This window comes from Flavobacterium shii (assembly GCF_025847235.1).
GTDB lineage: Bacteria > Bacteroidota > Bacteroidia > Flavobacteriales > Flavobacteriaceae > Flavobacterium > Flavobacterium shii.
In genome coordinates this window covers 1-57,671 of the sequence record NZ_JAOZEW010000018.1, presented here as the reverse complement: position 1 = coordinate 57,671, position 57,671 = coordinate 1, and the positions used below count along the sequence as shown (strand labels likewise).

Here is a 57,671-nt window from a genome sequence, read left to right as displayed (position 1 = left end):
AATAGATGAGAACTATGTGTGTAGAAAAACTGATACAAATGGAGTTCTTTATTTTTCAAAAACAGAAAATAATGAGCTCCATTTTATTTTTCCTTTATATTGAGGCAATCCATCATATTCTTGAATTTTTGCAAGATCTTCGATTTTAAAATCATCCTGTAACGCATAAGGAACAAGGCCTTCTTCTTGTAGTTTTTTGGCTAGATATATTTGTTCATATTGCCCGGGAGTTGGTATAAAGAAAGCTTTCTTTTCTAGTTTTACCAAGTCCATAACGGTTGTATATCCTGAACGACATAAGATTTGTTCACTTTCATTAAAAGTTTGTTCAAGCTGTCGTGTATTCATAAAGTTATAATACGTAACATTTTCTACCTGTTCTTTTTTCTGATCTTTTTCGACAATACCTTTCACAAAAACAACTTTGCCATTGTAGCGGGCAACTTCTTTTTTTAACTTCTCTTCCAAGTAGCCTCGTTGAGGTTCAGGTCCGGATAAGATCACCATTAGGTCATATACTTTAGGCGTTTCTTTTTTGCGCATTCTACTCAAAGGACCTATGTATTTTAGTTTGAATTTTTTACTTTTTAAATGTCCTAATTCTCCAGTTAGATTAGGCTTCTTTTTCATGTCGGGAACCCAACATTCGGTATATTTTTTTATAATATATTGATGGCATTTACTTGTAAACCAAGTAGTACTCCCAGTCATTACATTTAATTGATGTGTGATGAAAACCGAAGGTACTTTCTTGCTGTAAACACCTAGGCGATTATCTGAAATAATACCATCAATACCATATTTTTTTATCCAGGATTTTACCATTTTTTTTTCGTCCAAAACAGCTTCAATCATTTTAGGACAATTTTTGATTAATTTCCACTTGAAGTTTTTACCGTTTTTTGCGTATTCTATTTGGTAAGAAGGCAATTCTAGCGTCTGGATATATGGAAACTCTTTTTTTAATAATTCCAAAGCAATTCCATCCGAAGCAATTATTGGGATATAGTTGTTTTCCTGTAGCGCCTTAATTATAGGGATGCATCTTGTTGCGTGACCTAAACCCCAATTTAATGGAGCAATTAGAATAGTTTTATTGGTTGAATCTAAAGTCATATAAGATTGGGTTATGTTAAGTTAACCCTGCGAAAGGTACAAATAGTAAGTGTTTTCCTTATTTGTAAATGTTTACTAAAATATTAAGTTATTATTTTAGTAAAAATAAAAAAGGTTAGACAAATAACAAGTCTAACCTTTTTAAGTTTGTTGAAAAAAAGCTTTTTATTGTTGGATATAAGTCTTATTTCCGTTAGAATTAATGTAGTATTTTCCGCCTTTTGGACCAGTGTATACTTTTTTACCATTATATTCTCCCGTAACTTTATCGGCAACTTTTGGAGCTTTTTCGTTGGTTTCTTTAAGTGTTTTTGATGTTGTCGCTTTAGTGTCAGATTTAGCTTTGTCTACAGTTTTTGTAGCTGCTTTAGTGTCATCTTTAGCTTTTGTTACTTTTTTTGTAGCAGCATCTCCTGTTTTGTCAGCTTTAGCTTTAGTATCAGCAGCTTTATCCTTTACAGTTTTTGTTGCTGCAGAAGTTTCTTTAGTTGCTTTTTTCTCTACAGCTGTTTTAGAGTCTGTTGCTGCTTTAGTAGTAGCAGCTTTCTTTTCTTTAGGATCAGCTTTAGTAGTAGCTGCCTTCTTTTGTTTTGCCGTTTCTGTTTTAGCTTTGGCTTTAGTAGTTTTTGTAGCTGTTTCTTGTGCGTAAAAATTACCTGAGAAAATGAAGATAAAACAAAGTAATAATAGTTTTTTCATGTTGTTTAAGTATTAAAATTCATAATAAAATTAATGAATTTATTTTAATATTTTCTAAAATGTGTTAAAAATAAGCTCTTAGTTGAATATTTCCTGTGTGAATAGTTGATCCAGTCTCGCCTTTTCGACCTTGATAGTTAACATTAACATCCAAAAATTGTGTTATATTTTTCTGTAACAGTAATCTCCATACCAGATTTTGTCCAGTTTGTAGTCCTTCTAGCATTTGAAATCCTACAGATGAGAATTCGTTTCCTGTAAATTTATTTTGGTAAAAAGAGAATTCCCCATTTAAGGTCACTTTTTTATCACCGGCATAGGAAAATGATGTTCCTAAGCGGGTTTGTTTCAAAGTTTCTTCTTCACCGATTTGATTATTTTTATTCTGAATCTCATAAAAGAAATCCAAACTTGTATTTTTAGAAAACAGGTAACTAATTTTTGGAGCCAACTGATATCCTGTTAACCTATAGTTTTTTTCAGGAAAGCTTTCCGAAATAAGATCTGTTTGTATGGTTTTAGTAAAAAATCCAAATAACCAGCTTTTTTGATATAAATGAGAATATTGCAATTGATGTGAACTATTTGTGGCTTGTTGAGATCCTATTGTAAGTAAGTTTTTGCTTTTGTTTTGCAAATAAGTATAGGTTGTTGAATGTTTTTGCTTGCCTCGATTATAGAATAAGCTGTTCCTAAAACTGGAATTTAAACCCAGAACATTTTCTTCTGATGAACTAAAAGGATTGAGCTCAAAACGATCTCCATTACTCTTTACTTTTCTATCTAATATAAATGAGGTTTGATTATAGAAATAGGAAATTATTTTTTTTATTCCAGTTTCATTTAACCATTGATTTGGGTTTAATGTTACAGATTGCGAAAACTTATTTTGATTTGTTTTAATGTAAATTCGATTAGGTAAAAATATCCTAATATATTTGGCTTGATCTATAAATGCTGCAACTTCAAATTCCTGTAATTCCTGAATTCCGTTATTATTATAATCATTCCAGGTATAGACACCCTTTCCTGCAGGAACTTCCAGATAAGTATAATCTTGTTGAGGAATAGTCCCAGAGCTGGTTTCATATGCTGTGGTAGTTAGGATAAATTGATTGAAAAAACGGTCGTTATATAGAATTCTTGAATTTAAGGAAGGTTCTCTTTTTTTGGATGCATCTTCAAATTCCAGTACTCTATAACTTGCAAATACGGATAAATCGCTTTTGGCAGTTTGTATTAGCTTAGACCTAAAATAATATGTTTGGGAGTTGTTTACATGTTGTAATAATCCATTTTGTAAACTATCATTGCTTCGTCTTAAGAAGCCTAATTCAACAAATACTTTAGTACTGTCACCACGACCTATAAATAAACCGTATTCATTGAATCTTTGGCTTAAAGCCGAAAATTGATTTGTTTCTTTACTCTTTTCCTGATTGTCCTCGAGTTGTATAGTTCCTCCAATCCAATTTTTATTAAAATGATAACGAGCTTGCGATTGATTTCTTAAAAATGTAGATGTAGATACAGTGCTGTTACTATTTAATAAGCTTCCTTGATTTTGAATAACCCAATTTTTTAGTTTAAAAAGACCATTAAGAGTATGTCGGCTTCCGGAGTAGTTTTCGGTAAAATCTAAATTTTCAAATTGATAAGTTGCCAATCCTATATCCGAAGTCTTTTTTTGAGGGAATAAATCAAAATTTAATCCGGAAATCAATAAACTCTGATTGCCAAATTGAGTTGCCGGTAAATTCCAATCACGATTAAACTCAATATTATAAAGTCGCTCAACAGATTTAAAATTCTCCTGAATAAATTGATAATTTACGAATGCATCAAGATTCCAGCTTTTTGTAAATAAACGTTGTTTTGTATTTATTTTGGCAGCAATCCCTTTATTATTTGCGTCTTGCAAATTGGAAAATAAATTCTCGTCATGGTTGCTAACGCCTATCTCAAAATCGAAAGCAGTCTTTTCGGTTGGATTATATTTTCCTAAAAAGGTAGCAACTTGCAATTTTATAGGAGCAACCAGTTTAATAATAGGAGCATAATTTCCCTGCGGAATACCATTTACAGGAGCAACATATTCGTAGATTCTATCTATAGTATTTACGTTTTTAAGGATGTAATTCCCAGCTAGCGCACCAACCAGATTAAATTTCACATTATATAATTCGTCTTTTGGATCATTGGAGAATTCATAGACTTCCGCTCCATTGAGAATTATTTTTCTATAGAGAATTTTATTTGCAGAATAGGTATCTGCGTAAGCAGAAGGCGCAATCATAGCATTTGTATCATCTCCGGCATTGCTTAGTATTTCGACTTGTTCCTTTGTTAGGTTTTGCTGTAATGGCTGATTTTTTAAGTCATTTTCGGAATATAAATAACCGCTAAGACTCCATTTTTTACTTTCATGTGTAACTCCGGCATAAGTAACAAATCGCGTATAGTTTTGATTGGAATATTGATATTCGATGCTTATTCGCATCTCTGAAGTTATCGTGAAAAGAGAGGTAAAGGTAATTTCTCCCGCATTATAATCGATAGTGTAATCTTTGTTTTCGCCTCGTTTTAATAAAACACCATTTACATATACTCTTTCAGAACCCGAAATTACCAGTATATATAACTCACCGTTTTGACCAGTTAGTTTATAAGGACCTTGATTTCCTTCTTTTCCGGTAATATTACTTTTGGCATATTGTCCTTTTACTATTGCTGCCGATGCAAATACATTTGTTTTATTGTCTTCGTCACCAAAATTTAAGTTTACAGCAAGGCCCTGAACCTTTTTATCAAAATTAAGGAATTGCGTTTTTTTGTTTTCAAGAAAGATATCTCCGGCTCGTAATGCCCAGTCATTACTAAATAATTCAATAAATATATTATCAAATTGATCTAGTTTTTGGGAATACCCACCATCTTGTAGCGGAATATTATTGTCTTGTAATGAAGCACGGATATTTACTTTTTCGGAAATTTTTCCGGTAATCTGAAGATCCAGATTTGAATTTAATACCGTATTCTGATTATTCCCAATAGTGATTCCGCGAGTAATACTTCCCGAAGTATTTAATCCATCAAAAGGAGTAGCTGTTTTAACATTTTTTGGTTGTATCTGATATAAAGATTCAGAAGTTACACCGTTGCTTACAATCCTGCTAGAATCATAAATTTTATACTCCTTGGTTAGGATGTCGGGAAGTTTTAAGTATTCAACCGTTAAGGAATCCGACACTATTCTATCACTTAAGAGTAATGTTCCTTTCTGGAAATTTACTTTATATAAAGTGCTGTCTATAGGTTGCTTGTTAATGTCTAAAAGTTGAAAAAAATTAGAGTTAATACTAAAGTTCTCCAAATGAATAGTATCTCGGGAAGTACCAATTTTTTTGGTTTTATAGTACGAGTTTATTTCCTGAGCATGAAGTCCAGAACAAAAAATAATTACAATCCAAAAGAGTAATTTTTTAAACATAAATACTTTAACTCCAAAACGTCAAAAGTAGTATTTAATAATTAAACTTATAAGCAGAGATTTCTTTATAAAACAAAAAAAAAGGCTTCATTTTTTAGATGAAACCTTTTGGGGATTGACAATTATGTGATTAACTTTTTAATGAAAAATTAATCCAATTCTTTCGTTACCACTTGCATGGTTTCGCGGCTTACTTGTTTTAGTAAAACAACTTTGTTTCCTTCAACAGCTTGGGCAGCTTTATCATCAAAATGACGAATTGTATATAAAGTAACATTTTCGCTGTAATCAACTTTGAATTTCTTAGAAAGAATAGCATTCAATTCATTGAAATTCTCAAATTTATCCTCTACACATACAGAAAAACTAATCGCCGAATTCTGAATTAAATTTACTTTAATTTTAAATTCATGGAATAAAGCAAAAATCTCACTGATGTTTTCTTCCATGATAAAAGAAAAATCTATCGATGAAAGAGAAATCAAAAGCTGGTTTCTTTTTACGATAAAACAAGGTAAATAAGGTTCTAAATCTACACCTTTGGAAACGCTTGTCCCTTTAAGTAATGGATTTATAAACGATTTTACATACAATGGAATTTCTTTTTTCTGTAAAGGTTGTAATGTCTTTGGATGAATAACAGTTGCTCCGTAAAATGCCAATTCGATAGCTTCACGATATGAAATTTGATTAAGCAAACTTGCATTTTCAAAATAACGTGGATCGGCATTCATTACACCTGGAACATCTTTCCAGATAGTAACACTTTCGGCATTTAGGCAATAAGCAAAAATTGCAGCAGTATAATCCGAACCTTCTCGACCCAAAGTAGTTGTAAAATTGTTTTCATCGGCACCTAAGAATCCTTGAGTAATGTTTAGCATTTTTCGCTTTACATTTTTACCAATATTTTTTTGAGTCAATTCCCAATCTACTTCAGCATCTCTGTAATTGGCATTGGTTTTTATGAAATTACGAACATCAATCCATTGTGTTTGGATACCCATAAAATTCATAAAATGACTTAAAATTGTAGTCGAAATTAATTCTCCAAAGCTTACGATTTGGTCATAAACAAAATTGTAATTAGGAGATTTATTATGTGCAAGGAAGTACTCTAACTCAGAAAAAAGTGCGTTTACAGCAGTAAAAACTTCCTGTTTTTCATTTTCGAATAAATCTAATAATATCTGATTATGGTATTTTTTTACTTCTTGAACCGATGAGTTTAATTCGGTCGATTTCTCAAAATAATTCTTTATTACAACCTCAAGAGCGTTTGTGGTTTTTCCCATAGCCGAAACTACAAGCAATACATCTTCATAACCTACTTTTTGCAAAACGTCATACACGTTTCTAATTCCTTCAGCATCTTTCACTGAGGCACCACCAAATTTGAATACTCTCATTATTATTTATTATATCTTAATTATATATTGTGTTTTAATTTTTATTTCTTTCCAGGAAAGTATCGACTCCGGCTTCATCCATTTGTACAACACGCCATTCTTCGAGAATTTTAGCGCCAGAATTTTCATAGAATTTAACCGCAGGAGTATTCCAGTCAAGTACATTCCATTCAACTCTTCTTACCTTATCCTTCTTGGCTTGTTTCATAATTTCAGAGTATAAAGCAAATCCCAAACCAGATCCGCGCATCTTATCTTTTACAATTAAATCCTCCAAGTGTATTGTTTTGCCTTTCCAGGTCGAGAATCGGTAATAGTATAAGGCAATACCCACTATTTCGGCATCGACTTCGGCCACAAATACATGAAAAAGAGGAGTTTCTCCAAAGCCGTCACGAATCAAGTCGCTTTCGGTTACCAAAACTGCATCTGGTTCTTTTTCGAATATGGCCAGCTCCTGAATCAAGCCTAAAACAGCTTTCATATCTTCAGGATTTCCTTTTCTAATATTCATAAATTCTTATTATTAATGTGTTTATAGCTAAAATAATGATTTTTTTGAACTCAATTTTTACTTTTGATTAACAAATATACAATACGGACAAACTAACTAAATAATTTTTAAATCAATTTCACAAAAAAGGCGATATTTGTGACTTCAAAAAAAAATCTACAACGATATAGTATAATGGAAGAACGCAATAAAACACTAGGAGAGTTTATTATTGAGAACCAAAAAGCATTTCAGTATTCGTCGGGAGAGCTTTCTCGAATTATCAACTCTATACGATTGGCGGCCAAAGTCGTTAATTATAAAGTAAACAAAGCCGGCTTGGTCGACATCGTTGGTGCAGCTGGTGAGCAAAACATACAAGGAGAAGATCAACAAAAATTAGATGTCTACGCTAATGAGGTTTTTATTCAAACATTAATCAATCGTGAGATTGTATGCGGAATTGCCTCTGAAGAAAATGATGAATTTATCACAGTTCAGGGAAGTGATAACAGTCATAATAATAAGTACGTTGTTTTGATGGATCCACTTGATGGTTCGTCGAATATTGATGTAAATGTTTCTGTGGGGACAATTTTTTCGGTTTATAGAAGGATTACACCAATAGGAACTCCAGTTATGCTCGAAGATTTTTTGCAACCAGGAATTAATCAGGTTGCAGCAGGATATGTAATTTATGGAACTTCGACAATGTTGGTTTATACAACAGGTTATGGTGTAAATGGATTTACTTTAAACCCGGCAATTGGGACATTTTATTTGTCACACCCCAATATGAAATATTCAAAAGATGGACATATTTATTCTGTGAATGAGGGAAATTATGTTCATTTTCCACAAGGAGTAAAAGATTATATTAAATATTGCCAGCATGAAGAAGAAGACAGACCTTATACTTCGAGATATATAGGAAGTTTAGTTTCCGATTTTCATCGAAATATGATTAAAGGTGGAATTTATTTATATCCTACAAGTAGCAAAGCACCAAAAGGAAAGCTACGTTTATTATACGAATGTAATCCGATGGCATTTATCGCAGAGCAAGCAGGAGGAAAAGCATCTGATGGATTTGATAGAATTATGGAGATCAATCCAACAGAATTACACCAGCGTGTTCCTTTCTTTTGCGGAAGCTATAATATGGTAGAAAAAGCCGAAGAGTTTATGCGTAAAGCGAAGTAGTATAAAAAACAAAACCCGACTTTTACTAAGTCGGGTTTTGTTTTTAGTACCAGTTCTAGTATTGTCTCAGCTTTTAGTACCCGTTTGTAAACTGAATACTGCGACTAAATACTGAATACTTTCTATTTATTCATATTTTGCATTTCGAAAGTAAAAGTATCTAAATCTACTTTTTTATCTACTAATGAAAGTGCTTTTGCAATAATGTAGTTTACGTTTCCTGGAGTGAATCCAAGAGCTAATCCAAGTTTTCTTAACATAAGTTCTTGAGTATCTCCTAAGTGGTGGTCTGTGTGTACCATACGAGCCAAATCGAACAAACGTTCTAGACGTTGTGAATACAAATAAGGAGCATTTATAGGGTAATTAAAAGGATCTGCAAGAATCTCTTTATACTCTTCGTCCGAAATTTCTAATCGAGAAGCCAACTTGTCTAAAAAAGCTTTTTCTTCTTGATTTGTTTTTCCATCTGCAAGAGCTACACGAACAATAGCTGAAAAATGACCTTTATTTCTTAGTTTAAATTCGCTATCAAATAAATCTGAAAATGACATAATTAATTGGTTTTTGTCCTACAAAGATAATTCTATTTTTAAATTATTAATTTTAATTTTCTCATAATTTTTATAATTTGAAGAACAGCAATTTTAACGTATTTTTATTTAATGATTTTAGAATAGCAATCTACCATTTTCAAAATTAATCGTAAGTTTACACACCCTTTATCAATTTAAATAAAAATTACCCATGTCAGATTTTTGGATTTATTTTCAAATAGGATTAAAACACGTTCTAGATATTCATGCTTACGATCACGTATTGTTTTTAATAGCACTAACTATTCCTTATGCATTTAAGGATTGGAAAAGAATTTTGCTTCTTGTAACCGTATTCACTGTTGGACACACATTGGCATTATTGCTTTCGGTTTATGGAATCGTTGCTATTAAAGTAAATATTGTCGAATTTTTAATTCCGATAACGATTTTAATAACAGCATTTTTTAATTTTTTTACAGCAGGAAAATCATCTAAAACAGAAAGTATTAATCTGGTATTTTTTATAGCGCTTTTCTTTGGGATTATTCACGGACTGGGATTTTCTAATTATTTTAAAACAATATTAGGAGGTACAGCAAGTTCAAAATTAATTCCCTTGGGAGAATTTGCATTAGGGATTGAAGCGGCTCAGATTATTGTGGTTTTTATAGTTTTAATTCTCTCTTATATTGTACAGACTATTTTTCGTTTTTCAAAACGCGATTGGACTTTGGCGATGTCGGCATTTATAATAGGAGTTGTTATTCCTATGGTTATTGAGAGCGAAATATGGAAGAGATAGAATATGGAAAATAAAAAATTAAATAGATACGATAAAGCCTATTTGCGTATTGCAAAAGAATGGAGCTTATTATCGTATTGTAAAAGAAAACAAGTTGGTGCAATTATCGTAAAAGATCGTATGATTATTTCTGATGGTTATAATGGTACACCATCCGGTTTTGAAAATTGCTGCGAAGATGAAGATGGATTAACGCGTTGGGATGTTTTGCATGCCGAAGCAAATGCAATTTTAAAGGTAGCAAGATCTACCCAGTCTTGCGAAGGAGCAACGTTGTATATAACGCTTTCTCCGTGCAAAGAATGTAGTAAGTTAATTCACCAATCGGGAATAAAAAGAGTGGTGTATCATAATGGATATCGCGATGATTCGGGGATTCAGTTTTTGATAAAAGCAGGTATAGAAGTCGAGCATATTCCAGTGCTGGAGGAGTAAAAAAACATTTTGATTCGAGACCAATATTTATGAAGAATAGCGATAGCACATTCCAGTAAAGAACAAATAGTATCTTCATATGAAATTCAATCCGAAATATTTGCCAATAGTTATTGGAGTAACTTTAGCTCTGGGGACGGTTCTTGGGAGTTTCTTAAGTACTCCGGCACAGGATCAATTCCTAGCCAAAAATAACTCTAAAAATAAACTCAATAAACTAATTGATTTTATTAATAATGAGTATGTAGATAGTGTAAATACCGATTCTATAGTTAATCTTACAGTGGATAATATTTTGTCTAAATTAGATCCACATTCAGTTTATATTCCGCCAAGCGAACAAGTAGAAGTTGCCGAAAGTATGAAAGGTGATTTTGTAGGTATCGGAGTGAATTTTTATATGTATAAAGATTCAGTTGCGATAATAAAACCTGTAGAAAATGGCCCTTCGGCAAAAGCAGGTATTCAGGCAGGAGATAGGATTTTGTATGTAGGAAAGACAAAATTGTTTGGAAGAAGACTTCCATCGGATAGTTTATTTGCCAAATTAAAAGGAGAAAAGGGAACAGAGATTGAACTGACCGTTTACCGAAAATCAGAACAAAAGAAATTAAAGGTTAAGATAAAGAGAGATGTTATTCCGATAAAAAGCGTCGATGTTTCGATGTTATTGGATAAAAACACCGGATATATAAAGATCAATCGTTTTGCCGAAACAACTTTTGGCGAATTCAAGGCTGGTTTAACTAAGCTAAAGCAAAAAGGAATCCAATCACTTATTATCGATCTTCGGGATAATGGAGGAGGTTATATGGAAGAAGCCGTTGCTATTGCCGATGAATTCTTAAAAGACAAACAACTTATCGTTTTTACTAAAAATAAAAATGGGCAAACCGAAAAAACATACGCAACAGGAGAGGGAAGTTTTGAGAACGGGAAAGTATCTATACTAATTAATGAAAACAGTGCTTCGGCAAGTGAGATCTTGGCTGGAGCAATACAAGATAATGATCGTGGAATTATAATTGGTCGCCGTTCGTTTGGGAAAGGATTGGTGCAGCGCGAAATGGATTTTAATGATGGATCTGCTGTTCGATTAACCGTTGCGAGATATTACACGCCCACAGGACGATCTATCCAGAAGCCATATAGTCATGGAAATGAAGATTATTTTAAAGAATCGGATTCCCGTTTTAAAAATGGAGAATTATATAATAAAGACAGTATTAAAGTAGTTGATACATTAAAATATAAAACACCCAAAGGTAAAATTGTTTATGGCGGCGGCGGAATCGTGCCAGATGTTTTTGTGCCTATAGAAATAGAGCACGGAAGTGAAGGTTCGGCTTATTTATTGCAAACAGGCATTGTAGGTCATTTTGTTTTTGAGCAATTGGATAAAAACCGAAAAGTATTTACAGGATTAAATTATCAAGAGTTTGTGTCAAAAATGCGAGCAACAGATGATTATTTTAATACCTTTCAGAAGTATCTTTTCCAGAATGGATTAGATTTAAAATTGGATAAAAATAAAGCAATTGTTAGCCGTTATATCACAGCCGAATTTGCCAGACAGTTATATGGTGAAATTTACTATTATGATGTGATTTTGAAAAACGATGCTATGATCAAAGCAGTTCTAAATCAGAAAAAATAACCCTAATTTTTTTCAAATGGAAGTAAAGACTATTGTAAATGCCGAAATTGAGTTTTTAACAGCAATTAAAAATGCTGATGTTTTAGCTCTGGAAAAATCCCTTCATGATGATTTGTTGTTTAATTTACCCGATGGACAAACTATTACAAAGGAAATCGATTTGGATTCGTATCGTTCCGGTAAAATAAAAATCGATGTATTAGAAGCTTCAGATCAAATTATTAATATAATTGGTGATACGGCAGTTGTAGGTGTTACGATTTTATTAAAAGGAGAGTATGGTAATGATTTCTTAGATGGAGTTTTTCGATATATTAGAGTTTGGAAACAATTTGAGGAGAATTTAAAAATCATTGCTGGAAGTTGTACACAATTGAAATAGAATTAACAAAATTAAATAAGACTTAGCGAATTTTGCGTATTCCAATCCCGAAACGTCGTTACGGGATTGTGAGCTTTGCAGTTAAATAATAAATATGAAAAATTTAAAAAGGATAAGTTTCCTATTAGTGTTAATGGCTTTTGTGGTTTCTTGTGTATGTATGAAAGATAAAAATACGATTTCAGGAAAAGTTGAGTCTATCGAACTTGGTAAAGACGGATATACAGCAAGGATAAAAACAGAGAAAAACGAAATTTATTTTGCGACAATTAGTATTGTAAACCTTGGCGGACCAGAAAACTATAAAAAATTGAAAGAAGGTGATGTAGTTTCCTTAAAAGGAGAAATCTGGAAAGCTGACACCGAAAAACATCTGAAAGTAAAAGAAATAGTTTCGGTTAAGTAGAGCGAAACTGATTTAAAAAGATGAACCATTAAGAGATTAAGAAAAATAAGCTTTGGCGCTTAATAAACTTAATCTCTTAATGGTTTAAATGTTTTATTGATATGATGTAACTATCGAATACTATCGTGAGCATGAGTTTGTACGCCATTATTCCAAACCGTTAAAATATCTGTTGCAACAGCTGCTCCACTTCCTGCGGCAATTGCCAGTTGGCTTCTCCATCCTGCAAGAGTACCAATAACATAAATGCCCTCGGTTACTTTGTGATCTATATTTTTTAGTTGAATGCGTTGTTTCTCGGGAAGTGCTTTTTTGTGAGGTTCAATATATTCCATTAACCCTTCGATCGCAAACGTATTTGCAGATCCAATCCCTACAACAATCATTTTGGACTTATAAGTACTTTTGTTAGTAGTAATTAAAAATTCAGGGTATTGTCCTTCTATTTTTATTACTTTCTCATTCGGTATTTGAGCGATATGAGGATATTCCTGACTTAAATGTTCGGTACTTTCCGATAATAATTCAGAACCTAATTTACCAGGTGCAATGCCATAAGCATTGTTGAAAAGAGCTTCTTGGAGAGAAGAATTTTTTTGATGGGTAAAAACCCCAATTTTTTTATCGATTGCAAAAGGTTTGCCTTGTGCAGATCCTAAAACAAGTGCACAGGATACGCTTGATACTCCTCCGCCAATAATTAAAACGTCAAACATATTATTATTGATCGTTCATTTTTTCTTCTATTTTTCTAGAAATTCTAAAAATTAAAAGAATTAGTACGGCGCAAAATGAAGCTGCGATTCCAATAAAAGCTACAACGCTATCTCCTTGTAAGGGATTTTGAAAATCAAGCAATGTAATATTGAAAACGATTAAAGCGATTGCTAAAAGCACTAATATGGAAGTGAAAATTTTCATAAGACAACTATTTATTTCTAACTATTAAAAGAAATATATAAAAAAGAAATACTGTTTTGGAGATTTCCAATAACGAGTATTTTGATTTTTAAGTATTTCTGAGGGGGTAAATTTATGAAAATTTATTTTAGACAAACAAACCTTTAACATTAGCTGCAAATAATTTAACAGCAATGGCCAAAAGTACCACTCCAAATGTCTTGCGAACCACGCCCAGTCCGTTCTCGCCAAGCATTTTTTCTATTTTTGAAGATGATTTTAAGACGATATAAACTAAGATAATATTAAGGATAATTGCAATTACTATATTAATAGTGTGAAATTGTGAGCGCAAAGATAGTAAAGTTGTCATGGTTCCTGCTCCGGCAATTAATGGGAAGGCTAATGGAACGATTGATGCTGAACTAGCCTCTTCGTTGCGATATATATGAATGCCCAAAATCATTTCTAATGCAAGAAAGAATAAAACGAAAGATCCTGCTACTGCAAATGAATGAACGTCGATTCCGATTATTTTAAGGAAGCCCTCGCCTATAAAAAGAAAAATGATCATTATTAAACCAGCAACCACAGATGCTTTTTCGGATTCTATATGTCCAACCTTAGATCTTAAATTGACAATGATCGGGATTGATCCCACGATATCAATTACTGCAAAAAGCACCATTCCAACGGTGATAATTTCCTTAAAATCAATTTCTAACATAATTTTTAATTTAGGGTTTAAAAATGTGCAAATGTAGATAATAAAGTTAGGGCTTTTTTATTAGATAATTAAATCAGTGTATTTTTGTTATAAAAACACGTCTTTGTGGTTAAGATAGAGATTTTTATAACAAATATTTGTTTTTGCCACAAAGATTCGCAAAGTTTTGCGCAAAGTGGCACAAATGTTTTTTAAGTATTCTTAATCAAATTTAGCTTTGAGAATCTTTGCGGGGAAACTTTGTGGCACTTTGCTGTAAAATTCAATATATTTTACCTCCTAAATCTGCGTGAAAAAAGAATAAAAATATATCTGTTTTCTTTGCCTATCTTTGCACTTTATAAATTTCAGTATTTTATTATCATGTTTCAATTAGGAAAAACGATCGTTTCAGAAGATATTCTTGAAAAAGAATTTGTTTGCAATTTATCAGCTTGTAAAGGTGCTTGCTGTGTTGATGGCGATGCCGGAGCTCCGTTGAGTGAAGAGGAAACAAAGATTCTGGAAGAAATTTATCCTAAAGTTAAGCCCTTTTTAAGAAAAGAAGGAATTGCTGTTATCGAAGCGCAAGGGACCTGGGTAAAAGGGACTGATGGGGATTTGGAAACACCATTAATTGATAATAAAGATTGTGCGTATGTAATTTTTGACGGTAAAACTGCACTTTGTGGTATCGAGCAAGCGTACAATCAAGGAATTGTGAGCTGGAAAAAGCCAGTTTCATGTCATTTATACCCAATTCGTGTAAAAGATTTTACAGAGTTTGCAGCAGTTAACTATGATAAATGGGATATCTGCGATGCAGCCTGTTCTTTAGGTCAGGAGCTTGAAGTTCCTGTGTATAAATTTGTGAAAGAAGCCTTAATTCGCAAGTTTGGAGAAGATTGGTATATGGAACTTGATAAAGTTGCACAAGACATGAAACGCTCCTAAAAACAACCGTGTTTTCTACAATTAAAAGAAGCCGATATTTTAATAAAAATTTTTAAAAATCAATCAAAAAAAGATTTTTAAAATTTATAAAAATTCCTTGCTTTTTATTTTTTAAATCCTATATTTTACTGCTGTTAGTAGTAATTTGAATGGTTTTAATTAATTCATTTTCAATAAGTTAATAATTGTATGAAAATTATCTCTTTTTTCTCTCGTTGTTAAAAACTAGAGCCGATTGTGAATAAGTTTGGCTTTTATTTTAGCCAACAAATGACAATCTTTGTAGTCTACAGAAATGGATGAAAATTCATTGAAAAATTTTAAAATAAAACACAACAATAATGTCACAAGTCGAACCAATTTTACAAGAAAATAAGAACCGTTTCGTAATTTTTCCTATCAAACATCATGATATTTGGGAATGGTACAAAAAGATGGAAGCTAGTTTTTGGACTGCCGAGGAAATTGATTTGCATCAAGACTTGAATGACTGGAATAATAAGTTGTCGGAGGATGAAAGATACTTCATTAAACACATATTAGCATTCTTTGCAGCATCAGACGGAATTGTAAACGAAAATCTTGCCGAAAACTTTGTAAATGAAGTACAATATGCAGAAGCAAAATTTTTCTACGGATTCCAAATCATGATGGAAAATATTCATAGTGAAACCTATTCACTATTAATTGATACTTATGTAAAAGATGAAGCAGAGAAAGATGAATTGTTTAATGCTTTGGAAGTTTTTCCAGCAATTGCCAAGAAAGCAAAATGGGCTTTAAAATGGATTGAATCAGATTCATTTGCAGAGCGTTTGATTGCTTTTGCAGCAGTAGAAGGAATTTTCTTCTCGGGAGCATTTTGTTCTATTTATTGGTTGAAAAAACGTGGGTTAATGCCAGGTTTAACTTTCTCAAACGAGTTAATTTCTCGTGACGAAGGAGTTCATTGCGATTTTGCAGTGCATTTACACAACCACCATTTAATAAACAAAGTTCCAAAAGATAGAATTAAAGAAATTATCGTTGATGCTTTAAACATCGAAAGAGAGTTTGTTACAGAATCTCTTCCGGTAAGTTTAATCGGTATGAACGCCGTTTTAATGACGCAATATTTAGAATTTGTTGCCGATAGATTACTTGTCGAATTAGGATGTGACCGCGTTTATGGTTCAGCAAATCCGTTTGACTTTATGGATATGATTTCACTTCAGGGAAAAACCAATTTCTTTGAAAAACGTGTTGCAGAGTATCAAAAATCAGGTGTAATGAATACCGATGGAGATGCTCAAAAAATTTCATTTGATGCAGATTTTTAGACAACAAAGTTAAATTTTAGTGATTACCACGAGCACTAAAAGACAATAAAATTAAGAAACGAAAGTTTCTATAACTAGACACTTAAAGATTGAATCTCTTTCCCCAAATCGCAGATTCAATAGTATTACTGACTAATTTCCAATCTGTATATCAGATTGGGGAGTAGGTAACTATTGGGAATCTACTAGTTCTCAAATTAATAAAAAAACACGCAATGTTTAAGTATGGAAATTTAATTTCCATGCTTTCATTTTTTCAATAACAATTATAAAGGTAAGCTTATGTATGTAGTAAAAAGAGATGGCCACAAAGAGCCAGTAATGTTTGATAAGATTACAGAAAGAATCAAAAAATTGTGTTACGGGTTAAATGAACTCGTAGATCCTGTTAAGGTAGCTATGCGTGTTATCGAAGGATTGTATGATGGTGTTTCGACTTCGGAACTAGATAATCTGGCTGCCGAGACTGCGGCTTCAATGACAATTGCACACCCAGATTATGCTCAACTGGCTGCTAGGATTGCAATTTCAAACTTACACTCTAATACTAAAAAATCGTTCTCAGAAACGATGAAGGATATGTATAACTACGTAAATCCAAGAAATGGGCAAGAAGCACCACTTCTTTCGGACGAAGTATACAACGTAATTCAGGAAAATGCAGAATTTTTGGATTCGCATATCATATACACAAGAGATTTTAATTACGATTACTTTGGTTTTAAAACCCTAGAGCGTTCGTATTTGCTTAAAATAAATGGTAAAATTGTCGAGAGACCACAACATATGTTAATGCGTGTGTCAGTAGGTATTCACCTTGATGATTTAAAATCGGTAATGGAAACATACGACTTAATGTCGAAGAAATTCTTTACCCATGCTACGCCTACATTGTTTAATGCAGGAACACCAAAACCGCAAATGTCATCTTGTTTCCTTCTTGCTATGCAAGACGATAGTATCGATGGAATTTACGATACGTTGAAACAAACGGCAAAAATTTCACAATCGGCTGGAGGAATCGGACTTTCTATTCATAACGTACGTGCAACAGGTTCTTACATTCGTGGAACTAACGGAACTTCAAACGGAATTGTTCCTATGTTGAGAGTATTTAACGATACGGCACGTTATGTAGATCAAGGAGGAGGAAAACGTAAAGGAAGTTTTGCAATTTACATCGAAACTTGGCATGCTGATATCTTCGAATTTTTAGATTTAAAGAAAAATACAGGAAAAGAAGAAATGCGTGCGAGAGATTTATTCTTCGCCATGTGGACTTCTGATTTATTCATGAGACGTGTTCAGGAAGATGCATCTTGGACATTAATGTGTCCTAACGAATGTCCTGGATTATACGATGTTTACGGAGAAGAATTCGAAACAATGTACCTTGACTATGAATTTAGAGGAAAAGGAAGAAAAACAATCCGTGCTCGTGAATTATGGGAGAAAATCCTTGAATCACAAATCGAGACAGGAACACCATATATGTTGTACAAAGATGCAGCAAACCGTAAATCGAACCACAAGAATTTAGGGACAATTCGTTCCTCTAACTTGTGTACAGAGATTATGGAGTTTACCTCTAAAGATGAAATCGCAGTTTGTAACTTAGCTTCTATTTCGTTACCAATGTTTATCGAGAACGGGAAATTTGATCACGAAGCGCTTTACAACGTTACAAAACGTGTAACTCGTAACCTGAACAAAGTAATCGACAGAAATTACTATCCAGTAAAAGAAGCTGAGAATTCTAACATGCGCCACCGTCCGGTAGGTCTTGGAGTACAAGGATTAGCAGATGCTTTTATCTTGTTGCGTATGCCTTTTACAAGTGATGAGGCTAAGAAATTAAACCAAGAAATTTTCGAAACATTATACTTTGCAGCTGTAACCGCATCTATGGAAATGGCTCAAGAAGAAGGACCATATTCTACATTTGCAGGATCTCCAATGTCACAAGGAGAATTCCAATACAATATGTGGGGAATGAAAGACGAAGAATTATCAGGACGTTGGGACTGGGCTTCGTTGCGTAAAGAAGTAATGGAACATGGAGTTCGTAACTCATTATTAGTTGCGCCAATGCCTACAGCTTCTACTTCACAAATCTTAGGAAACAACGAAGCTTTCGAGCCTTATACATCAAACATTTATACACGTCGTGTATTGTCTGGAGAATTCATTGTTGTAAACAAACATTTACTAGAAGATTTAGTAAAACTAGGATTGTGGAACGAAACATTGAAGCAAGAAATCATGCGTCATAACGGATCTGTTCAGAACATTGATATTATCCCGCAAGACTTAAAAGATTTGTATAAAACTGTTTGGGAAATGTCGATGAAAGATATTATCGATATGTCACGCCAAAGAGGTTACTTTATAGATCAATCGCAATCATTAAACTTGTTTATGCAAGATGCAAACTATTCTAAACTTACGTCAATGCATTTCTATGCTTGGCAATCGGGTTTAAAAACAGGAATGTATTACCTAAGAACAAAATCGGCAGTTGACGCGATTAAATTCACATTAAACAACGATAAAAAAGAAGAAGATGCGCCAGCAGCAGCTTTAGTTCCAGAAACCGAAGAAATCAGCATTGAGGATTATAAAGCGATGCTTTTAAAAGCACAAGCAGGAGATCCAGATGATTGTGAAATGTGTGGTTCTTAATTTTTTTTAGAAGAAAGAAAATAGAATAAAGAGAAAAGATTTTAGATTTAAAATTAATTCAAGAAATAGAAAGCAGTTATCGTTATGATAGCTGCTTTTATTTTTTAGGAGCTTCTTCCCGCTTTTCGTTACAATCTTTTTATTTTTAAAGGAAAAATAAAAAGGATTTCCACTGCAATTGGGGCTAGGAATTGAGATCCTAAGGTAGTTTTGGTATTGTCAATTTTACTTCACATGACTTTACCAATCTTGTCTTTCTGACGCAGGAAGAATCTCCACAAGAAACTAACACAAAGTATTTTTAGATTGTCGAGCTACTAACGGTGATTGCTTCGCCAGTTCGCTATCGCTCGTGTCTTCGTTCCTCAGAAGGACAAGATTGGGAGAAATTTTTGCGGCTCTTCTTCGCGAAATAGCTCGCATGCCAGAAGAAAGACAAACTTGTAAAACATATCAATAAATATAGAGTAAATACTCAATTTCTCTAAAAAGACAATATCAAGCCAATAAAAAGCGTTCTAATTATACTACCTAATTAAAAAAAATCTTAGCGTCTTAGTATCTAAGAAACTCAGAACCTCCCTTTTAAACCTTTTAAAAAAAACAAAGTCTTATTCTTAAATAATTCCTGCGTTATGAAAAAAAGCAATGTTTGGTCGTTACGATTGGGTTTCTCTGGTAAAGAATCCGATAAGATTGAAAAATTAGGATTAGAAAAATTTCTAAAACATTCCTATGATTCAAAGTTTGACAAACAACTTCCTGCTTTTTTAGATGATGATCCCAAAACACTTATTGAACTTAAAGAACTACGTGAATCTATAAAAACAGCTGATTCAGAAGCTAAAAAGAAAATTCTCAAGCAAGAAATTTATTCATCAGTCGAATTAAAAAAATGGTGGATAGCCAAAATGAGAAATGATGAATTTCCGCTACGCGAAAACATGGTTTGCTTCTGGCACAATCATTTCGTTTCGACTTCCCAGAAAGTAAAAGTCAATTATTGGATTTATCAGCACAATATGATTTTGCGAGAGCATGCTTTTGGAAACTTCAAAGAACTCACCAAGCAAATCCTAAAATCGAATGCAATGGTAAAATACCTGGACAATGTCGATAATAAAAAAGGAAAGTATAACGAAAATCTAAGCCGTGAATTACTCGAGTTGTTCACAATCGGAATCGGGAATTATACCGAAAATGATATTAAAAATGGAGCAAGAGCTTTAGCAGGATTAAATCTGGGAGATGATGGAGCAGTTTACAGGCGCTTTGCCGAAGACGATAGTGATAAAACCTATTTTGGGAAAACTGGAAATTGGAAAGTAGATGATCTCGTAGATATTATTTTTGAGCAGAAAAGCATTCCGTATTTAATTACCCGAAAAATTCTGAAATGGTTTATTTACGATAATCCTTCAGAAGATTTGGTAATTTATTATGGTGATTATTTCAGGAAAATAAAGTTTGAAATACAACCATTACTAACTAAAATATTTACCGAAGAATATGCCAAAGATGTTTCTGGAACAAAAATAAAAGATCCGTTGGTTTATATTTTACAGCTTTTGGATGAATTGCATATTGATGATCTCGATGATGGGATGGTTGTGTTTTTTTTGAAACAACAAGGAATGGATTTATACAATCAGGTAAATGTGAAAGGTTGGGATGGTGGAAATTCATGGCTGACTTCTCAGATTTATTTACAACGTAACAATACATCAGATTTGCTTTGCAGTGGAAGAAGTATTACAAGAAAGGTACTAAACACAATGAGTGATGAAAATGAGAAGCCAAAGACTGAATTCGAAAAAATTGATGTAAAAATAGATTTTGATTCTAATGGGAGTAATAAAACAATTATTGCCGAATTGTCAAACAGACTATTGTTTAATGTTAATGACGCGATGCAAAAAGACATGGAGAATTTGCTTAAATATGATTTTGACCCGAAAGAAGCTCACGCCAATTTTGCAGTAATCAGACTGTTTAATTACATTACCAAGTTACCCGAATACCAATTAATCTAGAAGTTTAAAGTTATGAACAGAAGGAATTTTATATCGATAACAGGAACATTTACTGGCGGAATGCTTTTGCTTCCTGATTTTTTGCATGCTTATGGTTCTCAAAATAGTTTGGTAATTGGCGAGCAATGTGTTGTATTTGTCCAGCTTAATGGAGGTAATGATGGGTTGAATACTTTTATCCCTTATGATAATCCTTTGTATTATGATTTGAGGACAAAAATCGCTTTGGGTAAAGATGTTGTGATAGGGAAAAATAAAGGAATGGCATTTCATCCTTCTTTAAAAGATTTTGCCCAAATGCAGCAAAATGGAGATTTAACCGTAATTCAAAATGTAGGTTATCCAGAGCCGATTCGGTCACATTTTCGCAGTCAGGAGATTTGGCAAACGGCAACAGATTCGAATAAATATATAAATGAAGGCTGGCTCGGACGATATTTGGACTTGCAATGTAAAGGACATCAGGCTACGGCTGGAATAAATATAGACACAATAGATAATTTGGCTTTAAAAGGAATTGAGCCAAATTCAATCACGGTAAAAGATCCAAACCGATTTAAAGTAAAATCGGATAAGGAAGAAAATGTAACATTGTCGAATAATCCTCAGTTGGATTTTGTTCGAAAAATAGCCAATTCAGTTACCGAAGGATCCGACGAAATTCAGAAAGCATTGGCAAAATCTAAAACGGAAATAAGTTATCCTAAAACCGAACTATCTAAAAATCTGGAATGGATTGGTCGATTAATAAAAGGGAATCTAAATTCGAAAGTATATTATACATCTCTTGGTGGATTTGATACACATGATAATCAACTCGCGATTCATGAGAAAAAATTAACCGATTTAAATGATGCCTTGTATAGTTTTTATCAGGATTTAAAACAATCTCAATTACTTCAAAATGTTACAGTTGTTGTGTTTTCGGAATTTGGCAGGAGAGTAAAAGACAACGGAAATGGAACAGATCACGGAACAGCCGCGCCAATGTTTATAATAGGAGGAAGTAACAAAGGAGCAATTTTAGGAAAAAATCCCGATTTGTCTAACTTGGATAATGGCGATTTAAAATATGAGATTGATTTTAGAGGTGTATATGCATCTTTATTAAAAGAAAAAATGAGTTTTGATTATTCTAAAATAGGAATAAATAACAGACCTGTTGCTGGATTGTTTTAAAAGTAGATATAGCAACTTTTGATTAAATTGATTAGAAATTTGAGAAATTGAATTTTAGCCCTAATAATTTGTGCTTATTCGTGAATTGATGGCGAAAGAAATCTGTATTTCTATTAAATACAAATCATACTAATTTTTGATTAAATTTGTAATGCTGAAAATATTAGTAATACTAAGAATATGGAAATTAAAAATTTATCTAAGTACAGCAATGCTGAAAATATTGTTTTAGCGGAGCAATTATGGGATAGTATTTCTAAAAAAGATTTAGAAATTTCTGAAGAAGTTAAAAGAGAATTAGATAGTAGGATACAAAATTTAGAGGAAGGTAAAGCAGAATTATATACATGGGTTTGGAACCGAAAAAATACCCGTTGGACAAATAAAGCCAGACTTGCCTAAATTTGTTTCACCAGATGTGACAGATTTAACGGTTTTTAGAGCAAATGGAGATAATAGACCTTTTCTTGGTTTGAGAAATCATAATGTTTTTCATATAATATTCTTGGAAGAGAAATTTGGAGACATCTATAATCACTAATTTACAATTGGTTAAATCGCATTTTAAAGCCGATTTATTTAAATATCTTACAAAATTGAGCTTATTTGTTAAGAAATCCTTTTTTGTTTCATAAAATGCATTATTTTTTTTGGTGCAGTAAAAATAATTTATACATTCGCAGAGAATTTATTGAAAAACACAAACAAAATGTCAAGCAACCGTTTTTATTTTAGCAACTCTTTTTATTTCTTCTTTAGTAGAAGTGAGGATTGTGCTATGGTTATTTGAGAAAATTAAAAGACAAATAAAACTAATATACAATCCTGATGCAAATCAGGATTTTTTTTTGAGTATATGACAACAAAAATTGCAATACAAGGTATTAAAGGCTCATTTCATCATCAGGTAGTGAATGAGTATTTCTCTGAAAATGTGGATATTGACGAGTGTTTATCATTTGAAGAATTAATTGATAGCGTTCTTTCTGGAAAATCGGATCAGGCTGTAATGGCTATAGAAAATTCAATTGCGGGACCAATTATTCCCAATTATGCGTTGATAGATAAGAATAATTTGCACATAATTGGAGAGCATTATTTAAATATCTGTCAGAACTTAATGGCGCTGAAAGGTCAGAAAATGGAAGATATTACAGAGGTTCATTCGCATCCAATGGCATTATTGCAGTGTATGGATTTCTTAAAAAAATATCCAAATATAAAATTGGTAGAGGATAAAGATACTGCCGAAACGGCAAGAAGAATCCAAGAGAAGCAATTAAAAGGAATTGCGGCAATTGCAAGTAAAACGGCTTCGATGATGTATGATCTGGAAATTATTGCACCAGAAATTCAAACGATCAAAAACAATATGACCCGTTTTGTGATTATTAAGAAAGAGAATTCTTTTTTGCCTGAAAAAGAGATTAACAGAGCGTCGATTAAATTCGAACTAAATCATAAAAGAGGAAGTTTGGCAGCAGTTTTGAATGTAATGAGCGATTGCAAACTGAATTTAACAAAAATTCAATCGTTGCCAAAAATAGAGACACCTTGGAAATATTCGTTTTTCGTAGATGTAACTTTTGAAGATTATGAAGATTATGCAAAAGCCAAAACGTTAATAGCAATTATGGCGGAATATTTTAAAGTTTTAGGGGAGTATAAAAACACGAAACCTTTAAATGAGGTTTAAAGTTTAAAAGTCATAAAGCCGAAAGCCGAGCGCCGAAAGCTGAAAATATAAAATAGAACCATGATTACAACAGCAAAAAGATTAGATGTCGTAGAGGAATACTACTTTTCTTCGAAACTTAGAGAAGTAAGACAATTACAATCTGAAGGAAAACCAATCATCAATATGGGGATTGGAAGTCCAGATTTAAAACCTTCGAAAGCGGTTGTCGAAGCAGTAGTTTCGGCAATGCAGGATGAAAATGCACATCAATATCAAAGTTATCAAGGGTTGCCAGAATTGAGAAAAGGAATGGCCGATTTTTATCAGCATAATTATGGTGTTGCTTTAAATCCAGCTAATGAGATTTTGCCATTAATGGGATCAAAAGAAGGAATTATGCATATTTCGTTGGCTTTTCTAAATGAAGGTGATCATGTTTTAATTCCGAATCCAGGATATCCAACGTATACTTCGGTTACAAATTTGGTTGGAGCAGTTCCAGTTTATTATGACTTGAAAGAGGATAATAATTGGGAGCCGGATTTTGAAGCTTTAGAAAAATTAGATCTTTCGAAAGTAAAGATTATGTGGTTGGGTTATCCGCATATGCCAACGGGAGCGAGAGGTAGTTTGGAGTTATTTGAAAAACTGGTTGCTTTTGCTAAAAAACATAACATTTTATTGATTAATGATAATCCGTATAGTTTTGTTTTGAATGATAAACCAATGAGTTTATTACAAGTTGAAGGGGCAAAGGATGTAGCATTGGAGCTTAATTCATTAAGTAAGACTTTTAACATGGCAGGATGGAGAGTTGGAATGGTTTTGGGAAATGCTGAAATTATAGATGCTGTCTTGAAAGTAAAAAGTAATATGGACAGCGGTATGTTCTACGGAATACAAAAAGGTGCTGTTGCCGCATTAAATTGTGATAAATCATGGTTTGAGGAGCAAAATGTAATTTACAGACGCCGTCGTGAACTTACTAATAAGCTAGCCGAAAAACTAGGTTGTAAAGTATATGCTGAGGGAGTTGGATTATTTGTTTGGGCAAAATTACCGGAAGGTATCGCATCGGCAGAAAAGTTCATCGACCAGATATTATATGAGAAACATATTTTTATTACACCAGGAACTATTTTTGGAAGTAATGGCGAAGGATACATCAGGTTTGCACTTTGTGTAAAAGAAGAAAAAATACAAGAGGCAATAGAGAGGTTTTAAATGTCATTGCGAGGAACTAAGCAATCTCAGCTGCTGAGTCAATTGTTAGTGTGATTTGCTTCGTTCCTCGCAATGACGAAGATCTTGAAAAAACGAAAAGTTTAGCCCTGATGGAAGCGGCATCCTTTTTCTTGCTTCTTTAGAAAGAAAAAGATACAGCGGACAGCAGGATTAGCTTCAAATAAAAATTAAAAATGAACATACACGTAATAGGAATAGGGTTAATAGGGGGTTCAATGGTTTTAGATATCAAAGAAATATATCCGGATGCTACTATTTATGGAATTGATAATAACGAAGCACATTTGGAAGAAGCAATTGCGTTGGGAGTTGTTGATAAAGCCTCGACTTTTGATGATTTGGTAACTGCCGATTTTGTGATTGTTTCGGTTCCTGTAGATGTTGCGCTTACTGTTTTGCCTAAAGTATTGGATGTGATTGGTGAAAGTACAATAGTTTTTGAAGTAGGTTCTACTAAAAAGCCAATTTGCGAAGCGGTTGCCAATCATCCGAGAAGAAGAAATTTTATTGCAACGCATCCCATTGCGGGAACGGAATTCTCGGGACCTTCGGCGGCGATAAAAGGACTTTTTAAAGGGAAAACGAATATTATTTGTGAGGTAGAAAAAACCACTTTTAAATTGCAGGAAAAGGCTTTGCAACTTTTTACAGCAATCGGAATGCGCATAAGATATATGGATCCGATTTCGCATGATAAACATATTGCTTATGTATCACATTTGTCACACATAAGTTCCTTTATGCTTGGGAAAACGGTTATAAATAAGGAGAAAGACGAACAGGATATTTTTGACATGGCGGGAAGTGGTTTTGAAAGCACCGTTCGTTTGGCAAAAAGTTCTCCCGCAATGTGGACTCCGATTTTTAAACAGAATAAAAAACAGGTAATTGAAACTCTGGAAGAATATATATCAAATCTTACCCAGTTTAAAGATTTGCTGGTTGCGGATGATTATAATGCCATTTATGAGGAAATGGAAAGTGTGAATAAAATAAAAGAAATCTTAAACGGAATAACAATAAAAAAATAATTTAAAAAATGGAAAACAAGAAAGAAATGAGAAATTGGTTAAATGACTTCAATTTAACTCATCCCCTTGTAATTGCAGGACCTTGTAGTGCTGAAACTGAAGAACAAGTATTGAAAATAGCTCATGAATTGAAAGATTCTGATGTAAGTATATTCAGAGCTGGAATCTGGAAACCAAGAACGCGTCCGGGAGGATTTGAAGGTGTAGGAGAAATTGGTTTGAAATGGTTACAAAAAGCTAAAAAAGAAACTGGTTTGTTAATGGGAACAGAAGTTGCGACTGCTGCTCATTGTAAACTGGCTTTGGAGCATGATATTGATGTTTTATGGATTGGTGCTCGTACTACTGCAAACCCATTTGCGGTTCAGGAAATTGCTGATACGCTAAAAGGAACAGATAAAATCGTTTTGATTAAAAATCCTGTTAACCCAGATTTATCTTTGTGGTTAGGTGGTGTTGAACGTTTACATATGGCGGGAATCGAAAAACTAGGTGTAATACACAGAGGATTTTCGACTTACGAAAAAACAAAATACAGAAACATTCCAGAATGGCAAATTGCTATCGAACTACAAAATAAATTCCCTGATTTACCTTTAATCATTGACCCATCTCATATTACTGGTGATCGTAAAATGATTCTTGAAGTAACGCAAGAGGCTTTGGACTTAAATTACGATGGTATGATTATCGAAACTCATACAGATCCTGATAATGCTTGGAGTGATGCTGCACAACAAGTTACTCCAGATGCTTTGAAACAAATTTTCAAAGACCTGAAAGTAAGAAAGACAGATGATAAAACGGATGAATTCAGCCAAAAAATGTCTAAATTAAGAGCTAATATCGACGTTCTTGATGCTAATTTATTAGACTTATTAGGAAAACGTATGAAGGTTGCTGACGAAATTGGTCAGGTGAAAAAAGACGCAAACGTTGCTATTCTTCAAAACAACCGTTGGAATGAAATTCTTGGAAAAATGATTCTTGAAGGAGAGAAAAAAGGATTGTCGGAAGAATTTGTACTTAAAATGTTCAAAGCTATTCACCAGGAAAGTATTGGTCACCAAGAGAAAATTCTTAACACATAATTTTTTTAAACATATAAGTAATATAAGGTCATATAAAGGTTTGTAAGTATTAAATTTAAATGTTCTTATATTACTTATATGGTTAATAATTCTCAAAAATAGAATCTCCACCGTTTTTAAGGAAGTGGTGGAGATTTTTTAATTTATGCTGAATGTCAAAAACTTTGAACTTTAAACTTTAAAGCTGAAACAAAATTTTATCTTTGCAGCATGACAGGAACCGTTTACAAATCTACAGGAAGTTGGTACACCGTAAAATCTGAAAAAGGAGATTTTATCGAGTGTAGAATGAAAGGGAAGTTTAGGATTAAAGGTATTAAAAGTACAAATCCTATAGCTGTAGGTGATGTTGTGGATTATGAACTCGAAGAAAGTTCCGATACTGTAACGGGAACGATTCATAATATTCACGAAAGGAAGAATTATATCGTTCGTAAATCAGTAAATTTATCACATCAGATGCATATTATTGCGTCCAATATTGATTGTGTTTTTTTATTAGTAACAATCAATAATCCCCCAACAACATTTAATTTTATTGACCGTTTCTTGGTTACAGCTGAGGCTTATGGTATTGAAACGATATTGATTTTTAATAAAATCGACACGTTTGATGATGATACACTTGATGAGCAATTGTATATGCAGCATGTATATGAGCAAATAGGATACAAATGCCTACGTGTTTCGTCGACAGAAGGAAAAGGTGTTGAGGAGTTAAAAGGAATGATGATTGGTAAAGTAACGATGTTCTCGGGACATTCTGGGGTTGGGAAATCGACTCTTGTAAATGCGATGGAACCTAGCTTACATCTTAAAACCAAAATGATTTCGACAGCGAGTAAACAAGGTCAGCATACGACAACATTTGCAGAAATGTATGATTTGTCTTTTGGAGCTCGTATTATCGATACACCTGGAATTAAAGGTTTTGGTATTGTCGATATGGAAAAAGAAGAAGTTAGTGGATATTTTCCTGAGTTTTTTAAACTAAAAGATCAGTGTAAATTTAACAACTGTTTACATAAAGACGAACCACATTGTGCCATAAAAGCGGCTTTGGAAAGAGACGAAATTGCTTGGTCACGCTATAACAGTTACCTTAAAATCCTAGAGGGTGAGGATGAACATTACCGCACAGATATTCATAATGATGATCGTGCTGCGAGTGATGAGACTAGAAAGTAATTATTATTGTGAGTGGTTAATTATTGCAGAGAACGTAATGTAATCATTATTGCTAATATAATATTTCCGTGAAATGAATTCACATTTATAACTTATAATCCACAATTATCTTGAGAGTTGTTGTTCAAAGAGTTTCTTCTGCTTCTGTAGTGGTTGATAGTAATATGGTAGCCGATATTCAAAAAGGATTGCTTGTTTTGGTAGGGATTGAAGACGCCGATACACAGGAAGATATTGATTGGCTGGTTGGAAAAATAATCAAAATCCGAATTTTTAATGATGAAAATGATGTCATGAACTATTCTGTTCAGGATGTTAATGGTGAAATCATTGCCGTAAGCCAGTTTACACTTCATGCCGGAACCAAAAAAGGGAATCGCCCTTCATACATAAAAGCTTCAAAGCCAGATATTGCAATTCCACTTTATGAAAAATTTATTGCTACTTTGGAAAGAGAATTTGGAAATAAAATTCAAACTGGAATCTTTGGTGCGGATATGAAGGTTAGTTTGCTAAATGATGGCCCAGTAACAATAATTATGGACAGTAAAAATAGAGAGTAAAAATAGGGAGTAAAAATTGCAAACAAATGTATATTATTTCTAAAAATAATATACATTTGGCGAAATTACCTACTAAATGAAGTTGATCTTTTGCTCATTGTTTTTTCTCTTATTTTCACTTACCATTTTTGCTCAAAAAAGTGAATATACGGCTGTAAATATCTCGGATAGTCTTAAAGAAAATGCGGACGCTGTTGTTCGTTTAAATCAAGTTGATATCGTCATTGCTTCTCAACGAAGTATGACAACAAAGAGTAAAAGAGTTATAACAGTATTTAATGAAAAGGGTTTAAATGCAATTGATGCTGTTGAATACTATGACAAGTCTACTACTGTAAAGAGTATTGAAGCTGTCGTTTATGATTTGCAAGGGAAAGAAATAAAGAAAATAAAGCGCAAAGATTTTAGAGATCAAAGTGTTGTTGGTGGAGGTACATTTTTTTCCGAAAGTCGATATCTATATCTGGATTATACACCAATTGATTACCCTTTCACAATAGTATATGAAAGTGAAGTTAGTACTTCGACTACCGCTTTTATTCGAAAATGGATGCCTTTGGATAATTATAATACAAGTATTGAAAAGAGCATTTTGAATGTTGCCTATCCTAATAATTTAGGATTTAAAAAAAAAGAATTACATTTTTCGGGTTTCAATATAAAGAAAGTGACAGATTCTGCAACTCTGCTTTCTTACGTTGCAACTAATATTTTAGCACAAAAACCAGAAGATTATAGCCCTGCATTTAAAGACATTTTTCCAAGCGTAATGATGGGATTGGAGAGTTTTCATTTGGAAGGAGTAGATGGAACAGCTACAACGTGGGAAGCTTTTGGGAAATGGTACGCTAATACTATTTTATTAGGTACAACTGATTTATCTGATGAGACTAAAACAAAAATTAAAACACTTGTCGGAGCTGAAAAAGATCCTGTAAAAAAAGCAAAAATAGTTTACGACTATGTGCAAAAGAAATCAAGATATGTAAATATTGCTATAGGTATTGGAGGCTGGAAACCAATGCTTGCAAATGATGTAGACCGACTGGGTTATGGAGATTGTAAAGCATTGACTAATTATACCAAAGCACTTTTAGAGATAGTCGGTGTTCCTTCCTATAATGCAATTTTATATGGGAATTCATATAAAATGGATATAGACTCTGAGTTTGTTTCTATGCAAGGGAATCATATGATATTGTCAATTCCCAACAAGGATAAATATATCTGGCTTGAATGTACGAGTCAAGATGATCCTTTTGGATATCAAGGAACTTTTACAGATGATAGGAATGTTTTAATAATTAAGCCCGAGGGAGGAGAAATTGTTAGGACTACTATTTATGAAGATAAAAATAATACTCAAATAAGTAAGGGTAATTATTCATTGTCTGAAGAGGGGAACTTATCAGGATTTATAACAATTGTTTCTCAGGGATCTCAATACAATAAAAAAACGACTGTTGAAAAAATGCAGCCTACTGATAAAGAAGCGTACTATAAAAGTTATTGGGATAATATTAATAATTTAAAAATAAGCAAAGCAGTTTTTTTAAATGATAAGGAAAACATTACGTTTACTGAGGATGTTCAAATAAACGCAGTTAATTATGGTAGTATTTCTACAAATAAAATGATGTTTGTGGTAGATGCTTTTAATAAATATACAGGAAATGTAAAAAGAATTAGAAATAGAAAAAATCCATTTCAAATTCAAAGAGGGTATATTGATGAAGATGAAATAGAAATTAATTTGCCAACTGGCTTTACAATTGAGTATTTACCTGCGGTTGTTGCTTTAAAAGGAAAATATGGTGAATATAAAATTGAAATTATAAAAAAGGAAAATAATAAATTATTATATAAACGATCTATATCTATAAATAAAGGGAGATATTCTAATACGGAATATGATGAGTATCGACTTTTTATGGAGAAGGTCAATAAAAGTGATAATGCCAAAATTATATTAACTAAGAATTAAAACCAATGAAATTTAGTCAATTAGCAATTGTTTTATTATTTGTATTTTCTTTTTCGAAAATAGCAGCGCAAGAATTTAAATTAGGAAAAGTATCGGTAGCGGAGTTACAGGAAAAAATGCATCCAAAAGATACTTCGGCAGTTGCGGCTGTTTTATATGAAAAAGGAGATGTGAGTTTTCTATATGTCGAAGGGCAAGGTTTCATTAGTGTGTTGGAAGTAGAAGCACGTATTAAAATATATAAAAAGGAAGGCTATGATTGGGCCAATAAGAATGTTGTGTATTATATAGGAAGTAATTTGTCAAAAGAAAGTGTTTTGTTCTCAGATGTTGTTACATATAATTTGGTAGGAGGAAAAGTAGAGAAAACGAAGCTTAAAAGTGATGGGATTTTTGATGAAAACCTAAATAAATATCGTTCTCAAAAAAAAATCACTATGCCTAATGTGAAAGAAGGGTCAGTTATTGAATATAAATATTTAGTTAGATCTCCAAATATAGGTTCATTAAAGGGATGGTATTTTCAAACTTCTATTCCTGTAAATTATTCTGAATATGTAACGAAAATTCCGGAGTATTTTGTTTATAATTCTAAACAAAAAGGTTTTATTTATCCCAAGATTGATGTTGAAAAAAATAATAAGTCAATTGTATTAGTAAGTAAAGAAAGATCTAATGACAGAGATAATGTAAGTCATACAACTTTTTCACATGATAAATTAGACTATCTGGAAACGAAAACGACTTATATTGCTCAGGATTTACCTGCAATGAAAGATGAAGCTTATGTTAATAATATTAACAATTATACTTCAAGTATTGAACAAGAATTATCGATGACTAGATACCCTAATGAAGCATTTAAGTCATTTTCTACAGATTGGAATTCAGTAGTAAAAACTATTTATGATAATGAGGATTTTGGATTAGAATTAAATAGAACTGGATATTTTGAGAATGATCTTAAAGCATTGCTTAAAGGGATTACTGCGCAAGATGAAATAATCAAAACAATTTTCGATTATGTAAAGAGCAATGTAAAGTGGAATGAATATTATGGGTATAATTGTGATAAAGGTGTAAAAAAAGCATACAAAGAAAAAACTGGAAACGTTGCGGATATTAATTTAATGCTAACAGCTATGTTGCGTTATGCGGGTTTAACTGTAAATCCTGTTTTGGTAAGTACACGTTCTAATGGTATTGCAATGTTTCCTAATAGAACTGCTTTTAATTATGTAATTGCAGCTGTAGAAACTGGAACTGGAATAATCTTGTTAGATGCTTCAGATAAATTTGCGACTCCAAATATTTTGCCTTTTAGAGCATTGAACTGGATGGGGAGGTTAATACGAAAAGACGGAACTTCGGAAGAAGTTGATCTAATGCCGAAGAAACAATCATTTGACAATATCACTATGAGTTATAGAGTAAATCCGGAGGGAGTTGTGACAGGTAAAGCAAGAAGACAATGCACGGATTATAATGCAATGCTATATAGAAATAATGTAGAGAATGTAAAAGAAGATACTTATCTTGAAAAATTGGAAAATGAAAATGATAAAATAGAAATAAATGAATATAATAGAACTAATGAAAAAGAGTTATTACTTCCAACTATTGAAACGTTTACATTTACCGGATCTAATCTTTGTGAAATTATTGGAGAAAAAATATACATAAATCCAATGTTGTTCTTTGCCAATAAACAAAATCCTTTTAAACAGGAAAATAGAGAATATCCTATTGATTATGGTTTCCCATCATCTGATAAATATAGTATTACGATTCAAATTCCAGAGGGATATGCCGTAGAATCTATGCCAGTTCCTTCTGCAATCGCTATGGAAGATAATTTAGGGATGTTTAAATTTAATGCAGCGGTTAATGAAAACATACTGCAATTGGTAATAACACATCAGATAAATGCTGCAATTATTCCAGCAGATTATTATTCGATGTTACAAGAATATTACAAAGGAATGATTGCTAAAGAAAATGAAAAGATTATTTTAAAAAGAATATAAGAATGGATTTAAAAAACGCACAATTAGACGTAGATACCTGGATAAAAGAACATGGAGTTCGTTATTTTAACGAGTTAACCAATATGGCTCAACTTACAGAGGAAGTAGGGGAAGTAGCTCGGATTATTGCCCGTCGTTATGGCGAGCAATCAGAAAAGGAAAGTGATAAAAATAAAGATCTTGGGGAAGAATTAGCCGATGTTGTTTTTGTGGTTTTATGTTTGGCAAATCAAACAGGAATTAATCTTCAGGCTGCATTTGATAAAAAAATGGATTTGAAATCGATTAGAGACAAAGATCGCCATAAAAACAACGATAAACTAAAATAATGTGATAAGTTAGGATAACGCTTTGGAGTATCCTTTTTTTAAAATAAATTTGCCAAAACGCATAAAACAATTACCCTATAATGAATTTACTATTAAAAACCTCTCAAGCTAATTTACAAGGACAAATTGCAGTAACTGGCTCAAAAAGTGAAACCAACCGATTGTTATTATTGCAAGCATTGTTTCCAAATATTACTTTGGCAAACACATCAAATTCTGACGATAGTGAAGTAATGCAAAAAGCATTAGTTGGGAATGAAGAAATAGTAGATATTCATCATGCAGGAACGGCAATGCGTTTTTTAACGGCTTATTTTGCGGTTAGTGAAGGAAGGGAAGTTGTAATGACGGGTTCAAGTAGAATGCAAGAGCGCCCAATTAAAATTTTAGTAGAAGCTTTGGCTCAGTTGGGAGTAGAGATTTCATACTTAAAAAATGAAGGATATCCTCCAATTTGCATTAAAGGAAAAAAAATAACGGCTTCAAAAGTTACATTGGCTGCCGATGTAAGTAGCCAATATATATCGGCGTTGCTATTGGTGGCGTCTAAATTAAAAAATGGTTTAGAGCTGACATTAGAAGGAGAAATTACTTCTATTCCATATATCAAAATGACTTTGGCTTTGCTTAATGATTTGGATATTCAAACTAGTTTTGAAGGAAATGTAATCAAAGTATATCCAAAAGAAGGCGTAGTAACAAAAGAAATGGTTGTAGAGTCTGATTGGAGTTCAGCGTCTTATTTTTTTAGTTTAGTGGCACTTGCCGATACAGCATCAATAACACTTAGTAGTTATAAAGAAAATAGCTTACAAGGGGATTCTGAATTGGTTTCACTTTATGAAAAACTAGGAGTAAAAACTACTTTTCAGGATAATAAAATGACTTTGGTAAAACAAGAGAATTTTAAATTCGGAACCATCGATTTTGAACTTAACAATACTCCAGACATTGCGCAAACAATTGTTGTTACTTGTCTTGGATTGGGAATTGGTTGCCATTTAACAGGTTTACATACTTTAAAAATTAAAGAAACTGACAGGCTGGAAGCATTGCGAATTGAGCTAACTAAATTAGGAGCTGATATCTCGGTGACTAATGATAGTTTAACACTTGTTGCTACGAATAAAATTAATTCAAACGTGAAAATTGCTACTTATAATGATCACCGTATGGCAATGGCATTTGCTCCATTGGCATTAAAAGTGGCTATAATTATTGAAGAAGCTGGAGTGGTTTCTAAATCTTACCCTGATTTTTGGAAAGATTTAACAAATTTAGGTTTTGAGATAACAGAAATAATTGAATAATAATCAATGTTTACAGCGATAATCAATGATAAATTTTGGACTTTGCAATTTTGTAACTAAATAAAAGCCAAAACACTTGACAACGCCTATCTCACAATCGTATATTTGCACTCTAAATAAATAGACTACATGAAATTATCTCATTTTCAATTTAATTTACCAAAAGAACTTTTAGCTGAATTTCCAGCTGAAAATAGAGATGAGTCTCGTTTGATGGTAATTGATCGTAAAAAACAAACTATAGAGCACAAAATGTTCAAAGATGTAATTAATTACTTTGATGATGGTGATGTTCTTATTTTAAATAATACTAAAGTTTTTCCAGCTCGTTTGTACGGAAACAAAGAAAAAACGGGAGCAAGAATCGAAGTTTTCTTATTGAGAGAACTAAATTCAGAGCAACGTCTTTGGGATGTTTTGGTAGATCCAGCTCGTAAAATCCGTATCGGAAATAAATTATATTTTGGTGATGACGATTCTTTAGTTGCAGAGGTTATTGATAATACAACTTCTCGTGGTAGAACATTGCGTTTCCTTTACGATGGTTCTTATGAAGAATTCAGAAATAAATTAACAGAACTTGGAGAAACTCCAATTCCTAAATATATCAGCAGAGAAGTAACTCCTGAAGATGCTGAAAGATATCAAACAATTTATGCTAAAGAAGAAGGAGCTGTTGCAGCACCAACTGCTGGATTGCATTTCTCTAAACACCTTTTGAAAAAATTAGAGATTAAAGGAATAAACTTTGCAGAAGTAACACTTCACGTAGGTTTAGGAACTTTTAATCCTGTTGAAGTTGAAGATTTATCAAAACATAAAATGGATTCTGAGGAGTTAATTATTACTCAGGAAGCTTGTGATATTGTTAATAATGCAAAGGTAAAGAAGAAACGTATCTGTGCTGTAGGAACAACTTCAATGCGTGCTATTGAAAGTTCTGTTTCATCACAAAATACATTAAATCCTTTTGAAGGTTGGACAAATAAATTTATTTTCCCTCCTCATGATTTTAGTATTGCAAACTGTATGATTACAAATTTCCATACACCTAAATCAACATTATTAATGATGATTTCTGCGTTTTGTGGACATGATTTAATGAAAAGAGCATATGAAGAAGCTATAAAAGAAGAATATAAATTCTACTCTTATGGTGATGCAATGCTTATCATCTAAAAAATATAGAATAAGGTTAATTCATAAATCTCGCTAGTAATAGCGAGATTTTTTTTGCTCAACCTTTAACACAGACTTATATTTTTCTTCTTTTGTCTTAGTTGTTTTTTTTCTACTTTTACCAAACAAAATTCAAACAATGACTTTCGAAAACAACCGTGAATTTGCACAAAAACTTGATTCACAAGATATATTGCATAAATACCAAGATGAATTTATTTTTCCTAAAGTGAATGATAAAAAGGTTATTTATTTTACAGGAAACTCTTTGGGGTTACAACCTAAACGTACCAAAGCTTATGTTGATGAAGTAATGGCAGACTGGGGAAATCTTGCTGTAGAAGGTCATTTCTATGCCGAAAAACCTTGGTGGGATTATCAGGAACGTTTTGCAAAACCACTTAGTAGGATAGTTGGGGCTTTACCGAGTGAAGTTACTGTGATGAATACATTAACAGTTAATCTTCATTTGTTAATGGTATCTTTTTATAAGCCAACGGCAACCAGATATAAGATTATTTGCGAAGAAAAAGCATTTCCTTCCGACCAATATATGTTTCAAAGTCAAGTACATTTTCATGGATATAAACCAGAAGATGCGATTGTAGAAATTAAACGTCGTGACGGCGAACATAATATTCGACTGGAAGATGTTTTGGCAAAAATAGAAGAAGTTGGAGATCAACTGGCTTTAGTATTAATTGGTGGAGTGAATTATTATACAGGTCAAGTTTTTGATATGAAAACGATAACTGCAGCTGGACAAAATGCAGGAGCCAAAGTAGGTTGGGATCTGGCGCATGCCGCAGGAAATATAAAATTAGAATTACACGATTGGAATGTAGATTTTGCTGCTTGGTGTAGTTATAAATACATGAATTCAGGACCTGGAAATGCTTCAGGTTGTTTTGTACATGAAAAACATCACAATAACCCCGATTTACCTCGTTTTGCAGGTTGGTGGGGACATAATAAAGAACGCCGTTTTAAAATGGAACCTACTTTTGACCCGGTTCATGGTGCAGATGGTTGGCAGATAAGTAATTTGCCAGTACTTTCTTTAGCACCATATTTAGCTTCGGTTGAGATGTTTGATGAAGTAGGAATGGATGTTTTAATTGAGAAAAGGGATAAAATAACGGCTTACCTTGAATTCATTTTACATGAAATTGATAAAGAAGTAAAGGGGAATTTTGAGGTTATTACTCCAGCAGATCCTAAGGAAAGAGCTTCGCAGCTATCTGTGTTTTTGCATGGAGAAGGACGTAGTTTATTTGATTATTTAATGAAAAATGGAGTAATTACCGATTGGCGTGAACCTAACGTTATTCGTCTAGCTCCAGTTCCTTTGTACTGTTCTTTTGAGGATATGTACGAGTTTGGACAAATTTTAAAAAGAGGTATTTTAGGATAATATCCTTCTCAATAAGTTTAATCACAATATTTTAAAGTTGGCTAATGCAAATTAGTCAACTTTTTTGTTTCGTTTAATTCTGTAACTATCAGGTTTAATTGTGTAAATGTTCTTAAAATGTTTTGACTTTACTTTGCGGAGTTATAAATTCTAAAAAAGTACAATCATGAAAACTTTATATTTAATATTATTTTCTTTTGCGATTATTTCCTGTCAAAATCAAGGGAAAATAGATATTCAAAAAGCTAAACAAGCCAGTATCGATTCCATGAAAGTTGAGATTAATAAGCAAAAAGTTATTGATTCCATGAAAACTGAAATGGCTCAAATGAAAGAAGTGCAAATGAAAGAAGCTCAAATGGACCAACAAAAAGTTGTTGTTGTAAATCAGCAAGCATCAGCAGTTAAGTCTACTGCAGTCGCTACGCCCAAAAAGAAAGGATGGAGTTCTACTGCCAAAGGAGCTGTGATAGGTGCCGGAGTTGGAGCAGTTACAGGAGCAATTGTAAGTAAGAAAAAAGGACAAGGCGCAATAATTGGTGGATTAGCCGGAGCAGGTTTAGGTGCGGGAACTGGAGCAATTATAGATGGAAGAAAGAAAAAAGAATAAATAAATGTTTTAAGTTAGTTTAAATGAAGAAACACCTCAAATTAATTTTTGAGGTGTTTTTTTGTAATAAGAAATTATATTAATTCTCTTATGCTGGAATAGCAATTGCAATCAACTTAGTTTTATAATCATTAAATTGATTTTGAATTTCTGTTTTCCTATTTTTAAAATAGGAAGAAGAAGCAAGCAGATTCTCATAATATTCAATTCCGCTTAAAAGATTGTCTTTAAAAATTTGTAGTTTTTTAGTTTGTGCAGTTGTTATTTCTGCCGAAATATTTTCAATTTCTTTCTTAAAATAATCAAGATACATTTTTAATTCTTTTACAAATAAATTTGGGCGATTTTCAACGCGTATAACCGACTTGTTTCCGTAAATGTGTTGAACCATATCAGATAATGATACTTCTTGATCAAAATAGGCCATATTTGGACCAGGACATATAACAACACCTTGAGCTTGTCCTTTTATCTTAATATCATTCTCTAAATAGGAAGCATTTGCTAAGCCAACACATAAACATGATTTCTCGGTAATGGCAGCTTTAGATTTTTCAAAAGATGCTAAGGAAATAGTGTTTTTCATATTTTCTAATTCGGCTAACTTTAAATCTTGGTATTTTTTTGATGCAGAGCAAGTACCTTTTGGATCATATTCCTTACTTAATGCCAGGAATTTTTTTGGGCATGAACTTCCTGCGTTATTATCGTGAATACGTTTTTGTTTGAGAATTTCGTTAGAAGTACCTCTTAATGTATTAAACGGTACACCTAAAGGAGAAATATGACTTAAATATAAATCCTCTTCTTGCGCCTTCATTAATAAGTTTCGGGTAGATTGGTCTACAGATGTTGCTTCTGGAACTAATAAAAAGGGAGTTCCCCAGCCTACAGAATCTACGCTGTAATTTTCTAATAAAAATTCATGTTCTTCGGCAGTTCCTACTCCTCCTTGTACTGTAATCTTAAGAGGTAATGGTTTTTCGGGAACTAGAAATTGCTTTTGCTGTAAAGATTTTATCATTAACTCATGAGCCGATTGAATTAATTGATCTTTTTTCTGTTTAAATTCTTCCAAAATAGGACCTAATAATAATCCCTCAGTAGCAAATGCGTGCCCACCACAATTTAATCCGGATTCAATACGATACTCAGAAACCCAGAGTCCTTTTTTTGCCAAAAAGTTTCCTTGAATCATAGCCGATCGAAAATCGCTTACTTTTAATATGATTTTCTTTTTAAGCTCATTTTTGCTATTTGGAAAAAAGTCTGCAAAATTCTCAAAGTAGCTATATAATCTAGGATTCATACCTGCAGAAAGTACCAAAGAAGACTCAAGAGTACTATTGGCAAAACCACGAAGGGCAGCATGAGCATCATTAAATTCGATAGGCAATTGTTCGTCTTTGATAAAGTTATCTTTGTCTAGTTTCGTCATGATGTTTACATCAATAGCACCAGGAGAAAGATGAGATTCTATATGGTTTAAAATATTTTCTTTAAAAGAAATTCCATCTTCCATTAAATTTAAAAAGCCTTTTTTTAACTCGGAACTATTAGGTAGCATCGAAATGTAGTTTTCCAGTGCTAATTTACTCTCCGATAATTCAGTTTTAAAGCTTTCAAATTTTTGTTTTACGATTTTATCTACAAGATTTAAGTACGTCGTAATACGTTTGGCCCTGTAATCATGAATCTTTTGTGTTATTTCCTGATAAGAAGAATTGAATTTTTCAGAATAAAAAGCAGTCATCTTTTCAATTAATTCATCATCTGCAATTGAGATTACCGATGAAATTCCATATTTTGCTACTCTAATTGGACTATCAATAGTATAAGCGAGTCCCATTACGGGGATATGAAAAGAATGTATGGGGTTTTTTGTCATTTGTTATTATTGTAATAATTAAATAATTGGCAAATGTTGTAAAATCATTTTGTAAAAAAGCTGATATATGTCATGTTTCTAGATGTTTATGTTTTTTGAAAATAATTAAATTAAAATCTTCTTTAAGGATTCGGCTATACTTCGCCACAAAAAGTTATAAAAAGACTTTTCCGGAATACGTTCCAATTCTATTTCAGCCCTTTTTGCTTCATTATCAGAGTCTCTTTTAAGAATTAAATTGGCTAAAGAACTCTTTAATTTTGCTTCTTTTTCAGGGTTTTTCTTTTTGTATAAAGTAACTTTAAGATCCTTATATTTCAAGCTTGCATTCCCCTTGGCAGTTTTATCATTTCCTGTAATATCAAAATGATAATCATCAAAAGTACCTTCGAATGAAGTATTGATGTAGGGTTTCGTAAAAGCATACATTGCCTGAACATCAAAGTTTGAAATGTTCCCTTTAATATGAAAATTATCGTTTTTATCTAATACATTTAATGTCCAATGTATTTTTAAAGCAGAGTTTTTCATAAATAAACATTGGATATTGATATCCAAATCGGCTGCTTTTTTTAAGCCAAAACCACTTTGTAGATTAGTAGCATTTAGATTAAAATGATCAAATGCTAGTTTAGCAGAGCCTTTCTGGAAATTGATTTCTTCTTCATATACTAATTTTGAATTTCGGATAGAAAGAGTGTCGATTTTTAACGGGAATGGAATTTTTCGTAGTAAAGCATTGTATAGCGGCTTTTTGCTTAAATCATCTTCAGGTATTTTATTACGATAGATATTTGCGTCGACATGATCTAGAGCAAGAGAATTTGCATTAAAGAAAAATAAGTCGTTTTTAAATCCCCAATTCATAGTGTTAAATTCTAAAGACTTTATTTTTATAGTAAATAAATCTTTTTCCTTTGTTATTTTTTGTACAAATTGATGGCGCGTGTATAAAGGGATATAACTGAAATCTTTTATTTTTAGAGAATGATTATTGGTAGCTATCTTTGAAGCAGTCAGTGTATAAAACTTATTAGGTTTGTAATATAAGCTATCACAATTCAGTGCATATTTTTGATATGAAAAAGGTATTTTTTGTTTAAGAATTTCGTCATTGATAACAATTCCTTCAACTACAACCGCAATATTCCGAGTGTATAAAATGGGCTTATTTGTTTGGGTAGACATGATGTCCAAGCTGGCTTTGTTGAGGTAGATATTGGAGACAACAATGATTTTTTGAAAAGGCTCGATTACCTGTGTGCGAATGCTGTTGCTGTTATCTATTGCTTTCTCATCTTTTTTGTATAAGATTACACGAGCTTGATCTATAGTTATACTTTTGGCATGTAAAACATCATTAAATACAAGATTCCAGATATTAAAATCATTAATGGCAACAGTTCCAATTTTAGAATAAATCCCAATTTTAGCAGCACTATCTTTAGGAGTGTCTTTTGGATTTACAACTATATTGGAAGCATAAATAGCTGCCGACCAAAGATCAATTTTTAGGTTCTCATAAGTGATTTGATAAGGAGTTGTATTGTTGTCCTGAATAATTTTAGGAAGTTGTTTTTTTATCCAAAAGTTTAGCCCTGTATTTATTAAAAACAAGAAGACTAACAATGAAAATATTCCTATAATTATTTTTTTATTTAATGACATTTAGTGCATATTTTATTTTAAATATATAAATTTAAAGGTTTAAAAGAAATAACTTTTGGATACAATTATGATTTTGAAAAAAAAATGAATTCATTATAATATTTATTTATACAATTTAGAAACATGAAAAAAATCAAAAAAATACTGCTTGTTTTATTCTTAATACTAGTTATTTTAGGAATTGGTTTATGCACTTATATTTTTCATTTAAAACCTAAATATGAAGGAGAATTAAAGTTGAAAAATATTCAAAAAGAAACTACAGTGTATTTTGATGATTTTGGAGTGCCGCATATTTATGCAAATTCCCAAAAAGAAGCGATGACAGTTTTGGGTTACGTGCATGCGCAGGATCGTTTATGGCAAATGGAATTAATGCGTCGTATTGCGTCAGGACGATTATCAGAAATTTTTGGTTCGGTAATGTTAAGGAACGATAAGTTTTTCTCTGGTCTAGGAATAGAAGAAGCTTCTGATAAAGCAATTGCACAATTAGATAAAAATAGTCAGAGTTATCAATTAACGATGGCTTATCTGGATGGTATCAATCAATATATGGAAGATGGTGTTACGCCAATTGAATTCCAGTTGGTAGGTGTAAAAAAAGAAAAATTTACGATAAAAGACGTTTACAATATTTTTGGCTATATGTCTTTCAGTTTTGCAATAGCACAAAAAACGGATCCTTTATTGACAGACATTCGTAATAAATACGGAAATGAATATTTAAAAGATTTGGGTTTAAATGGAGAATTTAATACTACACAAATAAAAAATGTAAAGGAAAAACCAGAGGAATTTGCAGCAATTTCCAAATCGGTAGCTTCACTTTTAGAGAAATCTCCAATCGCCCCATTTGTAGGTAGTAATAGTTGGGTAATATCTCCTAAAAAAACAAAAAGCGGGAAAGTTATTTTTGCAAATGATCCACATATTGGATTCTCGCAACCGGGAACTTGGTATGAGGCACACATAGTAACTCCGGATTTTGAATTGTACGGTTGTTACTTGGCAGGAACTCCATATCCTTTATTAGGTCATAATCGTGATTATGCATACGGTTTAACAATGTTTGAAAATGATGATATAGATTTTTATCAAGAAGAAAATAAATCAGGAGATTCCAATGAATATAAAACACCAAATGGTTTTGAAAAATACGAAACGAGAAAGAAAGTCATAAAGATTAAAGACTCATCGGATGTTGTTGTAAATGTAAAGATAAGTCGTCACGGGCCACTTATGAATGGATTAATCGAAGAATTGAAGACCGATAAACCTATTGCGATGTCTTGGGTTTATACACAACAACCTATAAAGATTTTGGATGCGGTTTATGGACTTTCACACTCTAAGAATAAAAATGATTTTAAAAATGCAGTTTCCCTTGTAGCAGCTCCGGGTTTAAATGTAATGTATGGTGATGCGAAAGGAAATGTAGGATGGTGGGCAACTGGAAGTTTATATAAACACAATAAAGGCGTAAATCCTAATTTTATTCTTGATGGCGCAAGCGGAAAAGAGGATATTGCAGAGTATTTGGATTTCTCCAAAAACCCATCGGCAGAAAATCCAAAATGGGGCTATGTATATTCTGCTAATAACCAGCCGGAAGCTATTGATGGTTTTTTATATCCGGGATATTATTTACCGGAAGACCGTGCCAAAAGAATTACACAATTGCTTGACGAAAAATCAGATTGGGATAAAGAAGCAGTTAGTAAAATGATTTTTGATAATACATCATCAGTTTCTCCAACAGTAGTTCGGAATTTAGTTTCAAGTATCAGGAACGAGCCGCTTTCTGCAAATGAAAAACAAGCACTTTCTGTTCTTAAAGACTGGAAAGGAACTAATAATTTGGAAGATGTTGCGCCAACAATTTACAATAAATGGGTATATTCATATTTAAAAAATACATTCGAAGATGAATTGGGAGAAGACGATTTTAAACAGTTTTTAGGAACGCATCTTGTAAAACAAATCATTGCAAAACAGATAGAGAATGATAATTCGGTTTGGTGGGATAATATTCTGACCCAAAATGTAAAAGAAACCAAAAGTCAGATTTTGGCAAAATCATTTCACGAAGCAGTTGCTGGACTTGAGAAGCAGTTAGGAAATAATATTCAGAATTGGAAATGGGAAAAAGTACATACTGTAGAGTATCATCATCCATTGGGGCAGGTAGCAGCTTTACGTCGCATCTTTAATGTAGGGCCTTTTGCGGTTACTGGTGCAGATGAGGTAATCAATAATCAGTTCTATGATTTTACAGATAAAGGGATTTACGATGTAAAAGGTGGGCCATCAACAAGAAGAATAATTGATTTTTCGGATATAGAAAATAGTTGGAGTATTTTGCCAACCGGGCAGTCAGGAAATCCATTTAGCAAACATTATTCAGATCAGGCAACATTATATAATGAAGGAAAGTTCCGAAAAATGAAATTAAACAAAGAGGAAATTATAAAAACTTCTACTAAATTGGTTTTTAAACCTAAATAGAAAACGGAAGGCTTTATGTTCTGATTTATTTTATTATGTAACTGATTGCGTGAAGGATTGGAGTGAAAATCCTTTTTTGAGGGACGAAAAAAAGATTGTAATGAAAAGCCTGACCCAACCTTTTTGGGAGGGGCACGCCCAAATATTTCTTTGGTTTATAGCCTATTCTATAGATTATATACTTATTTTTACGAGCGTATAATTACATTTTTTTTTGATGCAAACTCCACTTAAAATTGCTGTTGTAGGTTCTGGATTGGTTGGCTCGTTATTGGCAATTTATCTTAAAAAGGAAGGTCATGAAGTTCATGTTTATGACCGAAGTCCGGATATTCGTAAAATTAATTTTTCGGGACGATCGATAAATTTGGCTATGTCCAACCGAGGCTGGAAAGCACTGGATGGAGTTGGTGTTGGAGATGCAGTTCGTGAGATTGCCATTCCGATGGATAAACGGGCAATACATTTAGTCGATAAATTGAATTTCCAGGATTATGGACAAGAAGGCGAAAGTATTTATTCTATTTCCAGAGGAACCTTAAATAGGAAAATGATTGATTTGGCAGAAAATGCCGGAGCCGAATTTTTCTTTGAGCAAAAAATATGGGATGTTACCTTAAATGAAGCGACATTACATATTGGTGAAACAGAGAGAGGGGAATGGGAAGAGAAAAAATACGATATGGTTTTTGGTGCCGATGGTGCTTTCTCCAGAATTCGTCACAGGATGCAACGCCAAAGCATGTTTAATTATTCGCAAGAATTTTTGAATATGGGATATAAGGAATTAAATATTCCGGCAAATCCTGATGCTACACATAAACTAGATAAAAATTCATTTCATATATGGCCACGAGGAGAGTATATGCTTATTGCATTACCTAACTTAGATGGTAGTTTTACTTGTACTTTATTCATGCCTTTTGAAGGTGAAAATTCTTTTGATTCGCTAACAGATAGAAAACAGGTTGAAGCCTTTTTTGAAAAAAACTTTCCAGATTCTATAGAGGTTATACCAAAATTAGCCGAAGATTTCTTTAATAATCCTACGAGTACTTTGGTAACAATGAAATGTTTTCCTTGGACTTACAGTGATAAAATTGCTTTAATTGGAGATGCTTGTCATGCGATTGTACCTTTTTATGGGCAAGGGATGAATGCAGGTTTTGAAGATATAACGGTTTTGTATGAGATGATTCAGAAATATGGAAATGATTGGAAAACAGTTTTCTCTGAATATGAAATTTCACGTAAACCAAATGCCGATGCGATTGCGGAGCTCTCATACCGTAATTTTATGGAAATGAGTACCAAAACTGCCGATGAGAAATTTTTATTACAAAAGAAAATAGAAAAAGCTTTCTCGGATAAACATCCTGATAAATGGATTCCGCTTTATAGCCGAGTTACATTTAGTGATCGCCCTTATACCGAAGCATTGGCTATTGGGGATTTCCAAAATACGATTATGGAAGAAGTTTTAAGAATGAAAAATATTGAAACAATTTGGGATAGTCCTGTTGTTGAAAATAAAATCCTTGAATTATTGCAAAAAGCATAATTTTTTAAATCATATAAGTGATGTAAGTTCATTTAAGTATTATGCTGAATAGTCACGTTTGTATTTACTTACATCATTTATATGGTTTAGTCTTTGGTCTATTTCTTGAACATTTTTGACAAAACGCCAAAAACGCCTCTTATAAAGGTAGCACTTGTTACAACTTTTAAAACAGATTTTCCAACCACGCTGGCAGTACTTGGTTCGTTACTCGCTTTCTTTGAAGTTTTCTCTTCTTGTTGTGACGCTACTTCTTGCTCTGCATCACTTATTTTTTTAGTTAGTATTTCATAAGCGCTCTCACGATCGATGACCTCGCTATATTTTTTTACTAATTTCGACTTCTGATTAATCTCCTGAATTTCACTTTCGGTTAAAACGTCCATTCTGCTCATCGGTGCTCGCATCATAGTTGCCACTAGTGGTGTAGGAACTCCTTTTTCGTTAAGAACAGTAACCAAGGCTTCTCCGATACCCAGACTAGTGAGTAACTCGTCTGTTTTGTAATATTTAGATGTAGGGTAGTTGTCGGCTGTTTTTTTAATAGCTTGCCTGTCATTTGCTGTAAAAGCTCTCAATGCATGTTGGATTTTTAATCCTAATTGTGCCAAAACACCACTTGGGACATCCATTGGGTTTTGAGTTACAAAATAAACGCCAACACCTTTTGATCGAATAAGTTTTACTATAGTTTCAATTTGTTCCAATAATACTTTGCTGGCTTCGTTGAAAATTAAATGTGCTTCATCTATAAAAATTACTAATTCCGGTTGATCAACGTCTCCTCTTTCTGGCATTTGTTGATATATCTCTGCTAGTAAACTCAACATGAAAGTTGAGAATAATTTAGGTTTGTCCTGAATATCTGTTAAACGGATGATGTTTACATATCCTTTTCCGTTTTCATCAATGCGCATTAAGTCATCAATTTCAAAAGATAATTCTCCAAAAAAGATATCTGCACCTTGTTGTTCAAGCTCAATTATTTTTCTAAGAATTGTTCCTGTGGTAGCAGTTGATATCTTACCGTAACTCACGGCAATTTCATCTTTTCCTTCTTCGGTAATGTAATTGATAACCTTTTTTATGTCCTTTAAATCTAATAAAGGCATTTTATTGTCATCACAGTATTTAAAAATTACAGAAATAACGCCCGATTGAGTATCATTTAAACCTAATATTCTAGAGAATAAAACGGGTCCAAATTCCGAAACAGTAGCTCGTAATCGAACTCCGCTTTGTTCAGAAAGAGTCATTAATTCGACAGGGAATTGTGATATGTTATAAGGTATATCTATTTTAGCATGGCGTTCAGTGATGAAAGCTTTTTCTTCACCTTCTTTTGCAATACCGCTAAAATCCCCTTTTATATCCATCATTAAAATAGGGATTCCTGCCAAAGAAAGTTGTTCGGATAATACTTGAATTGTCTTAGTTTTTCCAGTTCCCGTAGCTCCGGCAATTAATCCGTGACGATTTAGTGTCTTTAGAGGTATTTTTACATGTGTAGTTAAAGGTTCTCCATCGAGAATTGCGCCACCAAGAATAATACTTTCTCCTTTGGTTTGATATCCTTCGTTTATACTTTGAGTAAATTCGTCTTTTCGGCTCATATTTTGTGTAACATTAATTCAAGTGCAAGGTATATATTTTTTCTTAAATCGTTTAATTTAGAGATGTTAGCGTGAAAAAAATCTAATTTTGTTAAAAATAATAATAAAAAATATTTTCTTAACACATTATGAAGATTTTGAGAGATTGCATTGCTTTTTACTAAATCGTTGTAAATTTTCTCATAAATAATTATTTTTTTACTTCGATTTTATTTAAAATACAATTAATTCAATTAGATATTTTTTATATTTAGGTTAAATTAATTGGAATTAAATTGAAAAAAGTTTTTTTATTTAAACTAAAAATATAAATTTGCTGCACTACAAGTTTATTATAACTAAAAAATAAAAATTATTTAAAACTATTAAAATTAAAAAAAATGGCAAACGTTAAAGTTAAAAAAGAAAGTACTTCAAATGGCGGAGGAATGGTGTCGGGGTTGATTATTGCAGCATGTATTTTTGTGGGATGGTGTATTTGGAATTTTCTTATGGGATCTCCATCAAATTTTGAAGGAGGTACAGTTGAAGGACACCCATTAAATATATTAGGTATGGTTTACCATGGAGGTATTATCGTTCCAGTTTTGTTAGGTATGTTGTTAATGGTTGTTGTATTTTCTATTGAAAGATTTACAGTTATTTCTAAAGCTGCTGGTAAAGCAAACTTAGATAAATTCATGAAAAGCGTTCAAGGAAGTATTAAAGAAGGTAACATTGATGCAGCTATCGTTTCTTGTGACAAACAACAAGGTTCAGTTGCAAATGCAATTAAATCGGCTTTAATTAAATATCAAGAAGTTAAGAAAGAAGGTTTCAATAGTGAAGAAGCTTCAGAAACTATTCACAAAGAAATCGAAGAGATAACTTCATTAGAAATGCCAATGTTAGAGAAAAACATGACAATTATTTCTTCATTAGTGTCTTTAGGTACACTTGGAGGATTGTTAGGAACAGTATCTGGTATGATTAAAGCATTTAGCGCGTTAGCTTCTACAGGTTCTCCTGACCAAGCTGCACTTGCAAATGGTATTTCTGAGGCACTTGTAAATACTGCTACAGGTATTAGTACTTCTATCTTTGCAATTATTGCTTACAACTTCTTTACATCTAAAATTGATGATTTGACTTACTCTATTGATGAAGCAGGTACTACAATCGTAAATACTTACAGACATTTCAGAGGAAGTTTAAAACAATAAATAATTTTTTAGCATGATTATTGTGCTAAATTTAAAATACAAAGATAATGGCAAAAATAAAAATGAAAAAAAAGTCAACGTCTACGGACATGACCGCGATGTGTGACGTTGCGTTTCTTTTGTTGACTTTCTTTATTTTGACTGCTACTGCAAAGGTGCCTGAGGCACTTCCTGTAGACATGCCTGCATCTACTGTACAAACTAAATTACCTGAAACGGATTTAGCTACTATTACAGTAGGAAAAGGAAAAGTATTTTTTGATTTAAAAGGAAGAGAAGTTCGTAAGAGAACTCTTGAATTGATGGGGCAAAAATATGGTGTCGCTTTTTCTGAACAGGATAAAAATGAATTTGGTCTAATGGAAGGATTTGGTGTTCCAATCACAAGTTTGAAACAAATTATTGACATGAAAGCGGCCGATAGAAGTAAAGCAGGTCAACCTGGAATTCCTAAGGATTCTTTAGATAATCAATTGAAAGAGTGGATTTACAATGCGCGTATTGCGAACATTGAAATTGATGATAAAGAATTACAATTCGCAATAAAAGGGGATGCTAAAGAAGAATATCCTGTAATTCATAAAGTTATGGATATTTTACAAGATCAAAAAATCAATACCTTTAGCTTAGTTACTGGTATGAGAGGAAAAGACTTTTAATTAAAAAATATACACTAAAATGGCTGAATTAAATACCGGCGACGGTGGAGGCGGAAAAGGTGGTAAAGTAAGAAGTAAAAAGCAAAACTCAAAAGTAGATTTAACTGCGATGGTGGATTTGGCTTTCTTATTGATCACATTCTTTATGCTTACCACAACGTTGTCAAAGCCTCAATCGATGAATTTGGGGTTGCCAGATAAAGAGAAAGATCCTAAGGAAAAGAATGATATAAAAGTTGATGAGAATCGTACCATGACTTTGTTATTGGGACCTGATAATAAATTAACTTATTATATGGGATTGTTTGAAACTCCTATCGCTGGACCTAAAGATATTGCTTATGGGAAAGACGGAATTCGTAAAGAATTGTTAAGCAGAAAAAAATCTGTTTTAGAATATTCTGCAGGAATAGGAAAACCAAAAAATGGTATTATTGTTATCATCAAACCAACTAAAAAATCGAGTTACCGTAATTTAGTTGATATCTTGGATGAGATGGCTATTACTGGAGTGGAAACCTATGCAATTGTTAATGAGTTTACGCCAGAGGAAACAAAATTGGTAGAAAAAAAATAAGAGCAATCTTGTCTTTTAAACACCCTAATAATCAATAAAGATGAAATTAGATATTATAAAAAACCAGTGGCTTGATATCGTATTCGAAGGGCGTAATAAGATATATGGTGCATATGAGCTAAGAAAATCTAATACAAAGACCACGGTAAGAGCACTTATCATTGGATCTATTATTTTTTCAATAGCTGTTGCAGCGCCAGTTATCGCAAGTCTTTTGCCAGATTCTAAAGCAGATGATGCAAATAAGGATATTAAGATTATCACTGCAAAGTTACCACCTAAAAAAGAGGAGGTAAAACCAAACCTTCCGCCTCCACCACCTCCACCTCCAAAAGTGGATCAAGTGAAGTTTGTGAAGCCGGTTGTTGCAAAAGCTGATGAAGTAACTGAAGAGCCACCAAAATTAGTGGAGCTTAAAGAGAAAAAAATTGGTGCTGAAACGATTAAAGGAGATCCAGATGCAGTTTTAACTGTTGAACCGGTAGGTACAGGAACTGCAGCAGTAGTTGAAGAAGACAATCAAGTATACAATACAGCAGGTATCGAAGTGAAACCTGAATTTCCAGGAGGAATTGAAAAATTCTACAAATTTGTGGGTAATAACTACAAAACTCCAGAAGAAGAAGGTTTGAAAGGTAAAGTATATGTTACTTTCGTAGTTGAAAAAGATGGTTCATTAACAGATATTAAAGTTTTGAGAGATATTGGTTACGGTACAGGAACCGAAGCTATCAGAGTTTTAAAGAAATGTCCAAAATGGAATCCTGGGGAACAAAATGGTAAGAAAGTTAGAGTATTATACTCTCTTCCTATTACTATTCAATCTGCAGAATAATGTTGAGACAACTGCTTGATAATATTAAGAAGAAATCGCTAAAAGAGCGATTTCTTCTTGTTTTAGGAATGTTCTTCTTCCTAATGTATTTTGTGATAGGTTTAGGATTTATTTTTTGGAAAACTTTACCAGTTGCGATGGAATATAAATATAGAGTTGCTTTTGGTCTATTATTAATCGTATATTCGTTTATACGATTTGTGAGGTTTTTTAATTCAAATGCAGATTAGATATGATAAAAAATAGCAAAATTTTGTTTTTGGTAGTATTCGGGTTCTTATTCATTACTTGTAATCAGAAAGATAAGAGTAAATCTGATAAAGAATCGATACTTAAAGGATCTATGGATATTACCGTAGATGAAACATTAGTTCCTATTGTGGAGGATCAGGTAGCAGTTTTTGAAGGCACTTATGATGCAAAAATTACTATAAAACCAAAATCAGAAGCTGAACTTATCAATGATTTATTAAATCAAAATGCAACTGTTGCTTTTACTGCACGAGATTTGACTAAAGAAGAGAGAGAAATTTTTAATAAAAAGAAAATTGCTCCTAGAGTAACACAAGTTGCTACAGATGCAATTGCATTTATTTCAAACAAGGACAATAATGATACTTTAATTGCGTTGAAAAGTGTAATTAATTTTATACAAGGTAAGCCTACAACAAATATTAAAGGGTTAGTCTTTGATAATCCAAATTCTAGTACAGTACGTTATTTAAAAACTTTGGCAGGAACTAAAGATATTCCTAAAGAAGGTGTTTTTTCATTTAAAACTAATGAAGAAGTAATTAAATTCGTGTCTGAAAATAAAGGTATGATAGGTGTCGTTGGTGTGAATTGGTTATCACAGCCTTCTCCTAAAATGAAAGACGATATAGTCAAAATAAATGTGTTGAGTGTAAAAGGCCTTACTGGCGATAAATTTATTGCTCCAACTCAGAATAACATAGCAGAAGGGACTTATCCTTTGGCACGTGATTTGTATATTATCAATTGTCAGGGATACTCTGGATTAGGTATTGGGTTTGCTTCTTTTGTTGGAGGTGATATTGGGCAAAGAATAATTCTAAAATCTGGATTGTTGCCAATACGAGTTCCTGGAAGAAAACTTAATGTTAGAAGTGAAATTATTAACGAAAAAGAATAAATTAATTACAAGAGAGATGAATAAATTTAAAATTTTTAGTGTTGCATTAATGGCTACTGCCGCGGGTGCTTATGCGCAAGACATAAACCAAGCTAAAAAAGCTATCGATGCTGAACAATTTGAAAAAGCAAAATCAGTTTTACAGTCAATTATTAAAGCTAAACCAACAGATGGTGAAGCGCCTTTTATATTAGGAAATATCTACTTAAATCAACAAGTTGCAGACTCTGCTAAAATATATTACCTTAATAGTGTTGGTGCTTCAAGCCATGCTAATCTTGGTTACATTGGTTTAGGTCAATTAGATTTAGATAATAAAAATACTACTGCTGCTCAGGCTAATTTTGCTTCAGCAACTAAGCCAATGAAAAGAAAAGATGTAGATGAGTTCATTTACATTGGTAGGGCATACATGAATTCTGTTAATCCAGATTACAAAAGTGCTATTGCAACTTTAAATCGTGCATTTGCAATTGATCCACAAAATGCTCAAGTACTTTTAGCACTTGGAGATGCATATTATGGAGATAACAATCAAAACGAAGCTTACAAATCATACCGTAATGCATTTCAAATAGATCCAACTTTGTTGAGAGCAAAAATGCAACTTGGTGTATTGTTAAAAGGTGCAAAATCATATGATGAAGCTATCAAAGCTTTTAATGAAGTTATTGCTTTAGATGCTAATTATGGTCCTGTTTACAGAGAACTTGCTGAGACATATTACAAATGGGGAAGAAATAAACCATCTAAGTCTGAGGAGAATATGCAAAAAGCAATCACAAACTACGAAAAATATTTAACCCTTACAGATTATTCTCTGCACTCAAGAATGCGTCATGCAGATTTCTTAATTCTTGTAAAAGATTATAAAGCTCTTGAAACAGAGGCTAATAAAATGATCGAATTAGATAAAGTAAACCCTAGAATATTTAGGTATTTAGGATATGCTGCTTATGAAAATGGTAATGTAGATGTTGCTATTAAATCTTTGGAAGATTATACTAAAAACCCAAATAATAAAGTTATTGCAAAAGATTATTTATATTTAGGTTTTGCAAAAATTAAAAAAGGTACTAATGCAGACGGAACTGTAATTGAACCAGCTGCATTCGAAGCAGGTTTGGCTGAGATTAGAAAAGCTGTTGCAATGGAGCCATTAGCAGTACAGGACTTAGGAGATCTTGGAAAAGTATTGTTTGGTAAAAAATTATACAAAGAAGCTGCTACACTTTTTGAATTTGGTACTAAAGTTCCAGAGTCTACAACTTACTTGGATGATAATATTTATTATGGTTTATCTATATACTATGATAATAATAAAGCTAATACTAAACCAGATCCAATTGCTTTGCAAAAAGCAGATGCTGCATTTACAAATGTAATTACTGCTTCTCCAACTTATCAAGAGGCATATCTTTATAAAGCAAGAACAAACAGATTGCTTGAAAATGATGAAGCGATGACTAAAAATTATGAAGAGTATATTGCAAAATCTACTGAAAAAGGAGCTGAAGAAGTTGCTAAGCCAGCTGTTAAAGCTAAGTTTATAGAAGCTTACAATAATATTGCTGCAAGTTATGCTAATACAGATAAAGCTAAAGCAATTGAGTATTTCAACAAAACATTAGCTCTTGATCCGACTAATGCTTATGCTACACAATCTTTGAATACTTTGAAATAATTTTAAGTTTTTTATATAATTTAAAAACCGATAGTTCTTTTGAACTATCGGTTTTTTTATTGTTCCATTTTTTATTGACTATCTTTGCACATTAAATTTTAGTAATGTTATCAAAAGAAATACAATTAGAAGTAAATAAAGGTGCGATGTTACCCTTAATGGAAGAGTTTTATACAATTCAGGGAGAAGGATTTCATACAGGGACGGCAGCTTATTTTATCCGTATTGGAGGATGTGATGTGGGATGTCATTGGTGTGATGTTAAGGAAAGTTGGAATGCAGAGTTGCATCCGCCTACGAGTGTTGACTTAATTGTAAGTAATGCAAGTAAATATGCTGATACAGTTGTTGTTACTGGTGGAGAACCGTTAACATGGGATATGACTGTATTGACTCAGGAATTGAAAAATAAAAATTTAAAAGTCCATATCGAAACCTCAGGAGCATATCCGCTTACAGGAACGTGGGACTGGATTTGCCTTTCGCCAAAAAAGAATAAATTACCAACTCAAACAGTTTATGATAATGCACATGAGTTAAAGGTGATTATCTATAACAAACATGATTTCATTTTTGCCGAAGAGCAAGCAGAACTAGTAAATGGAAATGCAATATTGTTCCTTCAGCCTGAATGGAGCAAAAAAGAAGAGATGACTCCGCTTATTGTAGAGTACGTGATGAATAATCCAAAATGGAGAGTATCACTTCAAACACATAAATATTTGAATATTCCTTAAGAATAAAATATTTAAAAAAAGTAAAGCCTCTTCATACGAAGAGGTTTTACTTTTTTTAATTTAATTGTGTTTCTAAAGTTGGTATGTATAAAAAATGCACATGCTGTGTAAAATGTGGACGTTTATAATTTAACCGATCTTATTGGTTAAAGAAAATGTTACCAATTTTTATATTTTTTCAAAGTTGTAATATGAGCCAAATGATGGTTACCATGCCAGGCATACATTCCGATTATTTGTTTTATTGAAATTACAGAGTCGTTTTCGGGATGTATAAAAGTTTTCTCAAGATCAGTTCGAGATAAGTTTTTCATGATATAGCCTAAACGAAAGTGTAATCCATCAAGTAAAGATAGAGTAGGTTGGATCGGCATGGTTAAATTATCCGATAATTTGGCCCAAAGATCTTCATGATAAGCTTTTATTATTGGCTTTTCTTCGGTAAGTGCCCATTTTATTCTAATAAAACAGTTCATGTGACTTTCGGCACAATGGTGGATAAGTTGCCTTACTGTCCAGCCTTCTGGTCTGTATGGTGTGTCTAGCTGTTCATCGGTGAAATTAATAACTTCTTTTCTTAGTCTTTCTGGGAAAGAAGAAATCTCCTCGATTTTACTGGCGATGTATTCTTGAGAATAATTTTCCGGAGCTATGAATTTTCCAATAGGATATTTTAGCTTCTCTAAATCTAATTTTTCCATTTTGTGTGTTTTTATTTTAAATAGAAAGTCTTGCCAAATAATCATAATGTTCACCTTCTAGGATAAGTTCACACTTAAATCCATTGGCAACTGCAGCATTTTGTAGCGTGTTATAATCTAGGTATAACCAGTTAAAAGGAATTTCTTTTTCCCCTTTATAAGAAATATTAAAAACTACTTCGCCGTAATACTCAGTATCCGATGGAATCCATTTGCCGCCATCTTCATCTTCGTCAAACATATAGATAATGTCGGAGCTATCCAGTAGGATTTGTCCTCCTGGATTTAAGAGGGATTTTAATTTTGATAAAAACCGATTACAATTCTCTAGCTTTCCAAAAATACCTACACCATTCATTAATGATATAATGGTATCAAATTTTTCTCCTTCAAGAGTTAATACATCTTGGGTTTTAACATTTTTCACGCCGCGAAGTTTACATGTCTCAACGGCATTTTGAGAAATATCTATAGCTGTAACATCTAGTTTTCGGTCGTTTTGTAAAGACAAGCTGTGGCTTCCTGCTCCACATCCTACATCCAGAATTTTTCCCTCAGCTAGTTGTAATGCTTTTTGTTCGAGTTTAGGCATTTCTGTATAAGCTCTAAATAAATAGGCGACGCTCATTTCATCAGCTTCAGAAATTGTGGTTTCGGTGATCAAATCTTCAGGTGAGTTATTAGTCTGAAAATCTAGCATTGCTTTCCCAAAAAGGTCTTTCATTGTATTTTAATTCAAAGTTTAAGGTTTCGAGTTTAAAGTTGTTTAATTTTGCATTTCAACTTTAAACCTTAAACTTGAAAGAAATTTTAAACAACTTAAATAAGTTAGCCAAAGATAAGCATATCGAAAACAAAAAGTATTTCGATAAGCTGAAAAAGAAACAACCTAAAAATTTAGATTACGTAATGCAGGAATTGCATGATGCCGAATTTAAAAAAACTGATTGTTTAAAATGCGCTAATTGTTGTAAAACAACAGGACCGTTATTTACAACGGCAGATATTGAACGTATCTCAAAGCATTTGCGACAAAAGCCGCAACAGTTCATCGAGCAATACCTTCGTATTGATGAAGACAAGGATTATGTTTTGCAAAATGTTCCGTGTACGTTTTTGGATAATGAGAATTATTGTATGATTTATGATGTGAGACCAAAGGCCTGTCGTGAATTTCCACATACTGATCGTAAAAAGTTTCAGCAAATTTCAGACCTGACACTTAAAAATGTTGCAATGTGCCCAGCTGCATTTAATATTGTCGAAGCAATGAAAAAACGTTTACCATTATAAGTAAGGAGATTTAGTTTTTAAAAATTTTGTAATTGTTTTCTCGAGCAATTCATGTTTGCTTATTAAAATGTATTTTTGAACTTATAACAAGACACCAATCAATTTGAATCTAGAATATTTCATAGCCAAAAGATTAATTACTGCAAAGGATCATAAAAGCAGTATTTCAGCACCAATTATAAAAATTGCAATCTCGGCAATTGCAATCGGAATAATAATGATGTTGGTTTCGGTGGCAACCGGAATTGGACTGCAACAAAAAATTCGCGAAAAAGTATCAGCTTTCAACGGTCAGGTGATTATTTCGAATTACGATAACAATCAATCAGAAGTAACACTAAGTCCAATTTCCAAAAAACAGGACTTTTATCCTAAGTTTGCCTCTGTTCCAGAGGTGAGACACATACAGGCAATTGCAAGTAAGGCTGGAATAATTCGTACCGAAACCGCTTTCGAAGGAATTATATTCAAAGGAGTTGGAGCTGATTATGATTGGAATAATATAAAGGAGTATTTAGTGGCTGGGAAACTACCGGATTTTTCCAAATCGATAAATCAAGAAGTTTTACTTTCTCGATTTCTTGCAGACAGGTTAAAACTTAAAGTAGGGGATGAGTTCAATACGTTTTTTATAAAAGAAGATCAGAATAAATTGCCAAACGTTCGTAGGTTTAAAATTGCGGGAATTTTCAACTCAGGATTTCAGGATTTTGATGCTACCTATATATTAGGAGACATTCGACACATCCAGCGTATTAATAAATGGACGCCGGATCAGGTTGGGGCTTTTGAAATTTTCCTGAAAGATTTTAATAATATCAAAACAACAGGAGATGAAATCTATCAGCAAACATCATCGACACTAGATACCAAGACAATCATCGAGAAGTATAGTTACATTTTTGATTGGTTAGAACTCTTTGATTTTAATATTGTGATTATTCTGGCCATTATGATTATCGTTGCTACGATAAATATGGTAGTTGCATTATTGGTTTTAATATTGGAGCGCACTCAAATGGTAGGTATTTTAAAAGCATTAGGTGCAAATAACTGGAGTGTTCGAAAAATATTCCTCTACAATGCCTTCTATTTGATATTGCGAGGTTTGTTCTGGGGGAATCTTATTGGAATCTCGCTTTTGTTGATTCAACAGCATTTCGGAATCATCCAGCTTAATCCCGAGAACTATTATGTTAATCAGGCGCCGGTTTATCTTAATTGGGGATATGTGTTATTGTTGAATCTGCTAACTATAACGGTTTGTTTTGTGGTGTTATTAATTCCTTCCTATATAATAACGAAGATTTCGCCAGTCAAAGCAATCCGTTTCGATTAATTTTTGGAGCTATTTCCTGCTATGCGCTTCAATCTTGTCCTTTTTAAAGGAAAAAGGACAAGGATTTCCACTACTATCAGGGCTAGGGGTGACAAAATCCAATAGACCTTCAGAATAAATGACAATATAACAAGCTTTGTGCCTTAGCGAGAAACCCAGCAAAACCTAGCAAAACCGAGGGTAAAACAGGGTAAACGCCC

At 32.7% G+C, this 57,671-nt stretch carries 51 protein-coding genes; 37 read left to right on the top strand and 14 right to left on the bottom strand.

What is annotated here, in order from left to right:
* Positions 1-48: 48 nt before the first annotated feature.
* The 5 genes from OIU83_RS16550 to OIU83_RS16530 form a co-directional block, all read right to left on the bottom strand.
* On the bottom strand, positions 49-1,116 hold the full coding sequence (locus OIU83_RS16550) for a glycosyltransferase (protein ID WP_264207373.1): 1,068 nt from the start codon (positions 1,114-1,116) through the stop codon (positions 49-51).
* Between the two features lie 165 nt (positions 1,117-1,281).
* Positions 1,282-1,815, bottom strand: coding sequence for a hypothetical protein (locus OIU83_RS16545; protein WP_264207372.1), 534 nt, complete (start codon positions 1,813-1,815; stop codon positions 1,282-1,284).
* A gap of 64 nt (positions 1,816-1,879) precedes the next feature.
* Positions 1,880-5,305, bottom strand: coding sequence for a hypothetical protein (locus tag OIU83_RS16540; protein ID WP_264207371.1), 3,426 nt, complete (start codon positions 5,303-5,305; stop codon positions 1,880-1,882).
* A gap of 149 nt (positions 5,306-5,454) precedes the next feature.
* Positions 5,455-6,714 (bottom strand): aspartate kinase, encoded by a 1,260-nt coding sequence (locus OIU83_RS16535; protein ID WP_264207370.1) that lies wholly within the window; start codon positions 6,712-6,714, stop codon positions 5,455-5,457.
* 34 nt (positions 6,715-6,748) lie between these two features.
* A complete protein-coding gene (locus tag OIU83_RS16530) occupies positions 6,749-7,228 on the bottom strand; it encodes a GNAT family N-acetyltransferase (protein WP_264207369.1) in 480 nt (159 codons plus the stop codon).
* A 174-nt stretch (positions 7,229-7,402) separates the two neighbouring features.
* On the opposite strand from OIU83_RS16530, the gene fbp reads away from it, so the two are divergent.
* Positions 7,403-8,410 carry a class 1 fructose-bisphosphatase gene (fbp, locus tag OIU83_RS16525; RefSeq protein ID WP_264207436.1) on the top strand — a complete coding sequence of 336 codons (1,008 nt, stop codon included), beginning with the start codon at positions 7,403-7,405 and terminating at the stop codon, positions 8,408-8,410.
* Positions 8,411-8,532: 122 nt separating this feature from the next.
* Here fbp and OIU83_RS16520 read toward each other — a convergent pair whose 3' ends face one another.
* Positions 8,533-8,964, bottom strand: a complete 432-nt coding sequence (locus OIU83_RS16520; RefSeq protein WP_264207368.1) for a TerB family tellurite resistance protein — start codon at positions 8,962-8,964, stop codon at positions 8,533-8,535.
* Between the two features lie 193 nt (positions 8,965-9,157).
* On the opposite strand from OIU83_RS16520, the gene OIU83_RS16515 reads away from it, so the two are divergent.
* The 5 genes from OIU83_RS16515 (at position 9,158) to OIU83_RS16495 (ending at position 12,631) form a co-directional block, all read left to right on the top strand.
* A complete protein-coding gene (locus OIU83_RS16515) occupies positions 9,158-9,751 on the top strand; it encodes a HupE/UreJ family protein (RefSeq protein WP_264207367.1) in 594 nt (197 codons plus the stop codon).
* Between the two features lie 3 nt (positions 9,752-9,754).
* Positions 9,755-10,186 carry a deoxycytidylate deaminase gene (locus OIU83_RS16510; protein ID WP_264207366.1) on the top strand — a complete coding sequence of 144 codons (432 nt, stop codon included), beginning with the start codon at positions 9,755-9,757 and terminating at the stop codon, positions 10,184-10,186.
* Positions 10,187-10,265: 79 nt separating this feature from the next.
* Complete coding sequence (locus OIU83_RS16505; protein WP_264207365.1) at positions 10,266-11,843, top strand: S41 family peptidase; 1,578 nt, start codon at positions 10,266-10,268, stop codon at positions 11,841-11,843.
* Between the two features lie 16 nt (positions 11,844-11,859).
* Complete coding sequence (locus OIU83_RS16500) at positions 11,860-12,225, top strand: nuclear transport factor 2 family protein (protein ID WP_264207364.1); 366 nt, start codon at positions 11,860-11,862, stop codon at positions 12,223-12,225.
* 94 nt (positions 12,226-12,319) lie between these two features.
* Positions 12,320-12,631 carry a hypothetical protein gene (locus tag OIU83_RS16495; protein WP_264207363.1) on the top strand — a complete coding sequence of 104 codons (312 nt, stop codon included), beginning with the start codon at positions 12,320-12,322 and terminating at the stop codon, positions 12,629-12,631.
* A 110-nt stretch (positions 12,632-12,741) separates the two neighbouring features.
* Here OIU83_RS16495 and OIU83_RS16490 read toward each other — a convergent pair whose 3' ends face one another.
* The 3 genes from OIU83_RS16490 to OIU83_RS16480 form a co-directional block, all read right to left on the bottom strand.
* Positions 12,742-13,347 carry an NAD(P)/FAD-dependent oxidoreductase gene (locus OIU83_RS16490; RefSeq protein ID WP_264207362.1) on the bottom strand — a complete coding sequence of 202 codons (606 nt, stop codon included), beginning with the start codon at positions 13,345-13,347 and terminating at the stop codon, positions 12,742-12,744.
* Positions 13,348-13,351: 4 nt separating this feature from the next.
* The gene (locus tag OIU83_RS16485; protein WP_264207361.1) at positions 13,352-13,552 is read right to left on the bottom strand and encodes a hypothetical protein; all 201 of its coding nucleotides are present in this window, start codon (positions 13,550-13,552) and stop codon (positions 13,352-13,354) included.
* 127 nt (positions 13,553-13,679) lie between these two features.
* Entirely contained in the window at positions 13,680-14,258 is a 579-nt protein-coding gene (locus tag OIU83_RS16480) for a MarC family protein (RefSeq protein ID WP_264207360.1), read from the bottom strand.
* A 363-nt stretch (positions 14,259-14,621) separates the two neighbouring features.
* Between OIU83_RS16480 and OIU83_RS16475 the strand changes: the two genes are divergently transcribed.
* From OIU83_RS16475 to OIU83_RS16385, 19 genes are all read left to right on the top strand, one after another.
* A complete protein-coding gene (locus OIU83_RS16475) occupies positions 14,622-15,191 on the top strand; it encodes a DUF3109 family protein (protein WP_264207359.1) in 570 nt (189 codons plus the stop codon).
* 341 nt (positions 15,192-15,532) lie between these two features.
* Positions 15,533-16,510 carry a ribonucleotide-diphosphate reductase subunit beta gene (locus OIU83_RS16470; RefSeq protein ID WP_264207358.1) on the top strand — a complete coding sequence of 326 codons (978 nt, stop codon included), beginning with the start codon at positions 15,533-15,535 and terminating at the stop codon, positions 16,508-16,510.
* A 282-nt stretch (positions 16,511-16,792) separates the two neighbouring features.
* Positions 16,793-19,192 carry a ribonucleoside-diphosphate reductase subunit alpha gene (locus tag OIU83_RS16465; RefSeq protein ID WP_264207357.1) on the top strand — a complete coding sequence of 800 codons (2,400 nt, stop codon included), beginning with the start codon at positions 16,793-16,795 and terminating at the stop codon, positions 19,190-19,192.
* Between the two features lie 635 nt (positions 19,193-19,827).
* Positions 19,828-21,225: a DUF1800 domain-containing protein gene (locus tag OIU83_RS16460; protein WP_264207356.1), complete on the top strand. Its 1,398-nt coding sequence runs from the start codon at positions 19,828-19,830 to the stop codon at positions 21,223-21,225.
* Positions 21,226-21,237: 12 nt separating this feature from the next.
* Positions 21,238-22,404 (top strand): DUF1501 domain-containing protein, encoded by a 1,167-nt coding sequence (locus OIU83_RS16455; RefSeq protein WP_264207355.1) that lies wholly within the window; start codon positions 21,238-21,240, stop codon positions 22,402-22,404.
* Positions 22,405-22,584: 180 nt separating this feature from the next.
* Positions 22,585-22,806, top strand: coding sequence for an addiction module protein (locus tag OIU83_RS16450; RefSeq protein WP_264207354.1), 222 nt, complete (start codon positions 22,585-22,587; stop codon positions 22,804-22,806).
* Positions 22,807-23,260: 454 nt separating this feature from the next.
* A complete protein-coding gene (locus OIU83_RS16445; RefSeq protein WP_264207353.1) occupies positions 23,261-24,100 on the top strand; it encodes a prephenate dehydratase in 840 nt (279 codons plus the stop codon).
* A gap of 60 nt (positions 24,101-24,160) precedes the next feature.
* Positions 24,161-25,306 (top strand): pyridoxal phosphate-dependent aminotransferase, encoded by a 1,146-nt coding sequence (locus tag OIU83_RS16440; RefSeq protein ID WP_264207352.1) that lies wholly within the window; start codon positions 24,161-24,163, stop codon positions 25,304-25,306.
* Positions 25,307-25,500: 194 nt separating this feature from the next.
* Positions 25,501-26,358: a prephenate dehydrogenase gene (locus OIU83_RS16435; protein WP_264207351.1), complete on the top strand. Its 858-nt coding sequence runs from the start codon at positions 25,501-25,503 to the stop codon at positions 26,356-26,358.
* Between the two features lie 8 nt (positions 26,359-26,366).
* Positions 26,367-27,449, top strand: a complete 1,083-nt coding sequence (locus tag OIU83_RS16430; protein ID WP_264207350.1) for a bifunctional 3-deoxy-7-phosphoheptulonate synthase/chorismate mutase type II — start codon at positions 26,367-26,369, stop codon at positions 27,447-27,449.
* 210 nt (positions 27,450-27,659) lie between these two features.
* Positions 27,660-28,637 (top strand): ribosome small subunit-dependent GTPase A, encoded by a 978-nt coding sequence (gene rsgA, locus OIU83_RS16425; protein WP_264207349.1) that lies wholly within the window; start codon positions 27,660-27,662, stop codon positions 28,635-28,637.
* Positions 28,638-28,747: 110 nt separating this feature from the next.
* The gene (gene dtd, locus OIU83_RS16420; protein WP_264207348.1) at positions 28,748-29,200 is read left to right on the top strand and encodes a D-aminoacyl-tRNA deacylase; all 453 of its coding nucleotides are present in this window, start codon (positions 28,748-28,750) and stop codon (positions 29,198-29,200) included.
* Between the two features lie 76 nt (positions 29,201-29,276).
* Positions 29,277-31,184, top strand: coding sequence for a DUF3857 domain-containing protein (locus OIU83_RS16415; protein WP_264207347.1), 1,908 nt, complete (start codon positions 29,277-29,279; stop codon positions 31,182-31,184).
* A gap of 5 nt (positions 31,185-31,189) precedes the next feature.
* Positions 31,190-33,211, top strand: a complete 2,022-nt coding sequence (locus OIU83_RS16410; RefSeq protein WP_264207346.1) for a DUF3857 and transglutaminase domain-containing protein — start codon at positions 31,190-31,192, stop codon at positions 33,209-33,211.
* A gap of 2 nt (positions 33,212-33,213) precedes the next feature.
* A complete protein-coding gene (locus OIU83_RS16405) occupies positions 33,214-33,540 on the top strand; it encodes a nucleotide pyrophosphohydrolase (RefSeq protein WP_264207345.1) in 327 nt (108 codons plus the stop codon).
* 80 nt (positions 33,541-33,620) lie between these two features.
* Positions 33,621-34,850, top strand: coding sequence for a 3-phosphoshikimate 1-carboxyvinyltransferase (locus OIU83_RS16400; protein ID WP_264207344.1), 1,230 nt, complete (start codon positions 33,621-33,623; stop codon positions 34,848-34,850).
* A 129-nt stretch (positions 34,851-34,979) separates the two neighbouring features.
* Entirely contained in the window at positions 34,980-36,029 is a 1,050-nt protein-coding gene (gene queA / locus OIU83_RS16395) for a tRNA preQ1(34) S-adenosylmethionine ribosyltransferase-isomerase QueA (protein WP_264207343.1), read from the top strand.
* Positions 36,030-36,168: 139 nt separating this feature from the next.
* Positions 36,169-37,443 (top strand): kynureninase, encoded by a 1,275-nt coding sequence (gene kynU / locus OIU83_RS16390; protein WP_264207342.1) that lies wholly within the window; start codon positions 36,169-36,171, stop codon positions 37,441-37,443.
* A 166-nt stretch (positions 37,444-37,609) separates the two neighbouring features.
* Complete coding sequence (locus OIU83_RS16385) at positions 37,610-38,053, top strand: YMGG-like glycine zipper-containing protein (RefSeq protein WP_264207341.1); 444 nt, start codon at positions 37,610-37,612, stop codon at positions 38,051-38,053.
* Positions 38,054-38,141: 88 nt separating this feature from the next.
* On the opposite strand, the gene OIU83_RS16380 is transcribed toward OIU83_RS16385, so the two are convergent.
* The gene (locus OIU83_RS16380; protein ID WP_264207340.1) at positions 38,142-39,941 is read right to left on the bottom strand and encodes a hypothetical protein; all 1,800 of its coding nucleotides are present in this window, start codon (positions 39,939-39,941) and stop codon (positions 38,142-38,144) included.
* 105 nt (positions 39,942-40,046) lie between these two features.
* A complete protein-coding gene (locus tag OIU83_RS16375; protein WP_264207339.1) occupies positions 40,047-41,609 on the bottom strand; it encodes a hypothetical protein in 1,563 nt (520 codons plus the stop codon).
* Between the two features lie 123 nt (positions 41,610-41,732).
* On the opposite strand from OIU83_RS16375, the gene OIU83_RS16370 reads away from it, so the two are divergent.
* The gene (locus OIU83_RS16370; RefSeq protein WP_264207338.1) at positions 41,733-44,117 is read left to right on the top strand and encodes a penicillin acylase family protein; all 2,385 of its coding nucleotides are present in this window, start codon (positions 41,733-41,735) and stop codon (positions 44,115-44,117) included.
* A gap of 217 nt (positions 44,118-44,334) precedes the next feature.
* The gene (locus OIU83_RS16365; protein ID WP_264207337.1) at positions 44,335-45,678 is read left to right on the top strand and encodes an FAD-dependent oxidoreductase; all 1,344 of its coding nucleotides are present in this window, start codon (positions 44,335-44,337) and stop codon (positions 45,676-45,678) included.
* A gap of 98 nt (positions 45,679-45,776) precedes the next feature.
* On the opposite strand, the gene OIU83_RS16360 is transcribed toward OIU83_RS16365, so the two are convergent.
* Positions 45,777-47,291 carry a DUF853 domain-containing protein gene (locus tag OIU83_RS16360; protein WP_264207336.1) on the bottom strand — a complete coding sequence of 505 codons (1,515 nt, stop codon included), beginning with the start codon at positions 47,289-47,291 and terminating at the stop codon, positions 45,777-45,779.
* A 380-nt stretch (positions 47,292-47,671) separates the two neighbouring features.
* On the opposite strand from OIU83_RS16360, the gene OIU83_RS16355 reads away from it, so the two are divergent.
* The 8 genes from OIU83_RS16355 (at position 47,672) to OIU83_RS16320 (ending at position 54,138) form a co-directional block, all read left to right on the top strand.
* Entirely contained in the window at positions 47,672-48,493 is an 822-nt protein-coding gene (locus OIU83_RS16355; protein WP_264207335.1) for a MotA/TolQ/ExbB proton channel family protein, read from the top strand.
* Between the two features lie 47 nt (positions 48,494-48,540).
* Entirely contained in the window at positions 48,541-49,152 is a 612-nt protein-coding gene (locus tag OIU83_RS16350; RefSeq protein WP_264207334.1) for an ExbD/TolR family protein, read from the top strand.
* A 19-nt stretch (positions 49,153-49,171) separates the two neighbouring features.
* On the top strand, positions 49,172-49,729 hold the full coding sequence (locus OIU83_RS16345; RefSeq protein WP_264207333.1) for an ExbD/TolR family protein: 558 nt from the start codon (positions 49,172-49,174) through the stop codon (positions 49,727-49,729).
* Between the two features lie 40 nt (positions 49,730-49,769).
* A complete protein-coding gene (locus tag OIU83_RS16340; RefSeq protein WP_264207332.1) occupies positions 49,770-50,564 on the top strand; it encodes an energy transducer TonB in 795 nt (264 codons plus the stop codon).
* Complete coding sequence (locus OIU83_RS16335) at positions 50,564-50,794, top strand: hypothetical protein (protein ID WP_264207331.1); 231 nt, start codon at positions 50,564-50,566, stop codon at positions 50,792-50,794. Before OIU83_RS16340 ends, OIU83_RS16335 begins: the two co-directional genes overlap by 1 nt.
* Before the next feature lie 2 nt (positions 50,795-50,796).
* Positions 50,797-51,717, top strand: a complete 921-nt coding sequence (locus OIU83_RS16330; RefSeq protein WP_264207330.1) for a PstS family phosphate ABC transporter substrate-binding protein — start codon at positions 50,797-50,799, stop codon at positions 51,715-51,717.
* Positions 51,718-51,733: 16 nt separating this feature from the next.
* Positions 51,734-53,401, top strand: a complete 1,668-nt coding sequence (locus OIU83_RS16325; RefSeq protein ID WP_264207329.1) for a tetratricopeptide repeat protein — start codon at positions 51,734-51,736, stop codon at positions 53,399-53,401.
* 104 nt (positions 53,402-53,505) lie between these two features.
* A complete protein-coding gene (locus tag OIU83_RS16320) occupies positions 53,506-54,138 on the top strand; it encodes a 7-carboxy-7-deazaguanine synthase QueE (protein WP_264207328.1) in 633 nt (210 codons plus the stop codon).
* Between the two features lie 158 nt (positions 54,139-54,296).
* On the opposite strand, the gene OIU83_RS16315 is transcribed toward OIU83_RS16320, so the two are convergent.
* Both OIU83_RS16315 and OIU83_RS16310 read right to left on the bottom strand, forming a co-directional pair.
* On the bottom strand, positions 54,297-54,839 hold the full coding sequence (locus tag OIU83_RS16315) for a YfiT family bacillithiol transferase (RefSeq protein WP_264207327.1): 543 nt from the start codon (positions 54,837-54,839) through the stop codon (positions 54,297-54,299).
* A gap of 16 nt (positions 54,840-54,855) precedes the next feature.
* Positions 54,856-55,563, bottom strand: a complete 708-nt coding sequence (locus OIU83_RS16310) for a class I SAM-dependent methyltransferase (protein ID WP_264207326.1) — start codon at positions 55,561-55,563, stop codon at positions 54,856-54,858.
* Positions 55,564-55,637: 74 nt separating this feature from the next.
* On the opposite strand from OIU83_RS16310, the gene OIU83_RS16305 reads away from it, so the two are divergent.
* Entirely contained in the window at positions 55,638-56,132 is a 495-nt protein-coding gene (locus tag OIU83_RS16305; protein WP_264207325.1) for a YkgJ family cysteine cluster protein, read from the top strand.
* Positions 56,133-56,235: 103 nt separating this feature from the next.
* Positions 56,236-57,471 (top strand): ABC transporter permease, encoded by a 1,236-nt coding sequence (locus OIU83_RS16300; RefSeq protein WP_264207324.1) that lies wholly within the window; start codon positions 56,236-56,238, stop codon positions 57,469-57,471.
* Positions 57,472-57,671 lie beyond the last annotated feature (200 nt).

Bases quoted from the DNA above. Each gene is read 5' to 3' on its own strand.
- OIU83_RS16550 (WP_264207373.1), bottom strand. From the start codon at position 1,116: ATGACTTTAGATTCAACCAATAAAACTATTCTAATTGCTCCATTAAAT.
- OIU83_RS16545 (WP_264207372.1), bottom strand. From the start codon at position 1,815: ATGAAAAAACTATTATTACTTTGTTTTATCTTCATTTTCTCAGGTAAT.
- OIU83_RS16540 (WP_264207371.1), bottom strand. From the start codon at position 5,305: ATGTTTAAAAAATTACTCTTTTGGATTGTAATTATTTTTTGTTCTGGA.
- OIU83_RS16535 (WP_264207370.1), bottom strand. From the start codon at position 6,714: ATGAGAGTATTCAAATTTGGTGGTGCCTCAGTGAAAGATGCTGAAGGA.
- OIU83_RS16530 (WP_264207369.1), bottom strand. From the start codon at position 7,228: ATGAATATTAGAAAAGGAAATCCTGAAGATATGAAAGCTGTTTTAGGC.
- fbp (WP_264207436.1), top strand. From the start codon at position 7,403: ATGGAAGAACGCAATAAAACACTAGGAGAGTTTATTATTGAGAACCAA.
- OIU83_RS16520 (WP_264207368.1), bottom strand. From the start codon at position 8,964: ATGTCATTTTCAGATTTATTTGATAGCGAATTTAAACTAAGAAATAAA.
- OIU83_RS16515 (WP_264207367.1), top strand. From the start codon at position 9,158: ATGTCAGATTTTTGGATTTATTTTCAAATAGGATTAAAACACGTTCTA.
- OIU83_RS16510 (WP_264207366.1), top strand. From the start codon at position 9,755: ATGGAAAATAAAAAATTAAATAGATACGATAAAGCCTATTTGCGTATT.
- OIU83_RS16505 (WP_264207365.1), top strand. From the start codon at position 10,266: ATGAAATTCAATCCGAAATATTTGCCAATAGTTATTGGAGTAACTTTA.
- OIU83_RS16500 (WP_264207364.1), top strand. From the start codon at position 11,860: ATGGAAGTAAAGACTATTGTAAATGCCGAAATTGAGTTTTTAACAGCA.
- OIU83_RS16495 (WP_264207363.1), top strand. From the start codon at position 12,320: ATGAAAAATTTAAAAAGGATAAGTTTCCTATTAGTGTTAATGGCTTTT.
- OIU83_RS16490 (WP_264207362.1), bottom strand. From the start codon at position 13,347: ATGTTTGACGTTTTAATTATTGGCGGAGGAGTATCAAGCGTATCCTGT.
- OIU83_RS16485 (WP_264207361.1), bottom strand. From the start codon at position 13,552: ATGAAAATTTTCACTTCCATATTAGTGCTTTTAGCAATCGCTTTAATC.
- OIU83_RS16480 (WP_264207360.1), bottom strand. From the start codon at position 14,258: ATGTTAGAAATTGATTTTAAGGAAATTATCACCGTTGGAATGGTGCTT.
- OIU83_RS16475 (WP_264207359.1), top strand. From the start codon at position 14,622: ATGTTTCAATTAGGAAAAACGATCGTTTCAGAAGATATTCTTGAAAAA.
- OIU83_RS16470 (WP_264207358.1), top strand. From the start codon at position 15,533: ATGTCACAAGTCGAACCAATTTTACAAGAAAATAAGAACCGTTTCGTA.
- OIU83_RS16465 (WP_264207357.1), top strand. From the start codon at position 16,793: ATGTATGTAGTAAAAAGAGATGGCCACAAAGAGCCAGTAATGTTTGAT.
- OIU83_RS16460 (WP_264207356.1), top strand. From the start codon at position 19,828: ATGAAAAAAAGCAATGTTTGGTCGTTACGATTGGGTTTCTCTGGTAAA.
- OIU83_RS16455 (WP_264207355.1), top strand. From the start codon at position 21,238: ATGAACAGAAGGAATTTTATATCGATAACAGGAACATTTACTGGCGGA.
- OIU83_RS16450 (WP_264207354.1), top strand. From the start codon at position 22,585: ATGGAAATTAAAAATTTATCTAAGTACAGCAATGCTGAAAATATTGTT.
- OIU83_RS16445 (WP_264207353.1), top strand. From the start codon at position 23,261: ATGACAACAAAAATTGCAATACAAGGTATTAAAGGCTCATTTCATCAT.
- OIU83_RS16440 (WP_264207352.1), top strand. From the start codon at position 24,161: ATGATTACAACAGCAAAAAGATTAGATGTCGTAGAGGAATACTACTTT.
- OIU83_RS16435 (WP_264207351.1), top strand. From the start codon at position 25,501: ATGAACATACACGTAATAGGAATAGGGTTAATAGGGGGTTCAATGGTT.
- OIU83_RS16430 (WP_264207350.1), top strand. From the start codon at position 26,367: ATGGAAAACAAGAAAGAAATGAGAAATTGGTTAAATGACTTCAATTTA.
- rsgA (WP_264207349.1), top strand. From the start codon at position 27,660: ATGACAGGAACCGTTTACAAATCTACAGGAAGTTGGTACACCGTAAAA.
- OIU83_RS16415 (WP_264207347.1), top strand. From the start codon at position 29,277: ATGAAGTTGATCTTTTGCTCATTGTTTTTTCTCTTATTTTCACTTACC.
- OIU83_RS16410 (WP_264207346.1), top strand. From the start codon at position 31,190: ATGAAATTTAGTCAATTAGCAATTGTTTTATTATTTGTATTTTCTTTT.
- OIU83_RS16405 (WP_264207345.1), top strand. From the start codon at position 33,214: ATGGATTTAAAAAACGCACAATTAGACGTAGATACCTGGATAAAAGAA.
- OIU83_RS16400 (WP_264207344.1), top strand. From the start codon at position 33,621: ATGAATTTACTATTAAAAACCTCTCAAGCTAATTTACAAGGACAAATT.
- queA (WP_264207343.1), top strand. From the start codon at position 34,980: ATGAAATTATCTCATTTTCAATTTAATTTACCAAAAGAACTTTTAGCT.
- kynU (WP_264207342.1), top strand. From the start codon at position 36,169: ATGACTTTCGAAAACAACCGTGAATTTGCACAAAAACTTGATTCACAA.
- OIU83_RS16385 (WP_264207341.1), top strand. From the start codon at position 37,610: ATGAAAACTTTATATTTAATATTATTTTCTTTTGCGATTATTTCCTGT.
- OIU83_RS16380 (WP_264207340.1), bottom strand. From the start codon at position 39,941: ATGACAAAAAACCCCATACATTCTTTTCATATCCCCGTAATGGGACTC.
- OIU83_RS16375 (WP_264207339.1), bottom strand. From the start codon at position 41,609: ATGTCATTAAATAAAAAAATAATTATAGGAATATTTTCATTGTTAGTC.
- OIU83_RS16370 (WP_264207338.1), top strand. From the start codon at position 41,733: ATGAAAAAAATCAAAAAAATACTGCTTGTTTTATTCTTAATACTAGTT.
- OIU83_RS16365 (WP_264207337.1), top strand. From the start codon at position 44,335: ATGCAAACTCCACTTAAAATTGCTGTTGTAGGTTCTGGATTGGTTGGC.
- OIU83_RS16360 (WP_264207336.1), bottom strand. From the start codon at position 47,291: ATGAGCCGAAAAGACGAATTTACTCAAAGTATAAACGAAGGATATCAA.
- OIU83_RS16355 (WP_264207335.1), top strand. From the start codon at position 47,672: ATGGCAAACGTTAAAGTTAAAAAAGAAAGTACTTCAAATGGCGGAGGA.
- OIU83_RS16350 (WP_264207334.1), top strand. From the start codon at position 48,541: ATGGCAAAAATAAAAATGAAAAAAAAGTCAACGTCTACGGACATGACC.
- OIU83_RS16345 (WP_264207333.1), top strand. From the start codon at position 49,172: ATGGCTGAATTAAATACCGGCGACGGTGGAGGCGGAAAAGGTGGTAAA.
- OIU83_RS16340 (WP_264207332.1), top strand. From the start codon at position 49,770: ATGAAATTAGATATTATAAAAAACCAGTGGCTTGATATCGTATTCGAA.
- OIU83_RS16335 (WP_264207331.1), top strand. From the start codon at position 50,564: ATGTTGAGACAACTGCTTGATAATATTAAGAAGAAATCGCTAAAAGAG.
- OIU83_RS16330 (WP_264207330.1), top strand. From the start codon at position 50,797: ATGATAAAAAATAGCAAAATTTTGTTTTTGGTAGTATTCGGGTTCTTA.
- OIU83_RS16325 (WP_264207329.1), top strand. From the start codon at position 51,734: ATGAATAAATTTAAAATTTTTAGTGTTGCATTAATGGCTACTGCCGCG.
- OIU83_RS16320 (WP_264207328.1), top strand. From the start codon at position 53,506: ATGTTATCAAAAGAAATACAATTAGAAGTAAATAAAGGTGCGATGTTA.
- OIU83_RS16315 (WP_264207327.1), bottom strand. From the start codon at position 54,839: ATGGAAAAATTAGATTTAGAGAAGCTAAAATATCCTATTGGAAAATTC.
- OIU83_RS16310 (WP_264207326.1), bottom strand. From the start codon at position 55,563: ATGAAAGACCTTTTTGGGAAAGCAATGCTAGATTTTCAGACTAATAAC.